Below are 52,198 nucleotides of genomic sequence, written 5' to 3' on the forward strand. Positions count from 1 at the left end.
GTCCGCGCGAATCATGCGGGGCTCACTGGCGAACTGCGGATCACGACGACGCCCGAGTATGGCTCACAGGTCGTGGTACCGCTGCTGGCCAGGTTTAGCCGGCAGCACCCGGATCTTCGCGTGCGACATGTTTCGTCGTCCCTGCACGCCGACCTTATCTCGGAGCGCTTTGACGTGGCCATCCGGCTGGGAACGCTTGCCGATTCGCGCAATCACGCCGCACTGATTTCGCACTTCTCTATTCTCCCCGTCGCGATGCCCGGGTGGCTCGTTAACCATCCGATCGAAACGCTTGCGCAGTTGGCCCACGCAGACTGGATTATTCACGAGCGTCTGGTCTCTCCGCTGCACTGGCAGGTGAAAGATGCCAGCGGTGCGCCTGAAACGCTGGAGATAAAAAAAGCGCCGCGCCTGTTTGCCGACAGTGCTCAGGCCCTGATGGCCTTTGCGCTCGCCGGAGGTGGCGTGGCGTTACTGCCGGAATGGCTGGCGCGCGATGCGCTTGATGCGGGAAGACTGGTTCCGGTTTTACCGGAATATACCTTTGCGCAGCAGGGCATCTATGCGGTTTATCCTGATGCCCGGCATGTGTCAGCGAAAGTGCGCACCTTTATTGATTTTATGCGCACCAGCGTGAATTAATCGTGCATCATCTTTTTGATGAGCGCAGAGAACTGCTCCCGCTCGACCTTGTTAAGACGCCCTAAAAACGCCTCATCCACTTCGTTGCCAACGGGTTTGCAGCCTGCAAGCAGGGCTTCACCTTCTGGCGTCAGGAAGACAAACCGGCGGCGCTTATCGGCAGGATCGTGCTCGCGTTTGACCAGCCCGCGCGCCTCCATGCGGCTGAGCATCTCCGCCAGGGTCGCTTTCGTGCTGACCGCCACTTCGGTCAATGCCACCTGTTCAATACCCGGATGCTCGGCAATGGAGCGCATAACCGCATACTGTGGCTTGGTTAGTTCCGGTAAGGCATGTTGCCACTGCGCAGTATGCTGTTGAAAAAGCTGACGTAACAGGTGGAACGCCTCTTGTCTTAGTTCCATGAACACTCCGACGGAAAAAATCTCCCTCTATGATAGCCGCTATTGCTCTCAATTTTAACGCGGCATTTTTTAGCCATTCGTGTGATCGTATACGAACGATCTTGTCAGGAAAACAATCCTGGAGTAGCTTATTTATAATGTTCGTATACGAACAAAATGATTGAGGTGATGAATGAGATTGATAGTAGGAATGACGGGAGCAACGGGCGCGCCGCTGGGCGTGGCATTGCTGCAGGCGTTGCGGGAAATGCCGGAGGTGGAGACGCATTTGGTCATGTCTAAGTGGGCAAAAACCACTATTGAGCTGGAAACGTCTTATACCGCGCAGGACGTTGCAGCGCTGGCTGACGTTGTCCACAGTCCTGCTGACCAGGCCGCCACCCTCTCCTCCGGCTCGTTTCACACCGACGGCATGATCGTCATTCCCTGCAGCATGAAAACACTCGCGGGTATCCGCGCGGGCTACGCCGAAGGGCTGGTGGGACGTGCGGCGGATGTGGTGCTGAAAGAGGGGCGCAAGCTGGTGTTGGTTCCCCGTGAAACGCCGCTCAGCACCATTCATCTTGAGAACATGCTTGCACTTTCCCGCATGGGCGTGGCGATGGTGCCGCCAATGCCTGCGTATTACAACCACCCGCAAACCGCCGATGACATTACCCAGCATATTGTGACCCGCGTGCTCGACCAGTTCGGTCTGGAGCATAAAAAGGCGCGCCGCTGGAACGGGCTGCGGGAGGCGAAACATTTTTCACAGGAGAATAAAGATGGCATTTGATGATTTGAGAAGCTTCCTGCAGGCGCTCGATGAGCAAGGGCAGCTGCTGAAAATTGAGGAAGAGGTAAACGCCGAGCCCGATCTGGCGGCGGCAGCTAACGCGACCGGCCGCATTGGCGACGGTGCGCCCGCGCTGTGGTTCGACAATATTCGTGGCTTTACCGATGCCCGCGTGGTGATGAACACCATCGGCTCCTGGCAGAACCACGCCATTTCGATGGGGCTGCCTGCGAACACCCCGGTAAAAAAACAGATAGACGAGTTTATCCGCCGCTGGGATAAATTCCCCGTCACACCGGAGCGCCGCGCCAACCCTGCCTGGGCGCAGAATACGGTGGACGGTGAAGACATTAACCTGTTCGATATCCTGCCGCTGTTTCGCCTGAACGACGGTGACGGCGGTTTTTATCTCGATAAAGCGTGTGTTGTCTCGCGCGATCCGCTCGACCCGGATCACTTCGGCAAGCAGAACGTCGGGATCTACCGCATGGAAGTGAAGGGCAAGCGCAAGCTGGGTCTGCAGCCTGTTCCGATGCACGATATCGCCCTGCATCTGCACAAAGCGGAAGAGCGCGGTGAAGATCTGCCGATTGCGATTACTCTCGGCAACGACCCGATCATCACCCTGATGGGCGCCACGCCGCTGAAATACGATCAGTCCGAGTATGAAATGGCGGGTGCGCTGCGTGAAAGCCCGTATCCGATTGCCACCGCGCCGCTGACCGGCTTCGATGTGCCCTGGGGTTCTGAAGTGATCCTGGAAGGGGTGATTGAGGGCCGCAAGCGTGAAATCGAGGGGCCGTTCGGCGAGTTTACCGGACACTATTCCGGTGGCCGCAACATGACGGTGGTCCGTATCGACAAAGTCTCTTACCGCACCAAACCGATTTTCGAATCCCTTTACCTCGGCATGCCGTGGACCGAGATTGACTATCTGATGGGACCGGCCACCTGCGTGCCGCTCTACCAGCAGCTGAAAGCAGAATTCCCGGAAGTGCAGGCGGTGAACGCGATGTACACCCACGGTTTGCTGGCGATTATCTCCACCAAAAAACGCTACGGCGGTTTCGCCCGCGCGGTCGGTTTACGTGCCATGACTACGCCGCACGGTCTGGGCTACGTGAAGATGGTGATCATGGTGGATGAAGATGTCGATCCGTTCAACCTCCCGCAGGTGATGTGGGCGCTGTCGTCGAAAGTGAACCCGGCAGGGGATCTGGTGCAACTGCCAAATATGTCGGTCCTTGAACTTGACCCTGGATCCAGCCCGGCGGGCATTACCGACAAGCTGATTATCGATGCCACCACGCCTGTCGCGCCGGACACCCGGGGCCACTACAGCCAGCCGGTACAGGATCTGCCTGAAGCCAAAGCCTGGGCCGAAAAACTGACCGCGATGCTGGCAGCACGTCAATAAGGAGGAAAAGATGATTTGTCCACGTTGTGCCGATGAGCATATTGAAGTGATGGCGACATCGCCGGTAAAAGGGGTCTGGACCGTTTACCAGTGCCAGCATTGTTTGTATACCTGGCGCGATACCGAACCGCTGCGCCGTACCAGCCGTGAGCATTACCCGGAAGCGTTCCGCATGACGCAGAAGGATATTGACGAGGCGCCGCAGGTGCCGACCATCCCGCCGCTGTTGTAAAAAAAGCCCGGTGGCGCTGCCGCTTACCGGGCCTACGGGTTTTGTAGGTCGGGTAAGGCGAAGCCGCCACCCGACAAAACAGACCGCAGAGAACTAAACCAGACTCTTCAACCGATAAATCCACTCCAGCGCCTGACGCGGTGTCAGTGAATCCGGGTCGAGGTTCTCCAGCGCTTCCACCGCTGGCGACGTCTCTTCCGCAGGCACCAACAGCGACATCTGCGTGCCATCAATCTGCGTCGCCGCCGCATTCGGTGACAGGCTTTCCAGTTCACGCAGTTTCTGACGCGCGCGCTTGATCACATCTTTCGGTACACCTGCCAGCGCCGCTACGGCCAGACCATAGCTCTTGCTCGCCGCGCCATCCTGCACCGTATGCATGAAGGCAATGGTATCGCCGTGCTCAAGCGCATCCAGATGAACGTTCGCAACCCCTTCCATTTTCTCCGGTAGCTGCGTCAGTTCGAAATAGTGGGTGGCGAACAGCGTCATGGCCTTGATTTTATTCGCAAGGCTTTCCGCACAGGCCCATGCCAGCGACAGACCATCATAGGTTGACGTTCCGCGTCCGACTTCGTCCATCAGCACAAGGCTGTGCTCCGTCGCGTTATGCAGAATGTTTGCCGTTTCGGTCATCTCGACCATGAAGGTTGAGCGACCGCTCGCCAGATCGTCCGCTGCCCCGACGCGGGTAAAGATGCGGTCGATTGGGCCTATCTCCACATTTTGCGCCGGGACGTAGCTGCCGATATATGCGAGCAGCGCAATCAGCGCCGTCTGTCGCATATAGGTACTCTTACCGCCCATGTTCGGACCGGTAATGATCAACATTCTTCTCTGCGGTGACAGGCTCAGCGGGTTGGCGATGAACGGTTCATTCAGCACCTGCTCTACCACCGGATGACGGCCTTCAGTGATACGAATGCCGGGTTTGTCGGTAAAGGTCGGGCAGGTATAGTTCAGCGTTTCAGCCCGTTCTGCCAGATTCACCAGCACGTCCAGCTCCGCCAGCGCGCTGGCGCTCAGCTGCAGGTCGGCCAGGTGCGGCATCAGCATGTCAAACAGCTCATCATAAAGCTGTTTTTCCAGCGCCAGCGCTTTACCTTTCGAGGTGAGCACCTTGTCTTCGTACTCTTTCAGTTCAGGAATGATGTAGCGTTCGGCGTTTTTCAACGTCTGGCGACGCACGTAGTGAATCGGTGCCAGGTGGCTCTGCCCGCGGCTGATCTGAATATAGTAACCGTGTACCGCGTTATAACCCACTTTCAGGGTGTCGAGCCCGAGACGTTCGCGCTCGCGGATTTCCAGCTTATCGAGGTAGTCCGTCGCACCGTCGGCCAGCGCGCGCCATTCGTCCAGCTCTTCGTTGTAGCCTGGGGCAATCACGCCGCCATCACGCACCAGAACCGGAGGCGCATCGATAATGGCACGCTCCAGCAGTTCGCGAAGCTCGGTAAATTCGCCCATGGTTTCGCGGAGTTTCTGTACCGGCGCGCTGTCAACGTCACTCAACTGAGTACGCAGTTCCGGTAGCTGCTGGAAAGCATGACGCATCCGCGCGAGGTCACGTGGTCGCGCTGTTCGCAGTGCCAGACGAGCAAGGATACGCTCCAGATCGCCCACCTGACGCAGGACCGGCTGCAGCTCGGTATAGCGATCCTGCAACGCAGCAATCGTCTGCTGACGGCAAACCAGCGTATCGGTATCGCGAATCGGCATATGCAGCCAGCGTTTCAGCATGCGGCTGCCCATTGGCGTTACCGTACTGTCGAGGACCGACGCGAGCGTATTTTCTACGCCACCCGCCAGGTTCTGCGTGATCTCCAGGTTACGGCGCGTGGCGGCATCCATGATGATGCTGTCCTGCTGGCGCTCCATGGTGATAGAGCGGATATGCGGCAGGGAGGTGCGCTGGGTATCTTTTACGTACTGCAGGAGACAACCTGCCGCACACAGCCCGCGCGGAGCATTTTCAACGCCAAAGCCAATCAGATCGCGCGTGCCAAACTGCAGATTCAGCTGCTGGCGCGCAGTATCAATTTCGAATTCCCACAGCGGACGACGACGCAACCCGCGACGACCTTCAATCAGCGCTATTTCGGCGAAATCTTCGGCATAGAGTAATTCTGCCGGGTTGGTGCGCTGCAATTCGGCTGCCATCGTTTCACGGTCAGCCGGTTCACTCAGACGAAAACGTCCGGAGCTGATGTCCAGCGTCGCGTAGCCAAAGCCTTTACCGTCCTGCCACAGCGCTGCCAGAAGGTTATCCTGGCGCTCCTGTAACAGGGCTTCATCACTGATGGTACCAGGCGTGACGATGCGCACGACTTTGCGTTCCACCGGGCCTTTTGAGGTCGCCGGATCGCCGATCTGTTCGCAGATGGCGACGGACTCTCCCTGATTCACCAGCTTCGCCAGGTAGTTTTCTACCGCGTGGTGCGGGATACCTGCCATAGGGATGGGTTCGCCTGCCGAAGCGCCACGTTTGGTCAGCGAAATGTCGAGCAGCTGCGATGCACGCTTAGCATCGTCATAAAACAGCTCGTAAAAATCGCCCATACGGTAAAACAGCAGGATTTCCGGATGCTGTGCTTTCAGCTTCAGATACTGCTGCATCATCGGCGTATGTGCGTCGAAATTGTCGATTGTGTTCATGGAGTTATGATGTCCATTTCTTTGAAAATAAATCGTTTTGATCGGCTCAGTGGCCGTTTGTTCCTTCTATTGTCGCATGAAAAAAAGGTCCGGCGCAGAAAAATGTCGTGGCTTTACGAGCCGCCTTCCGACATTAATTCGATGACAATTTTTCCATGCTCCACGCCCACTCTGACCCTGGAATGGGTCGTAAACCCCGCCTTTTCAAGCCAGTCACCTTTTAAGCTCAGCGCCGCATGCACGCTGTAGCGCTTTGGTATCTTGGTATTGCGGTCTTCATGGCGCTTTCTAAAATATCCCACTTTTAAATGGCGATAGGGTTTGCTGATCGCGAGCTCTTGCATAGGGTCTCCAGACAACACGAATAAAGGTCATTTCTGATGCCTGTATAAAATACCAGTGATTATCGGTCGGTGCAGGGCTAAAACTGGAATCAGGCTTCAGAAAACGAAATGCAACCGCTGAAATCCAGTACTTAAAGGTGTATTATTAATGCACTTTATTATTCGGTAAGTCGTTATGTCCGGTAAACGCATCTCACGAGAAAAAGAAACCATCGCGAAAATGATCGCGTTGTATGAAAAGCAGTGCCCGCAGGCATCTCAGGAGGAAGGGCATTATCAGGCGCTCAAGGCGTATGCCGATAAGCGCCTGGATAAGTGCGTTTTCGGTGAGGACAAGCCTGCCTGCAAGCAGTGTCCGGTACACTGCTACCAGCCTGCCAGACGTGAAGAGATGAAGCAGGTGATGCGCTGGGCAGGTCCGCGTATGTTATGGCGTCATCCCATCCTGACCGTTCGTCATCTGATTGATGACCGTCGTCCCGTGCCGGAACTGCCGGATAAATACCGTCCGAAAAAAGAGGTCCTTACCAGAGGCGGTGTCAGGAAAACACCGCCGGAATAAGGCTTTAAACCAGGCTCTCTTTATCAATCCCGAGACGCTTCATGCGCGACAGCAGGGTGGTGCGTTTTAACCCCAGGCGCTGGGCGGCACCTTTTGGCCCGGCGACCACGCCGTTGGTCTCTTTCAGCACGCGCATAATGAGCTGATATTCATCTTCTCCCTCTTTCGCTATTTCGGCGGCGGGCACGGTCACGTCAGGAAGCGTAACCTCAGGCAGGGAGAGTTGCAGCACATTGCCGCGTGTCAGCAGCACCGCGCGTTCGATGACGTTTTCCAGCTCACGCACGTTGCCGGGCCATTCCATTGATGAAAGGGTACGCAACGTCTCGGCAGGAATACTGTCGATGTTTCGCCCCATCCGGCGCGCGATCTTCGCGGTAAACGCTTTGACCAGCAGGGGGATATCTTCCGGGCGTTCGCGCAGCGGCGGCAGGATGATCGGGAAGACGTTCAGGCGATAGTAAAGATCGCTGCGAAATTCGCGGTCGGAGACCATTTTTTTCAGGTCGCGGTTGGTGGCGGCAATCAGCCGCACGTCGGTCTGGATAAGCTTGTTGCTGCCAAGGCGCTCAAACTCCTGCTCCTGCAGGACGCGCAGCAGTTTCGGCTGTAGCTCCAGCGGCATATCGCCCACTTCGTCGAGGAACAGCGAGCTTTTGTCCGCCAGCTCAAAACGGCCCAGCCGCTGGCTGCTGGCCCCGGTGAATGCGCCACGTTCGTGGCCGAACAGATCGCTTTCCAGCAGGCCCGCAGGCATCGCCGCGCAGTTCATCTTCACCATCCGGCGGCTGTTGCGGTTGCTCAGGTTGTGGATGGCGCGGGCAATCAGCTCTTTACCCGTACCGGTTTCGCCCAGAATCAGCACCGTGCTGTCGCTTTGCGCCACCATCTCAACCTGCTTGAGCACGCTGTACATGGCGTCGCTGCGCCCGATGATTTCACCAAACTCGCTGTCCACGTTGTTGAGCTGTTCGGTCAGGGCCAGGTTCTCATCCACCAGCCGCTCTTTCAGGCGGTGGATCTCCTGATAGGCGAGGGCGTTATCCAGGGCAATAGAGATACGCTCGGCGATCTGGCGCAGCAGCTTCAGGTTGGCAGTGGTAAACACACCTTCCTCGCACTGTGCCAGCTTCAGCACGCCCAGCATGGTGTTGCCGGACATCAGCGGCAGCAGGCACAGGGTCTGAATTTTATTGCCCCAGGTGTTGAACAGCATCCGCTCGTACGGCGCTACCGGGTCCTGCTCGTTCAGGTTGAGCAGGAGGATCTCTTTGCTTTTGAAGACCCGCTCAGAAAGGGTGCCCGCTTCATCCACTTCGCTCTGCTCGTGTGCCGGGTTGGCTTCATCGAGATAATGTGTGGAGTAGATGCTGAGCTTGCCCTTGCGATGGCCGCGAAGCGCAATGCTGATGGCGTCGATTTTAAAATAGTGGTGGATCTCTTTCGAGACTTCGCTGACCAGCTCATCCATGTCGAGCCGTGACAGCACGGCGTTAGTGATGGCGACCAGAATGCGGAAGTTGTCGCGCTCGCGGCTCAGCAGGTCGTAATCGACATTATTGGTGACGCGGCTTTGGATCTGCTCCGCGACGACGGCCACAATCTGGGTGAAGGTGTGCAGGCGCTCGTATTCCGCCTCGCTCCAGGGCTGGTCGGTCGTGCGGATAAACTCGCAGCCGCCAAAAATCTGGCCCTCTGCCGCCAGCGGCAACATGCAGTAATGCCCGAAAGGTTGATAGAGGTTGCTCTGTGCCAGCCGCGGCCACGCCTGGCGGAATTCCGCAAAGTTGCAGTGCAGCACTTCAGGCCGGGAGAGTATGCGGCGCACCGGGCCATGTGCCAGATACGTTTCGTCTTCGTATTCAAACGTTTTGCCATTATCACGCGTTGAGTAGTAGCTCGCGCGGTGCGTTCCGCTATGCCAGAGCACAATCGCGGCGCTGTCCGCCAGCGCCGATTGCCTGACCAGCCGCGTCAGGGCATCGCTCAGCGCACCGAGGTCGGGCTGCTGTAAAAGTGTGCGCGTGATGTCAAACAGACCCTGCTGTCCAAGATCGCTCATCGGTGTATACGGCATATTGCTTTCCAATAGAAACTGGCAAAAAAAGAGACATTCAGTGCTGACCGCTTTTGGCGCGGTTCTAGCAAATACGGGGTAAGGGTTCCGCGTGCGGCAGATCCAGCGTCCGTTTCACGCCATAAAGCCCGGTCAGGCGCACCCCTTTGCGCTCAACCACTTCACCAATCATCGCCGCCTCTTTTCCTGACGGATGAGCCCACAGCTGTTCAAGAACGGCTTCCGCTGCCGCGCGTTCAACGCCAATCACCAGTTTGCCTTCGTTTGCGAAGTTAAGCGGATCAAGGCCCAGCAGTTCGCAAAGCCCGCGAACGGCAGGCTTAACGGGCAGGCTGCGCTCGGTGAGTTCAATCCCGTACCCACAGCTTGCCGCAAACTCATGGACTACGGCATTCACACCGCCTCGCGTGGCGTCCCGCAGGGCCTTCACGCCAGGAACAGCACGCAGCGTCTGAATCATTGGGGTGAGCACCGCGCAGTCGCTGCGCAGTTCCCCATCCAGCCCCAGACCTTCGCGCAGGTTAAGGATGGTCGCCCCGTGGCAGCCCAGCGTTCCGGTCACGATCAGCACGTCGCCCACGCTAAGCTGCTGCGCGCCCCAGTGAATATCGGCGGGGATCGCCCCCATGCCGGCGGTGTTGATAAATAGCTTGTCGGCCGCGCCGCGCTGCACCACTTTGGTATCGCCGGTGACGATAGCCATCCCCGCCTCGCGTGCGGTCTGCGCCATGCTGTTGACCACTGTCGTGAGCGTCTCCATCGGTAATCCCTCTTCGAGGATAAACCCGCAAGAGAGGTAGCGCGGAATAGCGCCGCTGACCGCCACGTCGTTGGCCGTGCCGCAGACGGCGAGCTTGCCGATATCGCCGCCGGGGAAGAACAGCGGATCGATCACGTAGCTGTCGGTAGAGAAGGCCAGCCTGTCGCCCTGCGCGGTGAGGGTGGTGAGGTCAATGCGCGCCTGGTCTTCCTGTTCGGCGAGCCAGGGGTTGTTAAAGGCCTCCATAAACAGCCGGTTAATCAGCTGCTGCATCGCCTGTCCGCCGCTGCCGTGCGCCATTTCAACCGTATTCATGCTTCGCTCTCCTGGTTGCGATACTGATACCACGCGGCACATGCCCCTTCGGAGGAGACCATCAGCGCGCCAAACGCCGTTTGCGGGTTACAGGTGTTGCCAAATAACGGGCATTGATGAGGTTTGCATTTACCGGTGAGCACGTCGCCGCAGCGGGCCCGGGGATCGTCGCAAACCTGCTGCGGCTGCGGGCGGAAATGCGCTTCGGCGTCGAACGCGCGATAGGCTGGCGTCAGACGCACGCCGGATTCGGCAATCAGCCCCAGCCCGCGCCACTCGCTGTCGCCCTCAACGCAAAACACGTCGGCTATCGCCTGCTGTGCCCGTTCATTTCCCGCATCCGGCACCACGCGGCGGTACTGGTTTTCCACTGCACTCAGGGCTGCTATTTTCTGCTCAACCAGCATGGTCACACCTTGCAGTAGATCAAGTGGTTCGAAACCAGCGACCACTAACGGACGATTGTACTGTTCAGCGATAAAACCGTAGGCGTCTGTGCCAATCACCATGCTGACATGCCCCGGAGCCAGAAAGGCGTCAATGCCATTTCCCGGCTCTTCCAGCAGGCTGCGCAGCGTGGGAATGAGCGTAATATGCTGGCAGAAAAAGAAAAAGTTATCGACGCTGCGCGCTTTCGCCTGTTGCAGCGTGATGGCGGTGGCGGGCATGGTGGTTTCAAACCCCAGGCCAAAAAACACCACCTTGCGCGCAGGGTTATTCTCTGCCAGCGTCAGGGCATCCATCGGCGAATAGACGATCCGGATGTCTGCTCCGTGCGCTTTCGCCTGCAGCAGCGAGCCGTTTTTCCCCGGCACGCGCATCGCGTCGCCAAAGGTGCAGAAAATGACGTCGGGCTGGCTGGCAATTTCAATACAGCTGTCGATGCGTCCCATCGGCAGAACACACACCGGGCAGCCGGGGCCGTGGATAAACTCGATGTTCTCCGGCAGCAGCTGGTCGAGGCCAAATTTGAAGATGGCGTGCGTGTGTCCGCCACACACCTCCATGATCCGCAGCGGTTTTTCTTTCGTGTAGTCCAGCAGCGCTGCGCGCGTTTTCAGGTGCCCGATAAGCTGCAGTACCTGCTCCGGCGCGCGGTATTCATCAACATAACGCATGTGCTATCGCTCCTCACCGTACAGCAGCGCGCCCACGTCAGGCTCCACGTCAAACATGTTTTGCAATGCATCCAGCGTGTCGCGAGCTTCCGCTTCGTTAATCACGCTCATGGCAAACCCCACGTGGACCAGCACCCACTGGCCGAGGCGCGATGCGCCCGTTTCATCGCTGCTGCCCACCAGCGTCAAATCGACGTCGCGCAGGATGCCGCAGACCTCCACTTTGGCCTGATTACCGTCGATGGCGTAAATTTGTCCAGGTACGCCTATGCACATCGTTCGTTCTCCAGCCACTGTAGCCAGCTGTCCATGCCGTCTCCGCGCGTGGCAGAGACCAGCAGGATCTGAATCTCCGGATTCACTTCACGGGCATACGCCAGGCACTTATCCACGTCGAAATTCAGGTACGGCAGCAGGTCCACTTTGTTCAGCAGCATAATGGACGCGGCGGCAAACATATGCGGGTACTTCAGCGGTTTGTCTTCGCCTTCGGTCACCGAAAGTACCGCCACCTTGTGTCGTTCGCCAAGATCGAAGCTCGCCGGGCAGACCAGGTTGCCGACGTTTTCAATAAACAGAATGCCGTTATCCGCCAGCGGCAGTCGCGGAGCCGCATCGGCAATCATCTGCGCATCCAGGTGGCAGCCTTTGCCGGTATTGACCTGAATCGCCGGGGTGCCGGTTTCGCGAATGCGCGCCGCGTCGTTAACGGTTTGCTGGTCGCCTTCGATCACCGCGCAGGAGACGCGCCCGTTCAGGCGTTTGAGCGTTTCCGTTAACAGCGTGGTTTTGCCGGAGCCGGGGCTGGAGACCAGGTTCAGCACCAGCTGTTTGCGGGTGGCAAAGCGCGCGCGGTTGCGGGCGGCGATCTGGTTATTTTTGTCCAGCACGTTGATTTCCACTTCCAGCATCTGGCGCTGGCTGATGCCCGGCGCGTGGGTACCCGCCTCCCCGTGGCCGTAGTGCAGATCGCCCGCATCGGAGCGTTGCGGGGTGAAAGTGATACCGGTCAGCGCCGCACAAGGGCGTGGGGCAGGTGAAAAGGGCGCGGAGCGAAACGAGGAATGGGGGTGATGTTCATCCCCTTCTATATACAGGTTGCCTTCGGCGCAACCGCAGGTGCTACACATACTTTACTCCTTCTCGATTTCGAGGCGTTGGATCTGCATGCCGTCATCCGCCACGATGCGAAGACCGGTGCTCTGACACTGCGGACAGCGCTGAACCTTTGATGACAGCAGGGTGACGTACTGCTGGCACTGCTCGCACCAGCACTCTGCCTGCTGCTCTTCAATATGGAGTTCGCAGCCTTCCGCCAGCGTGCCGCGACACACCAGCTCAAAACAGAAATTCAGGGCGCTGGTCTCGACGCAGGAAAACGCCCCGATCTTCAGCCAGACGCTGGTAACGCGTTTCGCGTGGTTTTGCACTGCCTGCTGTTCGATAAGTTCCAGAGCCCGCTGGCAGAGGGTGATTTCGTGCATGACGCCTCCTCAATGAATTGCGCCATTGAATGCAATAACAGTGCCAGCTTGATTTTTGTTAAGGCGTGACGATGTCAACGCTGTCGAAATGACACGTCGACACCGCGGAGTAGACAGCAGTTTTGCAATTAAATCCATTTAAAATCATTAAGATAAAAACTGGCATGGAATCTGCTTAACAGCCGCTATCTCCATTAAACGGATACCTTCTATGACTATTTGGGAAATCAGCGAAAAAGCGGATTACATCGCGCAGCGTCATCAGCAGCTGCAGGACCAGTGGCACCTCTACTGCAACTCTCTGGTTCAGGGCATTACCCTCTCGAAAGCGCGTCTTCACCACGCGATGAGCTGCGCGGCGCAGGGCGACATGCGCTTTGTCCTGTTCGGCCATTTCACGATTAACGTGACCCTGGCGGATAACTTCAATAGCCACACCATTGAGTACCACCTCGAGACAAAAGATGGCGAAAAACAGTGTATTGCGAAGGCGCAGCTGATGGCCGATGGCATGGTTGACGGCCACGTCAGCAACCGCGATCGCCAGCAGGTGCTGGAGCACTATCTGGAAAAAATCGCGCCGGTCTATAACGGCCTGTATGCCGCCGTTGAACACGATCTCCCGGTCAACCTGAAGCAGCTGATGGATGGAAATGCCTCAGCGAACGTGGCCTGACTCATACGTGTCGAGAAGTGTCGACAAGACAGTTTTTCGTCAAAAATGACTATCACCAGAGGATAACCCGGTGAACCGTTTTGTAATTGCTGACTCGACGGTCTGTATTGGCTGTCGAACCTGCGAGGCGGCGTGTTCGGAAACGCACCGCCTGCATGGGCTGCAGTCCATGCCGCGCCTGCAGGTCATGCGTAATGAAAAAGAGTCTGCCCCGCAGCTCTGCCATCACTGTGAAGATGCCCCCTGCGCGGGTGTCTGCCCTGTGAATGCCATCACCCGCGTTGATGGCGCTGTCCAGCTGAACGAAAGCCTGTGCGTAAGCTGCAAGCTGTGCGGCATTGCCTGCCCGTTCGGCGCGATTGAATTCTCCGGTAGCCGTCCGCTGCACATTCCGGCGAACGCCAACTCGCCAAAAGCGCCACCTGCGCCACCGGCTCCTGCACGCGTAAGCACGCTGCTGGACTGGGTGCCCGGCATCCGTGCCGTTGCGGTGAAGTGCGACCTGTGCAGCTTCGATGAGCAGGGCCCGGCCTGCGTGCGCACCTGCCCGACCAGGGCATTGATTCTGGTTAACATTCGCGACATCGCCCGTACCAGCAAGCGTAAACGCGAGCTGACCATCAACAGTGATTTTGGCGACCTTTCTCTGCTACAGGCGCTTAACGAGGGGGCGAAATGAACGCGGCGATGATGATTACCAGCGCGGTAGCCTGTTTTGCTGCCGCCGCAGTTCTGGCGCTGATCTTCTCATTCCATAAAACCCTGAGTGGCGGTATCGCCGGGATCGGTGGGGCAGTAGCTAGCCTGATGACGCTGGCGGCAGGCGGCGTTGTCCTGCTCGGCGGCCAGTCCGCAGAGACCGTGATGCCGCTGATTCGCCACACCGTTGAGATCACGCCGCTGAACGCCATCTGGCTGGTGACGTTTGGTCTGTGCGGGCTGTTTATCAGCCTGTTCAATATCGACTGGCACCGCCATCCGCACGCCAAGGCCAACGGCCTGCTGGTTAACCTGCTGATGGCGACGGCGGTCTGCACTGTTATCGCCAGCAACCTCGGCGCGCTGGTGGTAATGGCGGAAATCATGGCGCTCTGCGGCGTGTTCCTGACGGGCTGCAGCGCCTCCGGCAAGCTGTGGTTTGCGCTGGGACGCCTCGGGACGCTGCTGCTGGCGCTGGCCTGCTGGCTGGTGTGGCAACGCTTTGGCACGCTGGATTTCTCTGCCCTCAACGGGCATCCGCTGGGGAATGATGTCTGGCTGCTGGGCGTGATCGGCTTTGGCCTGCTTGCCGGGATTATCCCGCTGCACGGCTGGGTGCCGCAGGCGCATGCGAATGCCTCCGCGCCCGCCGCCGCGCTGTTTTCTGTGGTGGTGATGAAAGTGGGTCTGTTCGGAATTCTGGCGATTACGCTGACCGGCGGACAACCGCCGCTGTGGTGGGGCGTCGTGCTGCTGATTGCGGGCATGATCACTGCGTTCGTCGGCGGCCTGTACGCGCTGATGGAGCACAATATCCAGCGTCTTCTGGCGTACCACACGCTTGAAAATATCGGCATCATCCTGCTCGGTATTGGCGCGGGCGTGACCGGGCTGGCGCTCAATCATCCGGCGCTGATTGCGGCCGGTTTTATCGGTGGTCTGTATCACCTCGTCAACCACAGCCTGTTTAAAAGCACCCTGTTCCTCGGCGCGGGAAGCGTCTGGTTCCGCACCGGTCATCGGGATATCGAAAAGCTGGGTGGGATTGGCAAAAAGATGCCCGTGATTTCACTGGCGATGCTGGTCGGGCTGATGGCAATGGCCGCACTGCCGCCGCTGAACGGCTTTGCCGGGGAGTGGGTGATCTATCAGTCCTTCTTCGCCCTCGGTCAGAGTGATGCGTTTATCGCCCGTCTGCTGGGACCGCTGCTGGCGGTCGGGCTGGCGATTACCGGGGCGCTGGCGGTGATGTGCATGGCGAAAGTCTACGGTGTTACTTTCCTCGGCGCGCCGCGCACCCGCGAAGCGGAAAACGCCTGCTGCGCACCGTTGTTGATGGGAGTGAGCGTGGTCGCGCTGGCGCTGTGCTGCATCGCGGGCGGCGTCGCCGCACCGTGGCTGCTGCCGCTGCTGGGCAACGCCATTCCGCTGCCGCTGACCGTGGCGAATACCACCGTCTCGCAGCCCATGATCGCGCTGTTGCTGATTGGCGCACCGCTGCTGCCGTTCGTACTGATGCTGTTCTTCAAACGCGACAGGCTCACCTCCCGCTCGCGCGGGGCGGCGTGGGCCTGCGGCTACGAACACGAACAGTCGATGGTCATCACCGCCCACGGCTTCGCCATGCCGGTGAAGGAGAACTTCGCCGCCGTGCTGAAGCTGCGCCACTGGCTGAACCCGGTGGGCTGGGTACCCGGCTGGCAGAGTGCCGCCGCGCCCGCGCTGTTCCGCCGTCTGGCGGTCATCGAGCTGGCGGTGCTGGTGGTCATTGTGATCTCACGAGGAGCCTGACATGAGTCTGTTACTGGCAATTCTTCAGGCGCTGGTGCTGTTCGCCGCTGCGCCGCTGCTGTCGGGCATCACGCGCGTGGCGCGCGCCCGGATGCACAACCGTCGCGGGCCTGGCGTACTCCAGGAGTACCGCGATCTCTTCAAACTGCTTTCTCGTCAGAGCGTGGCACCGGACGCCGCAGGCTGGGTCTTCCGCCTGACGCCGTTTGTGATGGTGGGCGTGATGCTGACCATCGCCACCGCGCTGCCGGTGGTCACGGTGGGATCGCCGCTGCCGGCGCTCGGCGATCTGATTACGCTTATCTATCTCTTTGCCATCGCCCGTTTCTTCTTTGCGATTGCGGGCCTCGACACCGGGAGCCCGTTTACCGGCATTGGTGCCAGCCGCGAGGCAATGCTCGGCGTGCTGGTGGAGCCGATCCTGCTGCTGGGGCTGTGGGTCGCCGCGCAGGTCGCGGGCTCCACCCACATTAGCTTTATCACCCACACCGTTTACCACTGGCCGGTGGCGCGCTCGATCCCGCTGGTGCTGGCGCTGTGTGCCTGCGCGTTCGCCACCTTTATTGAGATGGGCAAACTGCCGTTCGACCTGGCGGAAGCCGAGCAGGAGCTGCAGGAAGGGCCGCTTACCGAGTACAGCGGCTACGGCTTTGCGGTGCTGAAGTGGGGTATCAGCCTCAAACAGCTGGTGGTGCTGCAGATGTTTGTCGGCGTCTTCTTCCCGTGGGGGCAGATGACACACTTCTCCACGGGCGGTCTGGTGCTGGCCATCGTGGTTGCCGTCCTTAAGCTGCTGGTTGGCGTGCTGGTGATTGCCCTGTTTGAAAACAGCATGGCGCGTCTGCGTTTTGTGGAAACGTCACGCATCACCTGGGCCGGTTTTGGTTTTGCATTTTTAGCGTTCGTCTCCTTGCTGGTGGCGTGATTAAAGAGAGTGTTTATGTCTGAAGAAAAGAAAGGTCAGCAGTATCTCGCCGCGTTGCATCAGGCTTTCCCCGGCGTGGTGCTGGAGGAGTCCTGGCAAACCAAAGACCAGATCACCGTCACCATTAAGGTGAACTACCTGCCGGAAGTGGTGGAGTTTCTCTATTACCAGCAGGGCGGCTGGCTGTCGGTGCTGTTCGGTAACGACGAACGCCAGCTGTGCGGGAACTATGCGGTCTACTACGTGATGTCGATGGAGCAGGGCGAGAAGTGCTGGCTCACCGTGCGCGTTGAGGTCGACCCGAATAAGCCGGAATACCCATCCGTCACGCCGCGCGTGCCTGCCGCCGTCTGGGGCGAGCGCGAAGTGCGCGACATGTACGGCCTGGTGCCGGTCGGCCTGCCGGACGAGCGCCGCCTGGTGCTGCCGGACGACTGGCCGGACGAACTCTATCCGCTGCGCAAAGACAGCATGGACTACCGCCAGCGCCCGGCGCCGACCACCGACAGCGAAACCTACGAATTCATCAATGAACTGGGCAGCAAGAAGAACAACGTGGTGCCGATCGGCCCGCTGCACGTCACCTCCGACGAACCGGGCCATTTCCGTCTGTTCGTTGACGGCGAAAATATCATCGACGCCGACTACCGCCTGTTCTACGTCCACCGCGGCATGGAAAAGCTGGCGGAAACCCGCATGGGTTACAACGAAGTGACGTTCCTCTCTGACCGCGTGTGCGGTATCTGCGGCTTCGCCCACAGCACCGCCTACACCACCTCGGTGGAGAACGGCATGGGGATCGTGGTGCCGGAGCGCGCACAGATGATCCGCGCTATTCTGCTGGAGGTGGAGCGCCTGCACTCGCACCTGCTGAACCTCGGCCTGGCCTGCCACTTCGTCGGCTTTGACTCCGGGTTTATGCAGTTCTTCCGCGTGCGTGAAGCGTCGATGAAGATGGCTGAGATCCTCACCGGGGCGCGGAAAACCTACGGGCTGAACCTGATCGGCGGGATCCGCCGCGACCTGCTGAAGGACGACATGATCCAGACCCGCCAGCTGGCGCAGCAGATGCGCCGCGACGTGCAGGAACTGGTAGACATGCTGCTCAGCACGCCAAATATTGAGCAGCGCACCGTCGGCATCGGTCGTCTTGACCCGGAAATTGCCCGCGATTTCAGCAACGTCGGCCCAATGGTGCGCGCCAGCGGCCACGCCCGCGACACGCGTGCCGATCACCCGTTCGTCGGCTACGGGCTGCTGCCGATGACCGTGCATAGCGAGCAGGGCTGCGACGTCATCTCGCGCCTCAAGGTGCGCATCAACGAGGTGTTTACCGCCCTGAACATGATCGACTTTGGCCTCGATAACCTGCCGGGCGGCCCGCTGATGGTGGAGGGCTTCACCTACATCCCGAACCGCTTTGCCCTCGGTTTTGCCGAAGCGCCGCGCGGGGACGACATTCACTGGAGCATGACCGGCGACAACCAGAAGCTCTACCGCTGGCGCTGCCGTGCGGCGACCTACGCCAACTGGCCAACCCTGCGCTACATGCTGCGCGGCAACACGGTTTCCGATGCGCCGCTGATCATCGGCAGCCTTGACCCGTGCTACTCCTGCACCGACCGCATGACCGTCGTGGACGTGCGCAAGAAGAAGAGCCAGGTGGTGCCGTACAAAGAGCTTGAGCGCTACAGCATCGAGCGTAAAAACTCGCCGCTGAAATAAGGACTCGCCATGTTTACCTTTATCAAAAAAGTGATCAAAACCGGCACGCAGACCAGCAGTTATCCGCTGGAGCCGATGCCGGTAGATAAAAACTTTCGCGGCAAGCCGGAGCACAACCCGCAGCAGTGCATCGGCTGCGCGGCCTGCGTCAACGCCTGTCCGTCGAACGCCTTAACGGTGGAAACGGATCTCAAAACCGGCGAGCTGGCCTGGCAGTTTAACCTCGGGCGCTGCATCTTCTGCGGCCGCTGCGAGGAGGTCTGCCCGACGGTCGCCATTCGCCTGTCGCAGGAATACGAGCTGGCGGTGTGGAAGAAAGAAGACTTCCTGCAGCAGTCGCGCTTTGACCTGTGCAACTGCCGCGTCTGCAGGCGCCCGTTCGCCGTGCAGAAAGAGATCGACTATGCCATCGCGCTGCTGCAGCACAACGGCGACGCCCGCGCGGAGCATCATCGTGAAAGCTTTGAGACCTGTCCGGAGTGCAAGCGGCAGAAGTGCCTGCTGCCGTCCGACCGCATTGATATCACCCGCCATATGAGAGAGGCCAGCTGATGGAGAATTTACTCGGCCCGCGCGACGCTAACGGCATTCCAGTGCCGATGACGGTGGACGAATCCATCGCCAGCATGAAGGCGTCGCTGCTGAAAAAAATCAAACGCTCGGCCTACGTCTACCGCGTGGACTGCGGCGGCTGCAACGGCTGCGAGATTGAGATCTTCGCCACCCTGTCACCGCTGTTTGACGCCGAGCGCTTCGGCATCAAAGTGGTGCCGTCCCCGCGTCATGCGGACATTCTGCTGTTCACCGGGGCCGTCACCCGCGCCATGCGCTCGCCCGCGCTGCGCGCCTGGCAGTCCGCGCCGGACCCGAAAATCTGCATCTCGTACGGCGCCTGCGGCAACAGCGGCGGCATCTTCCACGACCTTTACTGCGTCTGGGGAGGCACCGACAAAATCGTGCCGGTTGATGTCTATATTCCGGGCTGCCCGCCGACGCCCGCCGCGACGCTGTACGGCTTTGCCATGGCGCTCGGCCTGCTGGAGCAAAAAATCCACGCCCGTGAACCGGGCGAGCTGGACAACCAGCCTGCGGCCATTCTGCACCCGGACATGGTGCAGCCGCTGCGGGTGAAGGTCGACCGCACGGCGCGGAAACTGGCGGGCTATCGCTACGGACGTCAGATTGCCGATGATTATCTGCGCCTGCTGAGCCAGGGCGAGCATCAGGTCGCACGCTGGCTGGAGGCGGAAAACGATCCGCGTCTCAATGAGATCGTGGCGAACCTGAACAGCATCGTGGATGAGGCGCGTATCTGATGAGTGAAACGGTGGTGTTCAGCCAGCTGAGCCGTAAGTTTATTGATGAGAACGATGCCACGCCGGATGCGGCGCAGCAGGTGGTCTATTACAGCCTGGCGATTGGGCATCACCTCGGGGTGATTGACTGCCTGGAGGCGGCGCTGAGCTGCCCGTGGTCAGCGTACCTGGCGTGGATCGCCACGCTGGAGGAGGGCAGCACGGCGCGGCGCAAGATGGAAGGCGTGCCGAAGTACGGTGAGATCGTCATCGACGCCAACCACATTGCGATGCTCGCCAACGCCTTTGACGCGGCGCTCGGCAGGCAAACCCCCGAGCAGCAGGCGTGGAGCAAAACGCTGCTCGGTATGCTGCACGATATTCATCAGGAGAGCGCCATCTACCTGATGGTGAGGAGATTACGTGACTGACGTTTTACTGTGTGTCGGCAACAGCATGATGGGCGACGACGGTGCAGGCCCGCTGCTGGCGGAAATGTGTGCCGCCAATCCGCAGGGCAATTGGGTGGTTATCGACGGCGGCAGCGCGCCGGAAAATGACGTGGTGGCCATCCGCGAGCTGCGTCCGGAGAGACTGCTGATTGTCGATGCCACCGACATGGGGCTCAATCCCGGTGAGATCCGCCTGATTGACCCGGATGATATCGCCGAGATGTTTATGATGACGACGCACAATATGCCGCTGAACTACCTTGTCGATCAGATTAAAGACGACGTGGGCGAGGTACTGTTTTTGGGCATTCAGCCGGACATTGTTGGGTTTTATTACCCGATGACGCCGCCGGTGAAAGAGGCGGTGGACGTGGTCTATTCACGGCTTGCAGGGTGGGTTGGGGATGGGGGATTCCAACCCCTCACCCCGGCCCTCTCCCCATAGGGGAGAGGGTGTGTTTTGTCCCCTCTCCCCTCCGGGGAGAGGGTTAGGGTGAGGGGTAAGCACAGGCTACCCGAGATCCGTCCCGTTACTCGCAATCACCTTCTTATACCACCAGAACGATTTCTTGCGCATCCGGTCCAGGGTGCCATTCCCGGCGTCGTCGCGGTCGACATACACAAACCCGTAGCGTTTGCTCATCTCGCCCGTTGAGGCGGCCACCAGGTCGATACAGCCCCAGGTGGTGTAGCCCATCAGCGGCACGCCGTCCTCAATCGCATCGCCCATCGCGCGGATATGCTCGCGAAGGTAGCTGATGCGGTAGTCGTCGTTGATCTCGCCGTTTTCATCAATAACGTCTTTCGCCCCGAGGCCGTTTTCCACCAGGAACAGCGGCTTCTGGTAGCGGTCGTACATCATGTTCATGGTGATGCGCAGGCCGAGCGGGTCAATCCCCCAGCCCCATTCGCTCACCTGAATGTGCGGGTTACGCAGGGATTTCACGATGTTCGCCGCGCAGGTGTTCCCTGCGTTCATATCCGCTGACGCGCAGCGTGAGGCGTAATAGCTGAACGAGACAAAATCAACGGTGTTTTTCAGAAGCAGATCGTCGCCAGGGTCTTTAACAATCGTCACCCCTTTTTCGCGGAACACGCGGGCAGAGTAGGCCGGATAGCTCCCGCGCGCCTGTACGTCGATAAAGAACAGGTTCTCGCGGTCTTTTTCCAGCGCCATCCACACGTCTTCTGGTTTGCAGGAGTACGGGTAGAAGTTACCGCCCGCCAGCATGCAGCCGACCTGGTTTTCCGGGTTCACCTCGTGGGCGATTTTGGTCGCCAGCGCGCTCGCCACCAGCTCGTGGTGCGCGGCCTGGTATTTCACCTGGTCTTCGTTTTCACCTTCCTCAAACACCAGCCCCGCGCCGGAGAACGGGCTGTGCAGCATGATGTTGATTTCGTTGAAGGTCAGCCAGTATTTCACCAGCCCGTTAAATTCCTCAAAGCAGGTGCGGGCGTAGCGGGCGAAGAAATCAACCATCTTACGGTTGCGCCACGAGCCGTACTCCGTCACCAGGTGCATCGGCACGTCGAAGTGGCACAGGGTGACCAACGGCTCAATGTTGTACTTTTTGCACTCCTCAAACACCGCGCGGTAGAAGGCAATCCCCTCTTTATTCGGCAGCGGTTCGTCGCCGTTCGGGTAGAGGCGGCTCCAGGCAATCGAGGTGCGGAACACCGTAAAGCCCATCTCCGCCATCAGGGCGATGTCTTCTTTATAGCGATGGTAAAAATCAATCGCTTCGTGGCTCGGGTAGAACTCGTCGTCACGCAGCGAAAAACGCTTTTCCTTACCAATCTTCACCGCCAGGCGATTCGCGCCGTGGGGGATCATATCGACCGTCGTCAGTCCTTTGCCGCCTTCACGGTAAGCACCTTCACTCTGGTTAGCGGCAAGCGCGCCGCCCCATAAAAATCCTTGTGGAAAAACAGACATTTTTACCTCGCTTTCAATTTATGCTTTTGCTGCGTTGTTCTGTGCCGGTGCGGTCTGCAGGGCGCGCGCTTTTTCGGCCTCGTCTTCGACGGGGATATCCTCAAAGCCGAGTATCAGGGTCAAAACAAACGACAGCACCACTGCCAGCCCCATCACGCCAAACACCCAGACGATGGTCATCGGGTTCGCCGGGTCGAAGAACTGCACGCTGGTGAACAGCCCCGGCGCCGCCATCGAGTGGCTGGCAAGACCGGCCATGCCAGCCACCGCCCCGCAGATAAAGCCGCTGATCAGGCTCGCAATCAATGGGCGTTTCAGACGTACCGCCACGCCGTACAGGGCCGGTTCAGAGATCCCCGCCATAATGGCGGAGGCTGCCGCCGCCAGCGCCGTCTGGCGCAGCTCCGGGTTTTTGGTTTTCCATGCCACCGCCAGCGACGAGCCGCCGAGCGACAGGTTGGCGCCGATTTCTGACGGCATCACCATCCCTTCCTTGCCCGTTTCGGCAATGGTTTGAATGATGGTCGGCGTAAACACGCGGTGCATCCCGGTCATCACCAGCAGCGGCCACAGCGCGCCCATGATGGCGACGGAGAGCCAGCCCAGATAACCGTGAATGGTGTAGACCAGCGCGGAGATGGCGCTACCGATCCAGATCCCCAGCGGCCCAATCAGCACGATGGCAAGCGGGGCGGCAATCAGCACGATCAGCATCGGCTTGAGGAAGTTTTTGGTTACCGCCGGGGTAATGCGATCCACCCAGCGTTCGATGTACGACAGGCACCAGGTCATCACCAGCGCCGGGATGACGGTGTAGGTATATTTCACCGCCGTCACCGGAATAAAGGCGAACTCAACGTGCTCGCCCTGCGCGGCTTTCGCCATCAGCTCGATAAAGCTCGGGTGCACCAGCACGCCCGCGATGGCGATCGCCAGCGACATGTTGGTTTTGAACTTCACCGCCGCCGAGGCCGCCACCATCAGCGGCAGGAAGAAGAAGGCGCCGTCGCCGATGACGGTCAGAATAGTGAGCGTCGGCGCGCCTTTTGGCAGCACGCCGGTCATCTCAAGGATCATCGCCAGCAGCTTGACCATCGAACCGCCGATGATCGCCGGGATCAGCGGGGACATGGTGCCGATCAGCGCGTCGAGGATCCCGGCGCCAATGCGGCGTAAGGTCATCTTCTGCGGACCTTCCGGCACTGCGGGCTGCAGGTCCGTGGGCAGCAGGCTCACCACTTCGCGGTACGCCTGTGAAACCGTGTTACCAATGATCACCTGGCACTGGTTGTCGTTGCGCACCACGCCGAGGACGCCGCTGATGCTTTTCAGGCGTGCAGCGTCGGTCAGGTTTTCGTCTTTCAGTACGAAACGCAGACGCGTCATGCAGTGGGTGACGGCGACAATGTTCTCTTTGCCGCCCAGCGCGCTGATAACGTCGTTCGCCAGCGCAGCGTAATTTTTGGCCATCGGATGTGATCCTGTTATTGTTGTGAGACATGTAGGAAACCGGTTCCACATAATCATCATGAGTTTTTATGAATGAAACAAGATCGCTTTTTGACCATTTTTTCGTTTCGTGACGCGGATCGCAATGGGGCGTCGAAAGCGTGATTTCACCGCTACGACAATTTCCCTGCGGTGCAGTACACTGCGCTCCATCAGATACAGACGGAATAACAACATGACCACGATGCTTGAAGTGGCGAAGCGGGCAGGCGTTTCGAAAGCCACGGTGTCCCGGGTGCTGTCGGGAAATGGCTACGTCAGCCAGGAGACCAAAGACCGTGTATTTCAGGCCATTGAAGAGAGCGGCTATCGCCCGAATTTGCTGGCGCGCAACCTGGCAACCAAACGTACCCAGACGCTGGGACTGGTGGTGACTAACACCCTCTATCACGGCGTTTACTTTAGCGAACTGCTGTTTCACGCCGCGCGCATGACGGAAGAGAAAGGGCGGCAGCTGATCCTGGCGGACGGCAAGCACAGCGCGGATGAAGAGCGCGAGGCGATCCAGTACCTGCTCGACATGCGCTGCGACGCGGTGATCATCTATCCGCGTTTCCTGAGCGTGGAAGAGATGGATGAGATCGTCGAGAAGTGCGAGCAGCCCATTATGGTGCTCAACCGCCGCCTGCGGAAAAACAGCAGCCACAGCGTCTGGTCCGATCATAAAGCCTCCAGCCAGGAGGCGGTGTCACAGCTGATTGCGAAAGGGCACCGGGAGATCGCGTTTATTACCGGCTCTCTGGATTCCCCCACCGGGGTTGAGCGTCTTTCCGGCTACCGGGACGCGCTGGCGCAGCACGGTATTCCGCTGCGCGAGGGGCTGATTGCGCAGGGGAAGTGGAACCCCGCCAGCGGCGCGGCGGCGGTTTCCGAACTGCTTGCGCGCGGTGAACGCTTTACGGCGCTGGTGGCGAGTAATGACGACATGGCAATCGGCGCCATGAAGCAGCTGCACGACAGCGGCGTGGCCGCACCGGACGCGGTGTCGGTGATCGGTTTTGACGACGTAGCCATCGCGCCTTATATCGTGCCGTCGCTTTCCAGCGTGCGTATTCCGGTGACGGAGATGATCAAAGAAACCATCAGCCGCCTGATCTTTATGCTCGACGGCGGTGAGTTTAAATATCAGCAAACCTTCTCCGGCGAGCTGGTGCTTCGCGACTCCGTTATTGACGGCCCGCACCGCTGATGTCGACAGCTGTCATCGTCATAAGTGACGATGACAGCGCCGCTGTGATTTTTAAAAACATTTAAAATCAATATGTTAATCATTGGCACGGTTTATGAATATCTCCGGGCATAACTGTAATGCTGGAGAAGCAGATGAACCGTTTTATTATGGCCGATGCCAGTAAGTGTATTGGTTGCCGTACCTGTGAAGTGGCGTGCGTGGTTTCCCATCAGGCGGAGCAGGACTGCGCGTCGCTTACCCCTGACACGTTTTTGCCGCGCATCCACGTCATCAAAGGCGTGAATATTTCTACCGCCGCCATCTGTCGCCAGTGCGAAGACGCACCGTGCGCCAACGTCTGCCCGAACGGGGCGATTAAACGCGAGAAAGGCTTTGTGCATGTGATGCAGGAGCGCTGCATTGGCTGCAAAACCTGCGTGGTCGCCTGCCCGTACGGCGCGATGGAGGTGGTTGTCCGTCCGGTGGTACGCAACAGCGGTATGGGGCTGAGCGTGCGTGCGGACAAAGCCGAAGCCAACAAATGTGACCTGTGCTACCACCGCGACGCCGGTCCGGCCTGCATGGAAGCCTGCCCGACGCACGCGCTGGTCTGCGTGGATCGCGACAAGCTTGAGCAGATGAGCGCCGAAAAGCGCCGTCGCGCGGCATTCGACACGTCGTCATCGCTGTTGTTCTGAACCGTATGAGCAGCAACGGTGTCCAGCTGCGCGTGCGCGGCAAGGTGCAGGGCGTGGGGTTTCGTCCCTTCGTCTGGCAGCTGGCGCAGGCGCTTCAGCTGACCGGAGACGTCTGCAATGACGGGAAGGGCGTGCTGGTGCGCCTCGCGGGTAATGGGGGGGCCTTTACCGCGAGGCTGCATCAGGACTGCCCGCCGCTGGCACGCATTGACCACGTTGAAACGCAGCCGTTTACCTGGACGCACGTGCCGGAGGACTTTACCATCCGCCACAGCGCGGGCGGGGCGATGGATACCCAGATAGTGCCCGATGCCGCGACCTGTCCGGCGTGCCTGGCTGAAATGCGCGACCCTGGCGAGCGCCGTTATCGCTATCCCTTCATCAACTGCACCCACTGCGGGCCGCGGTTTACCATTATCCGCGCCATGCCCTATGATCGTCCGGCCACGTCGATGGCCGCATTTCCCCTCTGCGTGCCGTGCGAAACGGAATACCGTAACCCGACTGACCGCCGCTTTCACGCCCAGCCGGTGGCCTGCCCGGACTGCGGGCCCGCGCTGGAATGGCGTTCGGGCGACGTTCTTGCCACCCGCGAAACGGCACTGCGTGCGGCGGTTGAGATGCTGAAAAGCGGCGGCATAGTCGCGGTTAAAGGGCTGGGCGGTTTTCACCTTGTCTGTGATGCGCAAAACCCGCAGGCGATACTGAAATTGCGGTCACGCAAACAGCGCCCGTCGAAGCCGCTGGCGGTGATGATCCCGCAGGCGGATACGTTACCTGAGTCGATTCAGACGCTGCTGCGCTCACCCGCTGCACCCATCGTGCTCACGCCAAAAGCCTGGCTGCCTGTCTTCCCTGAGACTATCGCGCCGGGTCTGGATACCGTGGGCATTATGCTTCCCGCTAACCCGCTGCAACACCTTCTGATGATGGACTGCCAGCGCCCGCTGGTGATGACCTCCGGCAACCTCAGCGGCAGACCGCCTGCCATCAGTAATCAACAGGCGCTGGATGAACTGGGCAACATTGCGGACGGCTTCCTGCTGCACAATCGCGATATTCTTCAGAGGATGGACGATTCAGTGATGGATCGGGACGGCGCGATGCTGCGCCGCGCGCGCGGTTTTGTGCCAGATGCCATCACGTTACCTGCGGGTTTCGATAATATCCCCGCCATGTTATGCACCGGTGCGGAGATGAAAAACACCTTCTGCCTGGTGCGTGGCAGCCAGGCTGTGCTGAGCCAGCATTTTGGCGATCTCGGTGACGAGGGTGTCGAAGCGCAGTGGCGCGGCGCGCTCTCGATGATGCAACAGATCTACGCCTTTCAGCCGGCGCGCGTGGTGTGCGATGCCCATCCGGGGTACCGCGCGCGCCAGTGGGCGCAAGCACAGAGGCTGCCCGTTGAAACCGTGCTCCATCATCACGCCCACGCGGCGGCGTGCCTGGCGGAAAACGGCTGGCCGCGTGAGGGCGAAGACGTTATCGGCCTCACGCTGGACGGCATCGGCATGGGCGAGAACGGCGCGCTGTGGGGCGGGGAGTGCCTGCGGGTGAACTATCTCGCGTGCGAGCGTCTGGGCGGGCTGCCTGCCGTGGCGCTGCCGGGTGGCGATCTGGCGGCGCGTCAGCCGTGGCGCAATTTACTCGCCCACTGTCTGGCGTTTGTCCCTGACTGGCAGCAGTACCCGGAAACGCGCGCGGTACAGCGCCAGAACTGGCCGCTGCTGGCGACGGCGATCGGGCGCGGTATCAACGCGCCGCGTGCCTCATCCTGTGGTCGCCTGTTTGATGCCGTCGCCTGTGCACTGGGCATCGAAACCCACTTCTGGGAAGGTGAAGCGGCCTGTCGGCTGGAAGCGCTGGCGGCACAGTGCAACGGCGTCGAGCACCCGGTGACGCTGGATGCGGATAACCTCGCGCTTTTCTGGCAGCAGTGGCTGGCCTGGCAGGCTGAGCCGTGCGAGCGCGCGTGGGCGTTTCACGACGCGCTGGCAAAAGGGCTGGCGGAACTCGCCGCGCTCCATGCCCGACGCTTATCGCTGTCGACAGTCTGTCTCAGCGGCGGCGTGTTGCACAACCGTCTGCTGCGCGCGCGCCTGCGTCATTATCTTTCTGACTTTACGCTTCTTTTTCCTTCGCACCTGCCCGCAGGTGACGGAGCGATCTCCTTCGGGCAGGCGGTGGTCGCCGCCGCCCGGTCATGTTCACAAAGGATTTAAAATGTTACGACTCTTACGCAATGAACCTCGCGCCGCGCTTCTGTTGCTGGCTCTGGTAATGGCAAACCTGCTGGCCTGGGGATGGGCATGGCACGTCTTTAGCGGCAGCACGGCGCTGATGGCCGCCAGCCTGCTGGCGTGGTGCTACGGGCTGCGTCATGCAGTGGATGCTGACCACATCGCGGCCATTGATACCGTGACGCGTAAGATGATGCAGCAGGGCAAACGCCCGTCCGGCGTGGGGGCGTGGTTCTCGCTGGGGCACTCCACCATCGTGGTGCTGGCCTCCATTGCCATCGCCGCTACCGCCACGGCGTTTCAGAAAAACATGGAATGGTTCCACGAAACCGGCAGCCTGATTGGCACGGCGGTGTCGGCGACCTTCCTGCTGGCGATGGCGCTGGTGAATATGGTGATCCTGCGCGGCGTCTGGCGCAGTTTTCAGGCGCTGAAACACGGCAGGCCCGTGCAGGGCGACATCACGCTCCCTGCCCAGGGCGGCGTCATGAACTGGCTGTTTGGCAAAACCTTCCGCCTGGTGAATAAAAGCTGGCAGATGTACCTGGTCGGTTTCCTGTTTGGCCTCGGCTTTGACACGGCCACCGAGATTGGCGTGCTGGGGATCTCTGCCGCCAGCGCCTCCAGCGGGATGTCGGTGTGGTCAATCATGATCTTCCCGGCGCTCTTCGCCAGCGGCATGGCGCTGGTGGATACCCTCGACAACCTGCTGATGGTCGGTGCCTACGGCTGGGCGTTTAACAAGCCGCAGCGCAAGCTCTACTACAACATGACCATCACCGGCACCTCCGTGGTGGTGGCGTTGTTTATCGGCGGGCTGGAAGCGCTGGGTCTGCTGATGGACAAATTTGCCCTCAGCGGCGGCGTCTGGGATCTGATTGGCGCAGTGAACGACCACCTGGGCAACGCCGGGTTTGTGGTGGTCGGGCTGTTTGTCGCCTGCTGGTTGATCTCCATGGCCAACTACCGCTGGCGCGGCTACGACGCGCTGGTGGTGCGCTCCTGAACCGGTGGTAGCCAGGCGCGAGTGAAATCGAGCCAGCCGCCAGCCGTCAGCACAATGTCCTGCACGTTTTCCATGGTGTTGATGCGATAGCGGTAGTGGAACAGCGGCGTACAGGCGCCGCTTTCGAGCAAGGAATGAAAGAAGGAGGGCAGGTGGTTATTCAGGCTCTCCTCACTTTCACAATAACCCATCAGTTTCTGCTTCTCTTCTTGCCAGGTGTCCTCGCCTAAAGCAGTAGCCCACGCGGGTTCATCAATAAACCACTCCGCAAGGGCAAAGCCCGGCAGTTCACCCGCCAGATAGTCACCCAACAAAAGATCGGCCTGTCCCAGTGCGTTATGATCATGCCACTCTTCGCGATCTTTCCATGTCACCGTCACGTTGCAGCCGCGCTTTTTCAGGCGGGCGCGCAGAATATCTGCCAGTTCGCACAGTTCAGGCGTGTGGTAGCAAACCAGTGAAAGCGTGGCGGGAAGTATCGCCTCCAAAGCCTGCGGGTATTTCGGTGGCGTCAGGCCAGGCAGTATTTCTGTTTGGGTTTCTAAATCATCCCGATGGAGAAACTGTTGATGAGTAATGCTCTGAATTTCCTGACGCAGCCAGGCGGCAAGCGGCTGGGGTAACCTGGTGTTTACCATTAGCCAGGCGAATCCGCCGCTGGTGGACGTCACCGCTGCCTGCGCGTTTTGCCCTTTCCCGACGGTGATCCACGCCGGTTTTTGCGCCTCTGTACGGGTTCGCCAGAACTCTATCGCATGCAGTAGCGGATGGGCAGCAAAATACCAGGGCTGGCGCTCCAGGCGCAGGTAGTGAGAGTGATGATGCGCAATGGCAAAGGGCCCGGCACCGATGTCCGGTTGCTGCGGATGTGGCAAGCGGCATACGTGGTGTGCGAGACGATGCGCCAGCATCGCATCGGGGATGTTCAGGCGTATCTCCAGACACCAGGGGGCGACAAGCGAGGCCTTGCAGACGTGCATCAGACCTGCATTGCGTGCCGGGTCGGCCAACACCTGCAGCAGCGCAGTGAGGATATCTTCATCGCCGATAGCTTGCCCATTGTGCCAGTGCGCACCGCTGCGCAGGTAAAAACGCCAGCGGCGTTTGTCTTCATTGAATTCCCAGTGATGGGCTAAATCAGGTACCGGATGCGGCTGGCCGGGCATGTAGCGCGTTAACCCCGCGTGTACGGCGCAGATAATGTGCTGCTCAGCGCGACGACGCTGAAGCGCTGGATGAAGCGACGTCAGCGGACGATACCATGGGATGCGCAGGGTTGGCTGATGCTTAAGCCACTTTCCGCCTAAAAAGGGTGTGATGATGTGATGGAGACTGGCCGGATCGCCATCAGCCAGCTGCAGCGCGCTCTGGTAATCCCCCTTTTCCAGGCAGGCGTGCATCAGCGGGGCGCTGAGCTCGCTGGTGGTTGTAAGGCAGTGCAGGGTGGCGCGATGTCCCCGCCCGGGCTGAGCATTCCAGCTTAACCATCCGCTCTGCGCCAGCTGGCGCAACAGAGTACGTGCGTGACGTTCACTGCACAGCGCCACCTCGGCGACTTCAGCAATGGTCGTCGGCGTTGGCTCTGCGCCGTAGTGTTGATAAAGCCGTTGATACTGACGGATTTTCTGAAGCTGGCGCATGACAACGTACCGATGTGAAAAGGTGGATGGTGAGAGTGTAGGTTTTTTTGCGGAATAATTAAGGTTTGGATTGATAAAGTGTTCCTGTTTTATTCCCTCCCCAGCGCGGAGAGGGAACCGGATTATGCAGCGTCAGATGTCAAGCTGTGCCCGAATCTTCAGAGCAATACTTTCTGCCTGCGGGCCCAGAATGACCTGCGCATTCTGCGTACCCATTTTGAGAACGCCTTTCGCGCCCAGCGATTTCAGCACGGGTTCATCCAGCACGCTGTTATCAACGAGCGTCAGACGCAGGCGGGTAATGCAGGCATCGACAATCTTCAGGTTATCTTTGCCACCCAGTGCCGTGATGTATTGCGCAATGGCTTCGCTCTGATCGTCAGAATTACCTGTCGCAGCCTCGTCGTCTTCGCGGCCCGGCGTTTTCAGCTTAAAGAAGCGGATCGCGAAGGTGAACACGACAAAGTAGATCGCGAAGAACAGCACGATCAGTGGGATCAGGATCCACGGCTTAGTCGCAAGACCCCAGTTGAGGACGAAGTCGATAAGCCCGGCAGAGAAACCAAAGCCGTGCAGAACGCCAAGGCTGTTGGCGATCACCATGCTCACGCCCGCCAGTACCGCATGCAGCGCATACAGAGCAGGGGCAAGGAACAGGAAGGAGAACTCGATAGGCTCGGTAATACCGGTCAGGAAAGAGGTCAGAGCCACAGAAAGCAGCATCCCGCCTACGGCAGCGCGACGTGCTTTCGGTGTGGCGAAATACATAGCCAGCGCGGCACCCGGCAGGCCACCCATAAAGGTCGGGTAAGCCCAGGCCATATAGACGCCTGCATGTGGGTCACCGGCGAAGAAGCGGTTAAGGTCGCCACGGGTCAGATCGGTCGCAATCTGGGTGATGCTCGAACCGTCGATACCCGGTACGGCACCGCCAACCACCAGCCCTTTTACTACGTCAGGAGCCAGACAGATATTATGTACCGCGCTGGCAGCATCGTAGGTTACTTTCAGGCAGTCGCCGAGGCTAAACCAGAAGACGGAATGCAGAATGTAGTGCAAACCGAAGGGGATCAGCGCGCGGTTAAGGACACCATAAATAAACCAGCCCGGCTCGCCGCTGCGGGAGACAAACAGGCTGAAGGTATCAATACCGTGCTGCACGGAAGGCCAGATATAGCCGCAAATCCAGGCGATGAATAGGCAAATGAGCCCGGTTACGATCGGCACCAGACGTTTACCTGCAAAGAAAGCGAGGAAGTCCGGGAGTTTGGTATTCGAGAAACGGTTATAGCAGTGACCCGCGACGACACCGGCTATGATCCCGGCGAAGAAGGACATGTTAATGGATGAGTTTATGACGGCCGTGGCTTTGGTTAGCACCAGGAAACCCACCGCCCCTGCGAGGGCCGCTGCACCGGCGTTGTCTTTTGCCAGACCAATGGCGATCCCTAAGGCAAACAACAGCGGTAGACTGTCAAAGATACCGCCACCGGCGCTGGCAATAAACGGAATATTAAAAACATCCGGCTGCCCGAGGCGTAATAATATCGCTGCAACGGGCAGGGTGGCGATTGGCAACATCAGGGCTTTTCCCAAACGTTGCAGATAACTAAATGCATTCATGAGAGTGGATTCCAAAAAGGACTTAATTCACGACGAAAAATAACACCTTTTATTTTTATGTGAAATCCCGTGCAATAAAAATGTGATGCGGAATAAATTAATTTTTATTATATTTGCTCAGCGAATTACTCACAGCATAAACAATGATGAATTAACTCATTGGTTCCGGTTTTAACCGGATAGTGCTTCAGTTATCACGTTTGCTCACCGGCATCATCAGTTCTTTCAGTCGCTCGATGCGGGCTTCCGGGCTAAGGTAGAGCCAGCGAAACAAAATATGTTCTGATTTTTTAGCCTGTTTAAAATAGGCGGAAAGGTAGTCGAGTTCTTTGCTAAAGGTGGCCATGGGATGTCTCCGGCTAATGAGTCTATTTTTAGGGTAAGCCGAAATTAAGGAATAAAACAGGTTGGTGTTTTTCAGGTGTTCCGTATTTAAATATTGATGGATGTAATGATTAAGGGATTAATGGCCATGATTTATCTTATTTGTATTTACGCACTGAATAGAATGCGCAAAAAAAAGCCCCAGGACATCGGGGCTGCGGATAATATAATCCTAAGGTTAAGTAAGCGTGGTAAGAGACTACGGGTTAGGCGGGCAGCGATTTCAACAGAGCGAAAGCCTCTTTCATCCGATCTTCGCTAACCACAAAGGCGCGCACCTGACCGTCAGCGTCAGAGCCGCGTGCAACCATTCCGTGCGGTTCAATGGCAATCTGCCAGATCAGATCCTTGCGCTGTGTTTCGCCCGCAAGGTGCAACGGTAACTCTGGTGTTTTAACCTTCACCAGCATGGCAGGGCGTTTCAGCGGTGCGCTACCGCCGAGCAGGTTTTTCGCCAGATACATGGCGCTCAGTTGTATCGGTTGCAGGAAAGGCAATACCTGACCGTTGATTTCCGCGCAGTCGCCCAGGGCATAAATATCCGGTTGGGTGGTTTGCAGATAGCTGTCTACCTTTACGCCACGGTTTGTATCAGCACCGGCACGATGTGCCAGCGCGGTTTCCGGGCGCAGTCCCGTCGCGGCAACCACGACATCCACCTCAACGCTGCGGCCGCGATCAAGCGATGCGCGAATACCGCCATCGGTTTTAGCGAGGCTGTGCAACTGCGATTTCAGCAGCAGATGGACGCCCATGTTGGTCAAACAGTGCTGCAAGCGGCTGCTCACTTCCGCGGGCATCAGCGACGACAGAATGCTCGCCGCGTGGTCGACCAGGGTGACGGATTTACCCGCACGGCAAAAATCCATCGCCAGCTCGGTGCCTATCAGCCCGCCGCCGACAATCATCACCCGCTGCGCATCGCGAAGCCCCGTTTCGCTGGCCTGATACTCCTGCTTGCTGTTGAGCGTGATCATCAGCTCGCGACCTTCAATCGGCGGCACAAACGCAGAGGCACCCGTGGCCAGCACCAGCTTATCGTACTGCCAGGTTTTCTCTTTCGCTTTCACCACGCGCGCGGCGGCGTCGATATCGGTGACCCAGGTGTACGGGAACAGACGCAGGTTAAACTGCTCTGCGAACTCCCCCGCCGTCTGGCGGGTGAGATCGTCGGCGCGCTGATTCTGGCTAATCACATGGCTTAAATCAGGCTTGTTGTACTCATCCATGCTATCGGCGGCAATTACCGTCAGCGGCACGTTAGCGTCCTGCTTGCGGATATTTTTCACCAGCTGGCGGGCGGCAAAACCCGAGCCGATGATGACGATACCGTTGTTCATTTTGCCTCCGTACCCAGTTCGTCGAAGACGTCTTTACCGAGGGAACATTCCGGGCAGAGGAAGTTGTCCGGCACGTCGCGCCACGGCGTGCCCGGGGCAACATCCTGCATGGGCTCGCCCAGTTCCGGGTCGTAGATCCACTGGCAGACGCTGCACTGCATGCGCGGGCCGAGATCGGCGGCTGTGGCGGGAGCACTGGCTTCCTGCTGTTCGGTCGGTTTCGCCACGGTTTCAGGAAGCGGTGCGAGCGCCCACTGACGGGCAATGTCGCGGCCGTGCTGGCGGCAGATCTCAAGCGCGTCGATATCCGGACGCCATTTGGCTTTCAGGCTGAGGGACATTTCAAAACCCGCATCCTGTAAACGGGTGGAGAGACGATCTACCGCGCCGCCGCTCCAGCCGTGGGAGCCAAAGGCGCTGGCGCGCTTGTTGCGAAAGCGCAGACCGGTCATTTCTTCCACGAGGCCGGCAATTTTCGGCATCATTACGTTGTTCATGGTGGAGGTGCCCACCAGCACGCCCTTAGAGCGGAACACGTTGGTCAACACCTCGTTCTTATCGCTGCGCGCCACGTTGAAGATTTTCACCGCCACGTTCGGGTCCACTTCGTTGATGCCCTGGGCAATGGCGTCCGCCATCATGCGGGTGTTGTTGGACATGGTGTCGTAGAAGATCGTGATGCGGTCTTCCTGATAGTCCGCCGCCCACTTCAGGTACAGCTCGACGATCTGGGTCGGGTTCTCACGCCACACCACGCCGTGGGAGGTGGCAATCATCTCCACCGGCAGGTTAAAGCCGAGGATCTCGGTGATTTTTGGCGTCACCAGGCGGCTGAACGGGGTCAGGATGTTGGCGTAGTAGCGCTGGCACTGCTCGAACAGCTCGATCTGATCCACTTCGTCGTTGAACAGGCGCTCGTCGCAGTAGTGCTGGCCGAAGGCGTCGTTGCTGAACAGCACCGCGTCGCCGGTCATGTAGGTCATCATGCTGTCCGGCCAGTGCAGCATCGGGGTTTCCACGAAGATCAGCTGTTTGCCGTTGCCGATATCCAGCGCGTCACCGGTTTTCACGGTGTGGAAGTTCCACTCCGGATGGTGGTGGTGGCCGTTGATCGAGTCGATGGCGTTGGTGGTGCAGTAGATCGGCGTGTTCGGAATGTAAGACATCAGCTCGGTCAGCGCGCCGGCGTGATCTTCTTCCGCATGATTGATGATGATGTAGTCGATGGCGTCCAGGTCGATTTCACTGCGCAGGTTCTGCACGAACTCGCGACTGAATTTATGATCGACGGTATCGATCAGCACGTTTTTCCCTTCACGGATGAGATAGCTGTTGTAGCTGCTGCCGCGCAGCGTTTTGTATTCCGTCCCGTGGAAATCGCGTACTTCCCAGTCACGTTGACCCACCCAATGAATGTTATTTTTAACCAGAATAGACATAGCAACCTCAACTTAAATACAGCGTGTTTAAATACGATGGTTTAGCTATATCAAGTTGTGTGCCAACTTTTTATTTGACTGAATTTAAAGGGTTTATTATTTTGTAGTCCGTAATGGGTAGTCATTATGACTATCATAATTGCTGTCAATATGACAATATGCATTGTCAAAATGACAACGAGGCAAATATGAGCTTTTCCGTAGACGTGCTGGCGAAGATCGCCATTGAACTGCAAACCGGTATCGGGCATCAGGATCGTTTTCAACGGCTGATTTCCACGCTGCGCCACGTGCTGGCGTGTGATGCTTCGGCATTGCTACGTTACGAAGGGCGACAGTTTATTCCGCTGGCTATCGATGGGCTGGCGAAGGACGTTCTCGGTCGGCGTTTTACCCTTGAAGGTCATCCGCGTCTGGAGACCATTGCCCGCGCGGGTGACGTGGTGCGCTTCCCGGCGGACAGCGATCTGCCCGATCCTTACGACGGGCTTATTCCGGGGCAGGAGAGCCTGAATGTACATGCCTGCATCGGCCTGCCGCTGTTTGCCGGACAAAATCTGATTGGTGCTTTAACCCTCGACGGCATGTCTCCGGACCAGTTCGATACCTTTAGCGACGAAGAGCTGCGCCTGATTGCCGCCCTGGCCGCCGGGGCGCTGAACAATGCCCTGCTGATTGAACAGCTTGAGAGCCAGAACATTCTTCCCGGCAGCCCGGCGGCGTTCGAGCAGGTGGTGCATACGGAGATGATCGGCCTTTCTCCGGGCATGGCGCAGCTCAAAAAAGAGATTGAGATTGTTGCCGCCTCAGATTTGAACGTGCTGATCTTCGGGGAAACCGGCACCGGTAAGGAGCTGGTCGCGAAATCCATTCACGAAGCCTCACCGCGTGCGATCAACCCGCTGGTGTACCTCAATTGTGCGGCTTTACCTGAAAGCGTGGCGGAAAGTGAGCTGTTTGGCCACGTCAAAGGGGCGTTTACCGGCGCCATCAGTAACCGCAGCGGCAAGTTTGAAATGGCCGATAACGGGACGTTGTTTCTCGATGAAATTGGTGAGTTGTCACTCTCGTTACAGGCCAAACTGCTGCGCGTGTTGCAGTACGGCGATATTCAGCGCGTGGGGGATGACCGCAGCTTAAGGGTGGACGTGCGCGTGCTGGCGGCGACCAACCGCGACCTGCGTGAAGCGGTGCTGGCCGGGCAGTTCCGCGCTGACCTGTTCCACCGCCTGAGCGTGTTTCCGCTTACCGTGCCGCCGCTACGCGAGCGCGGGGACGACGTGGTGCTGCTGGCGGGCTTTTTCTGCGAGCAGTGCCGGCTCAGAATGGGACTTTCCCGCGTGGTGCTGAGCCCGGGGGCGAGATCGCATCTGATGAGCTACGGCTGGCCGGGTAACGTGCGCGAGCTGGAGCATGCCATTCACCGTGCGGTCGTGCTGGCGCGGGCGACGCGTTCAGGTGATGAGGTTGTGATCCACGCGCATCATTTTGCGTTGCTCGACGACTCCGCACAAACGGTGGTTCAGGCTGTACCGGAAGTTGCGAATGAAAACCTGCGCGACGCGACGGAGGCGTTCCAGCGCCAGTTGATTACCCGCGCGCTGGAGCAGAACAACCGCAGCTGGGCGGCATGCGCGCGGGCGCTGGAGATGGACGTCGCCAACCTGCACCGGCTGGCGAAGCGTCTCGGACTGAAGCGTTAGATGATCCCGGCCTGGTAGAAATCCTGCAGGTTGATTGCGCCGCACAGCTTGCCGGTGTCATCCACCACCGGTGCGGCGGTGATTTTGCGCTTCATCAGCACCTCTTTGGCTTCAATGGCGCGGCTTTCGGCGTTGAGCGTCAGCCCGCCTTTGGTCATCGCTTCTGAGACCTGCGAGCCCAGCTCGCCGCCACCCACCAGCCAGCGGCGCAGGTCGCCGTCTGTAAAGACGCCCTTCACGAAGCCGTTGTTATCACACACCGCAACCAGCCCCAGACCGGTGCGGCTGAGCTCCAGCATCGCGTCCATGACGCTGGTATCGAGTTTGACCTGCGGAATGGCATCGTCGGTGCGCATCAGGTGGTGAACCTTGTTGAGCAGGCGTGCGCCGAGCGCGCCCGCCGGATGCGAACGGGCGAAATCTTCTTCGTTAAAGCCGCGCGCCTGCATCACCGCCATCGCCAGCGCGTCGCCCATCATCAGTGTGTTAACGGTGCTGGAGGTCGGGGCGAGGTGCATCGGACAGGCTTCACGCTCAACGGAAATATCCAGCGTCGCCTTGGCGGCCAGCGCCAGCGGCGAACGGGATTTCCCGGTCATCGCCAGCAGGGCGACCGATTTTTCCTGCAGGCGCGGAATAATCAGGTCCAGCTCTTTGGCCGAACCGGAGTAGGAGATAAACAGCATCACGTCGCGGCTTTCAATCATCCCCAGATCGCCGTGCAGCGCCTCTGCCGGATGCACGAAGAACGCCGGGGTGCCGGTGCTGGCGAGTGTCGCGGCAATCTTTTTGCCGATATGGCCCGATTTACCGATGCCCGCCACGATCACTTTGCCTTCGCAATGGATAATGGTGTTGGCCGCGCGGACAAAATCCTCGCCCAGACGTTCCGGCAGGCGGCTGGCTTCCTGCAGTTCCAGCATCAGCGTCTGGCGGCCCGTTTCTAACAGAAAATCACTCATCTCTTTCTCCGGTTACGATCACGTCGATGCCTTTCTCTTCCAGCGCTTTCCTGAACGCTGGATCAATACCCGCGTCGGTAATCAGCTTATCAACGCTTTCAAGGCTACAGACAATGTTGGGGCTTTTGCGGCCAAACTTCGACGAGTCTGCCATCAAAATCACTTCCCGCGCGGCGTTGCACATCGCTTTACTGACGCTGAATACCTCGTTGAACGTCGTCACGCCCGCGTTCAGGTCGATGCCGTCGGTGCCCATAAACAGTTTATCAAAGCTGAAGTGCTCGAAGGCATTCTCCGCCAGCTGGCCGTGAAACGACGCCGATTTTTTGCGGAAGGTGCCGCCGGGCATCAGGATGGTCTGCTCGCTGTCGAACTCCGACAGGGCGTTGACGATGTGCAGGCTGTTGGTCATCACCGTGATGTTGTTAAAGCGGCTGAGCAGCGGGATCATCTGCAGGACGGTACTGCCTGCATCCAGAATGATGGAATCGCCATCGTGGATAAATTTTACGGCGGCTTCGGCAATCAGCGCTTTCTGGTGGGTATTGATCAGCGTTTTGTGATCGATAGGCGGGTCGGCTTCGTCTTTATTGAGCACCACGCCGCCGTAGGTTCGAATGACGGCGCCAGAGTTTTCGAGCAATACCAGGTCCTTGCGTATTGTCGTGCCGGTGGTGTCAAAGTAGTGGGCCAGATCCTCCACCGAACATTTTCCCTGCTTTTGCAGATGCTCGAGAATGGCCGCCTGCCGCTGACGAGGTTTCATAGGCGCTTCGTTCCTTAGGTTGCGAAATGATAATTTCGCAAGTCTATAGCTTTCACAACGAAATTATCCATGTTTCAGATTAAGCGCTAATGATAGTGCATTCTGACAGAGTGGATCATGGGGAAAGATCACATCAGGCCGTAATTCCTGCAACGAAATGCCGTTGATTGCCTGGATTTTCACCGGACGGGCGAAGACGGTCATGCCGCGCATGATCAGGGAATCGCACACCTGGTCGTGCTCATCCAGCGCAACGGCGACGACCACGCGCGGTTTGAAGCGTCCGCCGGAACGTCCGACCCCGACGCGGCCTTTCTGACACAGCGCGTCAAACGCGCGGTTAAACTGGTGGATTTGCCAGCCGCCAAACGCCATCTGGCACAGCCAGGCGAGGGCGGCGACGGTGATAAGTGCGGTAACCATATTTCACTCCTTAAATGCCGGGTGGCGGCTGCGCCTTACCCGGCCTACGGTTGAAGGTTTTTGTAGGCCCGGTAAGCGGTAGCGCCACCGGGCAATACCGCTCGATCAGAACATTACCTGCCCACCGGTCACATTGATCGACTGCCCGGTGCAGTACGAGGCTTTCGGGCTGGCGTAAAACAGCAGCATATTCAGCACGTCCTGATAATCGCACCCGCGCTTCAGCGGTACTTTATCGATGTAGTACTGCTCCACTTCCTCAGCCTTGATGCCGAGCTTGGTGGCATATTGCGGCAGCAGGGACTGGAACATCGGCGATTTCAGCAGATTGCCGAGCATCAGCGAGTGAACGGTAATTCCATATTCGGCCAGATCCAGCGCCAGAGACTGCGTCAGCCCCACGCCGCCAAACTTCGCCGCGCTGTAGCCGGAGTTATGCTTGCTGCCCACTTTCCCGGATTTTGAGTTGATCTGAATGATGCGCCCCTGAATGCCGTCGCGGATCATCAGACGGGAAAACTCGCGTGCGCAGAGGAAGTAGCCCACCAGATTCACCTGCAGTGAACGGTCAAAATCCCCCAGCGCGAAGTCACTGATAAAGGCCGCTTTCGCAATCCCCGCGCTGTAGACCAGCAAATCGGTACGCCCAAAAATTTCGTCCACGCCGCGGGCCAGCGCCATTACGCTCTGCTCGCTGGTGGCGTCGGCACCAAACCCGTACGCCATCCCTTCACCAAACTCGGTGTTGATGGTGTCCGCCACGCGGGCGGCTTTTTCACTCTGAATGTCCACTACCGCCACGCGGTAACCCTCTGCGGCAAGCCCACGGCAGAGGAACTCGCCTAAGGTTTGTCCTCCACCAATGACAACGGCAACCTGACTCATGTGACTCTCCTTAATTACGCAACAAATTTTAACGTGCAGCCTGGGATGACAGCCTGCGGAACCGGGCCCGCTACGTGAACCGTACCGGGATACTCCGCCTGCGGCTGTCCGTCGAAACGCAACGTGATGTGACCCAGCTCGCGCAGGTTTTGCTCGGCCACGTCGCCGACGGCGGTCACGGCATAGCGCGCCTCGCCCAGCTCCAGCTGGCTTCCTGCCTTCAGCTCGCCCTTTAGCTCACCGTGACAGTGAATAAAACAAAACTCTTCGATATCCGCAGGCGCCCCTTCGCGGAAGGTGATCAGCATCTGGTCGCTCAGCGCATCCGCTGCGCTCTGGCCGATACGGGTAATGGTGGTCTGGTAAATGACGGTCATCGCAGGAACCTCTTATTGATAAATAAAGCCGGAGACAAACCAGGCAATCAGCACCGTCGGCGCGCCCGTCAGGAAACGGCTGACCAGCACGGACGGCACGCCCACGCGCACGGTGTCCTGGCGCGCTTCGGCCAGCGACAGCCCAACGGGGATGAAGTCGCACGCCGCCTGGGCGTTGATAGCAAACAGGGCGGGCAGGGCGAGGTGCGGAGGGATGTTCCCCAGACCAATCTGCACGCCAATCAGCACGCCGATGACCTGGGCGATCACCGCGCCCGGGCCGAGGAACGGGGACAGCAGCGGGAAGGAGCAGATCAGCGCCAGCGTCACCAGCCCGAGCGGGTGGCTGGCGAGCGGGGCGAGGCCATGGGCAATCCAGTCGCCCAGGCCGGACGCCATGATGATGCCGATAAGCGCCGAGACGAACGCCATAAACGGCAGAATGGTTTTCAGCACCGTATCGATGGTGTCTCGCCCGGACTGGAACAGCACCGCCACGGCGGACCCCATGCCCATCCCGACCTTCGCCAGCAGGCCGTCGCTCTGCTCGGTGATTTTCCTGCTGGTGTCGTACTCGCGCGGGGCCGCTTTTTGCGGCGCAGGAGTCCCATTCACCAGAGTGATGTTGTCCTCCTTCACGCCTGAGACATAAATGTCCTCAAGGATGTACTGCGCCAGCGGGCCGGATTTTCCGGTGGAGTGAATATTCACCGTTGGAATGCGGCGCTTCGGATAGATACCGCAGCGCAGCGTGCCGCCGCAGTCGATCACCGCCACGCCGATTTCCGCTTCCGGCGGTTCGCCTTCTTTGAAGCCGTCGACTGCTTCCCAGCCGGTCAGCTCGCGCAGCTTGTCGACGATCGCCGGGCGCGTGCCTGCGGTGATGTAGACGATCTTTTTGCCTTCGGTGGCGTCGAACTCAAGCGGGCCGCCCCAGCCACCTGTGCCTTTCTCAATGCGGATCCGGTTCATGCTGTGGCTCCTGAAAGATGGACTTTCTGTTCAAGCTGGATGCCCATTTTTTTCTCAAAAATGGCGGTAGTGAGGTCCGTCACCCAGCCGCGGAAGAAGTTGGTCACCAGGCCAACCAGCAGGTAGCTTACCGCCAGTGGGCCGAGCGGCAGGCCAAGGGTGGTGAGGCCGCTGGCGATCCCGAGATAAACAAACAGCTCGCCGGGGTTAATGTGCGGGAACAGGCCGTTCATGGAATGGCAGCTGTAGGAGGCGGCGGCGTAGTAGCTCGGCTTGTACTTTTCCGGCATGAAGCGACCGAGGCTTAAGGTCATCGGGTTACAGAACACGAAGGTGCCGATGAACGGCAGTACCAGGTAGCGGGACAGCGGATTTCCGGCACAGCGCTGGGCGAAGCGTTCAATGCGCTGCTGGCCGATAAAGTTAATCAGCGCGTTCATGATCACCAGCAGGCTGATCAGCAGGGGCAGGATCCCGGTCACCATGCCGGTGAACACTTCTCCGCCTTTCTGAAACAGCCCGATAAACCACTCGGCGCCGTGGGTGATGGTTTCTATCATTCTTCTCTCCTGTGGGGCTTTTTTGTTTTTGTCTGACTGGGCTAATAATAATCACTTTGAAAGCTTTTAAAGTGTTAGTTAGATCTCACAATGAAAGAAAAATGGATTATTTTGAAAGTTTATTGATGGGGTCAATGATTTTCGGTGGAAAAAAGCGCGGATTTGCGTGGGGGAGGTGCGTACCGCTTCCTTGAGGTGTTGCGGATGCTTTACCATACTGGGTTCTTATCGAACTCGTTAAATGGATGTCTCATGTTCAAGCGTCGTTATGCAGCGCTGTTGCCTGCGCTTATTCTGCTGTCTGCCTGTAGTAGCAAACCTAAGACCGAAGCCGTTCAGCAAACGGCGGGCGCGCCTTCCGGAGGATTCCTGCTGGAGCCGCAGCACAATATGATGCAGATGGGCGGCGACTTCGCGAATAACCCGGCGGCCGAGCAGTTCATCGATAAAATGGTGAGCAAACACGGTTTTGATCGTCAGCAGTTACATGAAATTTTGTCTCAGGCCAAGCGCCTGGACTACGTGCTGCGCCTGATGGACAGGCAGGCACCGACGGCGCAAGTACCAACTGGACCAAACGGCGCCTGGCTGCGCTATCGCAAACAGTTTATTACCCCGGACAACGTGCAAAACGGCGTGGTGTTCTGGAATCAGTACGAAGAGGCGCTCAACCGCGCGTGGCAGGTTTACGGCGTACCGCCTGAAATCATCGTCGGGATTATTGGCGTGGAAACCCGCTGGGGCCGCGTGATGGGTAAAACCCGTATTCTGGATGCGCTGGCGACGCTCTCCTTTAACTATCCGCGCCGCGCGGAGTATTTCTCTTCCGAGCTGGAAACCTTCCTGCTGATGGCGCGCAACGAACAGGACGATCCGCTCGATCTGAAAGGGTCGTTTGCCGGCGCGATGGGCTACGGCCAGTTTATGCCGTCCTCCTATAAGCAGTACGCGGTCGACTTTAACGGCGATGGTCACATCAACCTGTGGGATCCGGTGGATGCCATCGGCAGCGTGGCGAACTACTTCAAAGCGCACGGCTGGGTGCCGGGCGGCCAGGTGGCGGTGCAGGCTAACGGTCAGGCGCCGGGGCTGGAAAACGGTTTCAAAACCAACTACGGCATTTCGCAGCTGACGGCGGCAGGCTTAACGCCAACGCAGCCACTGGGCAATGCGCAACAGGCAAGCCTGCTGCGTCTGGATGTCGGGACGGGCTATCAGTACTGGTACGGTCTGCCGAACTTCTACGCCATCACCCGCTATAACCACAGCACTCACTATGCAATGGCGGTGTGGCAGCTGGGGCTGGCGGTCTCGCAGGCACGCGTGCCTGCGGCGTCACCGTTTAGTCAGTAAGTCACCTTATTCCCCCTCTCCCTGTGGGAGAGGGCTGGGGTGAGGGCACCCGCGCGCACCTATTTCCTGCAGAAACATTTCGCCACACTCCCTTTTCAAACCCGCCATTTACATCTTAATCTTCTTTCATTATTGTTATGTTATAACATTTAATGCGGTGTCAAAATGTCAACGTCCCTTTTCTCTCTGTCTGCCCTGGTTCGGCTTTTGCTGGCGCTGGTGCTTGTTGTCTTTATCGGCCTGGCCGTGCGCTGGGCGGTGGCATTGCCATGATTGTGATGAATGAACTGGTCGCGGGTTATGAACGACAGCCCATTACGCGGCCCCTCTCGGGCACGATTGAGCGTGGAAGCATGACCGCCATTATCGGCGCTAACGGCTGCGGGAAATCCACGCTACTGAAAACGCTGGCGGGGTTTATTCCTCCCGTAAGCGGCGGCTTCCGCTGGCAGGGGAAGCGCCCGGTAATAGGCTGGCTGGCACAGCGTCACGCGCTGGAGGCGCAGTTTCCGCTGACCGTACAGGACGTGGTAAGCATGGGCTGCTGGCCGGGCATTTCGCTTTTTTCCGGTTTTCGTCGCGAAACGCGGTTGCGCATTGCCAGCGCGCTTGAGCGCGTCGGGCTGGCATCCATGGCGTTATCCACCATTGATGAACTCTCCGGCGGTCAGTTTCAGCGCATGCTCTTTGCCCGCGTCCTGGTGCAGCAGGCGCCGCTGGTTATGCTGGATGAACCCTTTACCGGGGTCGATGAAGTCACCTGCAACGTGCTGACGGATTTGATGCTGGAGATGTATATGCAGGGGCAAACGCTGCTCGCTGTACTGCACGACAGCGAGCGCGTGTCTCGCCACTTCCCGCAAACGTTACGGCTGGATGCTGACGTTCCCCAGTGGAAAACCGAGCGGGTGAGGGTGGCATGATCTGGCATCTCTTTTTTCAGCCGTTTATTGAGTACGGCTTTATGCGTCGCGCGCTGGTGGTTTGCCTGGCGCTCTCCGTCAGCACCACCGCGCTCGGCGTGTTTCTTCAGCTGCGTCGGATGAGCCTGATGGGCGATGCCCTTTCTCACGCCATTTTGCCGGGTGTCACCGTGGGGTATTTGCTCAGCGGGATGTCGCTGCTGGCGATGAGTATTGGCGGTTTTATCGCGGGAATTACCGTGGCGCTGTTGGCCGGTTTGGTCAGCCGACGCACGCCGCTGAAAGAAGATGCCAGCTTTGCCGGGTTTTATCTTGGCTCACTGGCGCTGGGCGTCACGCTGGTGTCGCTGCGCGGGTCGAATGTCGATCTGCTGCATCTGCTGTTTGGCTCCATCCTCGCCGTGGACAACGACGCCGCGCTGTTTGTCACGGGCGTTTGTATGTTCACCCTTATCACGCTGGCGATGTTTTATCGCGGGCTGGTCACAGAAGCGTTTGATACCGCCTGGCTGCAGGTGAACGCCCGCTGGCTGCCTGGCCTGCTGCACGGACTGTTTCTGGCGCTGCTGGTGCTTAACCTGGTGGCCGGTTTTCAGGTGCTCGGCACGCTGATGGCCGTCGGGCTGATGATGCTTCCGGCCGTGGCGGCCCGCTGCTGGGTGCGCACGTTACCTGCGTTACTCCTGATGGCGGGTATCAGCGGTATTTTCTGCGCATGGCTGGGGTTGAGCCTCTCCTGGTCGATGAGTCTCCCGGCCGGGCCATCCATCGTGCTCACCGCCAGCGCGCTGTTCTTTATTTCCATTTTATTGGGTACGCGAAGCAGGCTCGCTGGCAGCCTGCGGGCGTATTTTTAACGCAAGGGGAAACGATGAAACGTACAGGATTGGTAGTGGCGCTCGCGCTGGGGATGATGTCGCATGGCGTAATGGCGAAAACGCTGAATGTGGTGACCAGCTTTTCGATACTGGGGGATATCACGCAGGAGGTAGGCGGTGACCATGTGAACGTGACGACGCTGGTCGGGCCGGACGGCGATCCGCATACCTTCGAACCGTCGCCGAAAGACAGTGCGGCGCTGAGCAAGGCTGATGTGGTGGTGGTGAACGGACTGGGGCTGGAAGGCTGGCTTGACCGTCTGGTAAAAGCCTCCGGATTTAAGGGGCAACTGGTGGTGGCTTCAACCGGGGTGAAAACCCACACCCTGGAAGAGGAGGGCAAAACCGTCACCGATCCGCACGCGTGGAACAGCGCGGCGAACGGAGTGCTCTATGCACAAAATATTCTGAACGGGCTGGTGAAAGCCGATCCGCAGGACAAAGCCGAGCTGGAAGCCTCCGGAAAAACGTATATCGCGCAGCTTAACCAACTGGATAACTGGGCCAAAACGCGCTTTAGCCAGATCCCGCAGGCGAAGCGTAACGTGCTGACCAGCCATGATGCGTTCGGCTATTTCAGCCGCGCTTACGGCGTGACGTTTATGGCGCCGCAGGGGCTGTCGTCTGAGAGTGAAGCCAGCGCGGCGCAGGTCGCTGAGATTATCAATCAGATTAAAGCCGACGGCGTGAAAAGCTGGTTTATGGAAAATCAGCTCGATCCGCGTCTGGTGAAACAGATTGCGTCGGCGACGGGCGCACAGCCTGGGGGCGAGCTTTACCCGGAAGCTCTGTCGGCAAAAGGTGGGGTGGCAGACACCTACGTTAAGGCGTTTCGCCACAATGTGAACACCCTCGCTGACAGCATGAAATAACCTTTCCACCAGCCGGTGCGCCCGTACCGGCTTTTTTCTGAAGCCCCCTCGTAAAACCTGAAGTGCATCCCCACATCTGACGAGAAAGTGCTATCTTGTGCAGCACGTTTTTCTGATGCCTGGAGCGAGAATGACTGACCATGAATTGATGCAGCTTAGCGAGATCGTTGGTCTTGCACTGAAGCAGCGTGGCGCGACAATCACCACCGCGGAATCCTGCACCGGCGGCTGGGTGGCGAAAGCGATTACCGATATTGCCGGCAGTTCCGCCTGGTTTGAACGCGGTTTTGTAACCTACAGTAACGAAGCTAAAGCACAGATGATTGGCGTGCGTGAATCCACGCTGGAACAGCATGGTGCGGTCAGCGAACCGGTGGTGATCGAGATGGCCATTGGTGCGCTCAAAGAGGCGCGGGCAGATTACGCGATTTCCATTAGCGGCATTGCGGGCCCGGACGGCGGCAGCGGCGTGAAGCCTGTCGGCACCGTCTGGTTTGGGTTCGCCACGTCCAAAGGGGAAGGGATCACCCGCCGGGAGTGCTTCAGCGGCGATCGCGAAAGCGTGCGTCGTCAGGCAACCGTTTATGCGTTAAAAACGCTCTGGCAACAATTTCTACAAAACACTTGATACTGTATGACCATACAGTATAATTGCACCAACAGAACAGAAATCCACGGTGAAGCACAGTCGCTTCTCCCGGCATGACAGGAGTAATAATGGCTATCGACGAAAACAAACAGAAAGCGTTGGCGGCAGCACTGGGCCAGATCGAAAAGCAATTCGGTAAAGGCTCCATCATGCGCCTGGGTGAAGACCGTTCCATGGATGTGGAAACCATCTCCACCGGTTCGCTTTCTCTGGATATCGCGCTGGGCGCTGGCGGTTTGCCTATGGGCCGTATCGTAGAAATCTACGGGCCAGAGTCCTCCGGTAAAACTACCCTGACGTTGCAGGTGATTGCCGCGGCACAGCGCGAAGGTAAAACCTGTGCGTTTATCGATGCCGAGCACGCGCTGGACCCTGTTTATGCCCGCAAGCTGGGCGTGGATATCGACAACCTGCTGTGTTCTCAGCCGGACACCGGTGAGCAGGCGCTGGAAATTTGTGATGCGCTGGCGCGTTCGGGTGCCGTTGACGTTATCGTGGTCGACTCCGTTGCCGCACTGACGCCAAAAGCCGAAATCGAAGGCGAAATCGGCGACTCTCACATGGGCCTCGCGGCACGTATGATGAGCCAGGCAATGCGTAAGCTGGCGGGTAACCTGAAGCAGTCCAACACGCTGCTGATCTTCATCAACCAGATCCGTATGAAAATTGGTGTGATGTTCGGTAACCCGGAAACCACTACCGGTGGTAACGCACTGAAATTCTACGCCTCTGTCCGTCTGGATATCCGCCGTATCGGCGCGGTGAAAGAGGGTGAGAACGTGGTCGGTAGCGAAACCCGCGTGAAGGTTGTGAAGAACAAAATCGCCGCGCCGTTCAAACAGGCTGAATTCCAGATCCTCTACGGCGAAGGGATCAACTTCCTCGGCGAATTGGTTGACCTGGGCGTGAAAGAGAAGCTGATTGAAAAAGCGGGCGCCTGGTACAGCTACAACGGTGACAAGATTGGTCAGGGTAAAGCGAATGCTATCTCCTGGCTGAAAGAGAACCCGGCTGCAGCGAAAGAGATTGAGAAGAAGGTGCGTGAGCTTCTGCTGAACAACCAGGACTCCAAACCTGATTTCGTGGTGGATGCCGCGGATGCTGAAGAAACCAACGAAGACTTTTAATTCTTTCGTTTAAAAATGAAGGGCTGCTGATGCGGCCCTTTTTGCATTTCTGAATCAGCAGGTTTTTTATGAGTGAACCGACAACACGTCGACCCGCGTATGCACGCTTACTGGACCGTGCGGTGCGCATCCTGGCCGTTCGTGACCACAGTGAACAGGAGCTGCGGCGAAAACTGTCGGCTCCGGTGATGAGTAAAAACGGGCCGGAAGAGATTGATGCCACCGCGGAAGATTATGACCGCGTGATTGCCTGGTGCTATGAGCATCATTATCTCGATGACGAGCGTTTTGCCTCACGGTTTCTCGCCAGCCGTGGCCGCAAAGGATATGGGCCCGCGCGCATCCGGCAGGAGTTGAACCAGAAAGGCGTGGCCCGTGAATCGATTGAAAAAGCGATGCGCGAGTGCGAGATTGACTGGTGCGAGCTGGCAAAAGAGCAGGCCATTCGTAAATACGGCGAACCGCTGCCGCGTGAATTTTCAGAAAAAGTCAAAATCCAGCGCTTTTTGCTCTACCGCGGCTTTCTGATGGAAGATATTCAGGATATCTGGCGTAATTTTGCCGATTGAACGCATGCGGGATTTTACTTCCCACCCAAGAAAACTTATCTTATTCCCACTTTTTCCAGTAGCTGGTTTGTCCAGGTGTTTACCGATACAGACCTGCTACGACATTTTCGTTAGCTTGATTTCAGGATAATTATGAGCAAGAGCACCGCTGAGATCCGTCAGGCGTTTCTCGATTTTTTCCATAGTAAGGGACACCAGGTTGTTGCCAGCAGCTCCCTGGTACCGAACAACGATCCGACTCTGCTGTTTACCAACGCCGGGATGAACCAGTTCAAGGATGTGTTCCTTGGTCTCGACAAGCGTAATTATTCCCGCGCTACAACCTCACAGCGTTGCGTGCGTGCGGGCGGTAAACACAACGACCTGGAAAACGTCGGTTACACCGCGCGTCACCACACGTTCTTCGAAATGCTGGGTAATTTCAGCTTCGGCGACTATTTCAAACACGATGCCATTCAATATGCGTGGGAACTGCTGACCGGTGAAAACTGGTTCAACCTGCCGAAAGAGCGTCTGTGGGTGACCGTCTATGAAACCGATGACGAAGCCTACGAAATCTGGGAAAAAGAAGTCGGGATCCCACGCGAGCGTATTATTCGCATCGGTGATAACAAAGGCGCGCCATACGCGTCTGACAACTTCTGGCAGATGGGTGATACCGGCCCTTGTGGTCCGTGCACCGAGATCTTCTACGATCACGGCGACCACATCTGGGGTGGCCCTCCAGGCAGCCCGGAAGAAGACGGAGATCGCTATATTGAGATCTGGAACATCGTCTTCATGCAGTTCAACCGTCAGGCCGACGGTACGATGGAGCCGCTGCCGAAGCCTTCCGTCGATACCGGTATGGGTCTGGAGCGTATTGCCGCGGTTCTGCAGCACGTTAACTCCAACTACGAAATTGACCTGTTCAGCACTCTGATCAAAGCCGTTGCGAACGTTACCGGCGCGACCGACCTGAACAACAAATCGCTGCGCGTTATCGCGGACCACATTCGTTCCTGTGCGTTCCTGATTGCCGACGGCGTTATTCCGTCGAATGAAAACCGTGGCTACGTGCTGCGTCGTATCATTCGTCGTGCCATCCGTCACGGCAACATGCTGGGCGCGAAGGACACCTTCTTCTATAAACTCGTTGGGCCACTGATTGGCGTGATGGGTGCTGCCGGTGATGAGCTGAAACGCCAGCAGGCACAGGTAGAGCAGGTTCTGAAAACCGAAGAAGAGCAGTTTGCACGTACACTGGAGCGCGGTCTGGCGCTGCTGGACGAAGAACTGGCGAAACTTAAGGGCGACACGCTGGATGGCGAAACCGCATTCCGCCTGTACGACACCTACGGCTTCCCGGTTGACCTGACGGCGGACGTTTGCCGCGAGCGCAATATCAAAGTTGACGAAGCGGGCTTCGAAGCCGCGATGGAAGAGCAGCGTCGTCGTGCGCGTGAATCCAGCGGTTTCGGTGCAGACTACAACGCCATGATCCGCGTTGAAGGCGCGTCAGAATTCAAAGGTTACGAAGCGCTGGAACTGACCGGCAAAGTGACCGCCCTGTTTGTTGACGGTAAAGCCGTGGACAGCATCAGCGCAGGTCAGGATGCGGTTGTCATTCTGGACAAAACGCCGTTCTACGCGGAGTCCGGCGGTCAGGTTGGCGATAAAGGCGAACTGAAAGGCAACGGTTTCAGCTTCAGCGTCAGCGACACCCAGAAATACGGTCAGGCGATTGGTCACCAGGGCAAACTGGTTTCCGGTTCTCTGAAAGTGGGCGAGGGCGTACAGGCGAACGTGGATGAAGCTCGCCGCGCGCGCATTCGTCTGAACCACTCTGCAACCCACCTGATGCACGCTGCCCTGCGCGACGTACTCGGTACCCACGTTGCACAGAAAGGTTCTCTGGTTAACGACAAAGTGCTGCGTTTCGACTTCTCGCATTTTGAAGCGATGAAGCCATCGGAAATCCGCGCGGTGGAAGATCTGGTGAACGCGCAGATCCGTCGTAACCTGCCAATCGAGACCCACATCATGGAGCTCGAGGACGCGAAGAAAAAAGGTGCGATGGCGCTATTTGGCGAGAAATATGACGAGCGCGTTCGCGTGCTGAGCATGGGCGACTTCTCTACCGAGCTGTGCGGCGGTACGCACGCATCGCGCACCGGTGACATTGGCCTGTTCCGCATTGTTTCCGAGTCGGGTACGGCGGCAGGTGTGCGTCGTATTGAAGCGGTGACCGGTGAAGGTGCGATTGCCAGCCTGCATGCGCAGAGCGATCAGCTGCACGACATTGCGCAGTTGCTGAAAGGCGATAGCCAGAACCTGGGCGAGAAAGTGCGTGTTGCGCTGGATCGCACGCGTCAGCTGGAAAAAGAGCTGCAGCAGCTAAAAGAGCAGGCTGCGGTGCAGGAGAGTGCAAACCTCTCCAGCAAGGCTGTAGACATTAAGGGCGTCAAACTGCTGGTCAGCGATCTGGCGGGCGTTGAGCCTAAGATGCTGCGTACTATGGTCGACGATCTCAAGAACCAGCTTGGTTCTACCGTTATCGTGCTGGCGACAGTGGCAGAAGGTAAGGTTTCTCTGATTGCAGGCGTCTCTAAGGATGTGACCGACCGCGTAAAAGCAGGGGAACTGATTGGTATGGTCGCTCAGCAGGTGGGCGGCAAGGGTGGCGGTCGTCCGGACATGGCGCAAGCCGGTGGTACGGATGCGGCGGCACTTCCGCAAGCTTTGGCCAGCGTTGAAAGCTGGGTAAGCGCGAAACTGTAATAACTACAAAGCACAAGCAGACGCCATAGCGGTAACGTTATGGCGTCTTGTTCACTGTGCTATCGATAACGATAAAGTCAGGTTGAGTTTGTGTATATCGGCTAAACTTACGTTTAACAGAATGTGATGCCGTGACTGCTTACACTTTACGTGTTTGTCATCGCTTACTTTTTGGCGTTATATGATGGATAATGCCGGGATACAAGAGACCCGACTCTTTTAATCTTTCAAGGAGCAAAGAATGCTGATTCTGACTCGTCGAGTTGGTGAGACCCTCATGATTGGGGATGAGGTCACCGTGACAGTTTTAGGGGTAAAGGGTAACCAGGTACGTATTGGTGTTAACGCTCCTAAAGAAGTATCTGTCCACCGTGAAGAGATCTACCAGCGTATCCAGGCTGAAAAATCCCAGCAGTCCAGTTACTGATATTGTCGCGTCTCGCTGTCGGGCGAGACGCAACCCTCCTGTCATTTTTCCTGCTCAACGTTACCGTTTAATTTCAATCGCTCTCTTTTTAACCACTTCGTTACCCTAAACTCGCCCTTACGCCGCCATTTCTGCATAGGTTTTCTGTGAAGATGCCTGCAAAATCCGCTTATAAAACACCCTCTTTGCGGCTTTTACATGCGAATTGCGTGTGATTTGTGCAAACGATAAAAGCTTTTGGAAAATTGTTTGACTTATAAGTCCCAGAAAGTAATATATGCGCCACGCAGCGACGAGAAGCTCTTAACGAGTAACTCGAAGCACTCGAAAGAGGCGTTGTGTGGTGAGGTGGCCGAGAGGCTGAAGGCGCTCCCCTGCTAAGGGAGTATGCGGTCAAAAGCTGCATCCGGGGTTCGAATCCCCGCCTCACCGCCATTTTGCATCCGTAGCTCAGCTGGATAGAGTACTCGGCTACGAACCGAGCGGTCGGAGGTTCGAATCCTCCCGGATGCACCATCTATTACTTCATATTGCTTTCGAAGTGATATGAATATCGAGCAGTACAGTAGTAAATCCCGATGCATCCGTAGCTCAGCTGGATAGAGTACTCGGCTACGAACCGAGCGGTCGGAGGTTCGAATCCTCCCGGATGCACCAT

General features: G+C 58.3%; 51 protein-coding genes and 3 tRNA genes (1 of these 54 running past the window's edge). 31 read left to right on the forward strand and 23 right to left on the reverse strand.

The window, feature by feature from the left end:
* On the forward strand, window positions 1-642 hold the 3' portion of the coding sequence (locus FU672_RS18450; protein ID WP_148244365.1) for a LysR family transcriptional regulator. 246 nt of this gene lie to the left of the window's left edge; 642 of the gene's 888 nt are visible here — the last part of the coding sequence; its start codon lies off the left edge, out of view; the stop codon is at window positions 640-642.
* Here FU672_RS18450 and FU672_RS18455 read toward each other — a convergent pair.
* Entirely contained in the window at window positions 639-1,046 is a 408-nt protein-coding gene (locus tag FU672_RS18455) for a MarR family winged helix-turn-helix transcriptional regulator (protein WP_148244329.1), read from the reverse strand. The two genes, FU672_RS18450 and FU672_RS18455, sit on opposite strands and share 4 nt — an antisense overlap.
* Before the next feature lie 172 nt (window positions 1,047-1,218).
* Between FU672_RS18455 and FU672_RS18460 the strand changes: the two genes are divergently transcribed.
* From FU672_RS18460 to FU672_RS18470, 3 genes are read left to right on the forward strand one after another with little or no spacing between them, the layout of a single operon-like run.
* Window positions 1,219-1,821 (forward strand): non-oxidative hydroxyarylic acid decarboxylases subunit B, encoded by a 603-nt coding sequence (locus tag FU672_RS18460; protein ID WP_148244330.1) that lies wholly within the window; start codon window positions 1,219-1,221, stop codon window positions 1,819-1,821.
* Complete coding sequence (locus FU672_RS18465; protein WP_148244331.1) at window positions 1,811-3,238, forward strand: non-oxidative hydroxyarylic acid decarboxylases subunit C; 1,428 nt, start codon at window positions 1,811-1,813, stop codon at window positions 3,236-3,238. The genes FU672_RS18460 and FU672_RS18465 overlap by 11 nt, the downstream gene beginning before the upstream one ends.
* A gap of 10 nt (window positions 3,239-3,248) precedes the next feature.
* Entirely contained in the window at window positions 3,249-3,470 is a 222-nt protein-coding gene (locus FU672_RS18470; RefSeq protein WP_003862116.1) for a non-oxidative hydroxyarylic acid decarboxylases subunit D, read from the forward strand.
* Between the two features lie 93 nt (window positions 3,471-3,563).
* On the opposite strand, the gene mutS is transcribed toward FU672_RS18470, so the two are convergent.
* Together mutS and FU672_RS18480 are read right to left on the reverse strand one after the other, a co-directional pair.
* On the reverse strand, window positions 3,564-6,125 hold the full coding sequence (gene mutS, locus FU672_RS18475; protein ID WP_148244332.1) for a DNA mismatch repair protein MutS: 2,562 nt from the start codon (window positions 6,123-6,125) through the stop codon (window positions 3,564-3,566).
* A 113-nt stretch (window positions 6,126-6,238) separates the two neighbouring features.
* Window positions 6,239-6,469, reverse strand: a complete 231-nt coding sequence (locus FU672_RS18480; RefSeq protein ID WP_148244333.1) for a SymE family type I addiction module toxin — start codon at window positions 6,467-6,469, stop codon at window positions 6,239-6,241.
* Between the two features lie 175 nt (window positions 6,470-6,644).
* Between FU672_RS18480 and FU672_RS18485 the strand changes: the two genes are divergently transcribed.
* Complete coding sequence (locus FU672_RS18485) at window positions 6,645-7,031, forward strand: nitrous oxide-stimulated promoter family protein (protein ID WP_148244334.1); 387 nt, start codon at window positions 6,645-6,647, stop codon at window positions 7,029-7,031.
* 4 nt (window positions 7,032-7,035) lie between these two features.
* On the opposite strand, the gene flhA is transcribed toward FU672_RS18485, so the two are convergent.
* From flhA to hypA, 6 genes are all read right to left on the reverse strand, one after another.
* Complete coding sequence (flhA, locus tag FU672_RS18490) at window positions 7,036-9,108, reverse strand: formate hydrogenlyase transcriptional activator FlhA (protein ID WP_148244335.1); 2,073 nt, start codon at window positions 9,106-9,108, stop codon at window positions 7,036-7,038.
* A gap of 64 nt (window positions 9,109-9,172) precedes the next feature.
* On the reverse strand, window positions 9,173-10,183 hold the full coding sequence (gene hypE, locus FU672_RS18495) for a hydrogenase expression/formation protein HypE (RefSeq protein ID WP_148244336.1): 1,011 nt from the start codon (window positions 10,181-10,183) through the stop codon (window positions 9,173-9,175).
* Window positions 10,180-11,301: a hydrogenase formation protein HypD gene (hypD, locus tag FU672_RS18500; RefSeq protein ID WP_148244337.1), complete on the reverse strand. Its 1,122-nt coding sequence runs from the start codon at window positions 11,299-11,301 to the stop codon at window positions 10,180-10,182. The genes hypE and hypD overlap by 4 nt, the downstream gene beginning before the upstream one ends.
* A gap of 3 nt (window positions 11,302-11,304) precedes the next feature.
* The gene (locus FU672_RS18505) at window positions 11,305-11,577 is read right to left on the reverse strand and encodes a HypC/HybG/HupF family hydrogenase formation chaperone (protein WP_063144202.1); all 273 of its coding nucleotides are present in this window, start codon (window positions 11,575-11,577) and stop codon (window positions 11,305-11,307) included.
* On the reverse strand, window positions 11,568-12,431 hold the full coding sequence (hypB, locus tag FU672_RS18510) for a hydrogenase nickel incorporation protein HypB (RefSeq protein WP_148244338.1): 864 nt from the start codon (window positions 12,429-12,431) through the stop codon (window positions 11,568-11,570). Before hypB ends, FU672_RS18505 begins: the two co-directional genes overlap by 10 nt.
* A 3-nt stretch (window positions 12,432-12,434) precedes the next feature.
* On the reverse strand, window positions 12,435-12,785 hold the full coding sequence (gene hypA / locus FU672_RS18515) for a hydrogenase maturation nickel metallochaperone HypA (protein WP_148244339.1): 351 nt from the start codon (window positions 12,783-12,785) through the stop codon (window positions 12,435-12,437).
* 211 nt (window positions 12,786-12,996) lie between these two features.
* Here hypA and hycA point away from each other — a divergent pair, with 211 nt between their 5' ends.
* The 9 genes from hycA (at window position 12,997) to hycI (ending at window position 20,793) form a co-directional block, all read left to right on the forward strand.
* On the forward strand, window positions 12,997-13,461 hold the full coding sequence (hycA, locus tag FU672_RS18520; RefSeq protein WP_029739532.1) for a formate hydrogenlyase regulator HycA: 465 nt from the start codon (window positions 12,997-12,999) through the stop codon (window positions 13,459-13,461).
* A 70-nt stretch (window positions 13,462-13,531) separates the two neighbouring features.
* The gene (locus FU672_RS18525) at window positions 13,532-14,140 is read left to right on the forward strand and encodes a 4Fe-4S dicluster domain-containing protein (protein ID WP_148244340.1); all 609 of its coding nucleotides are present in this window, start codon (window positions 13,532-13,534) and stop codon (window positions 14,138-14,140) included.
* The gene (gene hycC, locus FU672_RS18530) at window positions 14,137-15,951 is read left to right on the forward strand and encodes a formate hydrogenlyase subunit 3 (protein WP_148244341.1); all 1,815 of its coding nucleotides are present in this window, start codon (window positions 14,137-14,139) and stop codon (window positions 15,949-15,951) included. Before FU672_RS18525 ends, hycC begins: the two co-directional genes overlap by 4 nt.
* A gap of 1 nt (window position 15,952) precedes the next feature.
* Window positions 15,953-16,876 carry a respiratory chain complex I subunit 1 family protein gene (locus FU672_RS18535; RefSeq protein ID WP_148244342.1) on the forward strand — a complete coding sequence of 308 codons (924 nt, stop codon included), beginning with the start codon at window positions 15,953-15,955 and terminating at the stop codon, window positions 16,874-16,876.
* Window positions 16,877-16,891: 15 nt separating this feature from the next.
* Window positions 16,892-18,601, forward strand: a complete 1,710-nt coding sequence (gene hycE / locus FU672_RS18540; RefSeq protein ID WP_014885003.1) for a formate hydrogenlyase subunit HycE — start codon at window positions 16,892-16,894, stop codon at window positions 18,599-18,601.
* A 9-nt stretch (window positions 18,602-18,610) separates the two neighbouring features.
* Window positions 18,611-19,153 carry a formate hydrogenlyase complex iron-sulfur subunit gene (locus FU672_RS18545; RefSeq protein ID WP_047173493.1) on the forward strand — a complete coding sequence of 181 codons (543 nt, stop codon included), beginning with the start codon at window positions 18,611-18,613 and terminating at the stop codon, window positions 19,151-19,153.
* The gene (locus FU672_RS18550; RefSeq protein WP_148244343.1) at window positions 19,153-19,917 is read left to right on the forward strand and encodes an NADH-quinone oxidoreductase subunit B family protein; all 765 of its coding nucleotides are present in this window, start codon (window positions 19,153-19,155) and stop codon (window positions 19,915-19,917) included. Before FU672_RS18545 ends, FU672_RS18550 begins: the two co-directional genes overlap by 1 nt.
* Window positions 19,917-20,327: a formate hydrogenlyase maturation HycH family protein gene (locus FU672_RS18555; protein ID WP_148244344.1), complete on the forward strand. Its 411-nt coding sequence runs from the start codon at window positions 19,917-19,919 to the stop codon at window positions 20,325-20,327. Before FU672_RS18550 ends, FU672_RS18555 begins: the two co-directional genes overlap by 1 nt.
* A complete protein-coding gene (hycI, locus tag FU672_RS18560) occupies window positions 20,320-20,793 on the forward strand; it encodes a hydrogenase maturation peptidase HycI (protein ID WP_148244345.1) in 474 nt (157 codons plus the stop codon). Before FU672_RS18555 ends, hycI begins: the two co-directional genes overlap by 8 nt.
* Before the next feature lie 66 nt (window positions 20,794-20,859).
* Here the strand turns inward: hycI and FU672_RS18565 are convergent, their stop codons facing one another.
* Window positions 20,860-22,284 carry a 6-phospho-beta-glucosidase gene (locus FU672_RS18565; RefSeq protein ID WP_148244346.1) on the reverse strand — a complete coding sequence of 475 codons (1,425 nt, stop codon included), beginning with the start codon at window positions 22,282-22,284 and terminating at the stop codon, window positions 20,860-20,862.
* 18 nt (window positions 22,285-22,302) lie between these two features.
* On the reverse strand, window positions 22,303-23,754 hold the full coding sequence (ascF, locus tag FU672_RS18570; RefSeq protein ID WP_148244347.1) for a PTS cellobiose/arbutin/salicin transporter subunit IIBC: 1,452 nt from the start codon (window positions 23,752-23,754) through the stop codon (window positions 22,303-22,305).
* A gap of 214 nt (window positions 23,755-23,968) precedes the next feature.
* On the opposite strand from ascF, the gene FU672_RS18575 reads away from it, so the two are divergent.
* The 4 genes from FU672_RS18575 (at window position 23,969) to FU672_RS18590 (ending at window position 28,908) form a co-directional block, all read left to right on the forward strand.
* Window positions 23,969-24,982, forward strand: coding sequence for a LacI family DNA-binding transcriptional regulator (locus FU672_RS18575; protein ID WP_121424508.1), 1,014 nt, complete (start codon window positions 23,969-23,971; stop codon window positions 24,980-24,982).
* Window positions 24,983-25,116: 134 nt separating this feature from the next.
* Window positions 25,117-25,662, forward strand: a complete 546-nt coding sequence (hydN, locus tag FU672_RS18580; protein ID WP_029739520.1) for an electron transport protein HydN — start codon at window positions 25,117-25,119, stop codon at window positions 25,660-25,662.
* A gap of 5 nt (window positions 25,663-25,667) precedes the next feature.
* The gene (gene hypF, locus FU672_RS18585; RefSeq protein ID WP_148244348.1) at window positions 25,668-27,884 is read left to right on the forward strand and encodes a carbamoyltransferase HypF; all 2,217 of its coding nucleotides are present in this window, start codon (window positions 25,668-25,670) and stop codon (window positions 27,882-27,884) included.
* 1 nt (window position 27,885) lies between these two features.
* Window positions 27,886-28,908, forward strand: coding sequence for a HoxN/HupN/NixA family nickel/cobalt transporter (locus tag FU672_RS18590; RefSeq protein WP_148244349.1), 1,023 nt, complete (start codon window positions 27,886-27,888; stop codon window positions 28,906-28,908).
* Here FU672_RS18590 and FU672_RS18595 read toward each other — a convergent pair.
* The 5 genes from FU672_RS18595 to norV all read right to left on the reverse strand — a co-directional run bounded on the left by FU672_RS18595 (window position 28,881) and on the right by norV (window position 35,334).
* A complete protein-coding gene (locus FU672_RS18595; RefSeq protein WP_148244350.1) occupies window positions 28,881-30,548 on the reverse strand; it encodes an SgrR family transcriptional regulator in 1,668 nt (555 codons plus the stop codon). The genes FU672_RS18590 and FU672_RS18595 overlap by 28 nt on opposite strands.
* 132 nt (window positions 30,549-30,680) lie before the next feature.
* Entirely contained in the window at window positions 30,681-32,171 is a 1,491-nt protein-coding gene (gene nagE / locus FU672_RS18600; protein WP_148244351.1) for an N-acetylglucosamine-specific PTS transporter subunit IIBC, read from the reverse strand.
* Between the two features lie 187 nt (window positions 32,172-32,358).
* On the reverse strand, window positions 32,359-32,517 hold the full coding sequence (locus tag FU672_RS24885; protein WP_187360827.1) for a hypothetical protein: 159 nt from the start codon (window positions 32,515-32,517) through the stop codon (window positions 32,359-32,361).
* A 244-nt stretch (window positions 32,518-32,761) separates the two neighbouring features.
* Window positions 32,762-33,895, reverse strand: coding sequence for an NADH:flavorubredoxin reductase NorW (norW, locus tag FU672_RS18605; RefSeq protein WP_148244352.1), 1,134 nt, complete (start codon window positions 33,893-33,895; stop codon window positions 32,762-32,764).
* On the reverse strand, window positions 33,892-35,334 hold the full coding sequence (gene norV / locus FU672_RS18610) for an anaerobic nitric oxide reductase flavorubredoxin (RefSeq protein ID WP_148244353.1): 1,443 nt from the start codon (window positions 35,332-35,334) through the stop codon (window positions 33,892-33,894). Before norV ends, norW begins: the two co-directional genes overlap by 4 nt.
* Before the next feature lie 188 nt (window positions 35,335-35,522).
* Here norV and norR point away from each other — a divergent pair, with 188 nt between their 5' ends.
* Window positions 35,523-37,037, forward strand: coding sequence for a nitric oxide reductase transcriptional regulator NorR (gene norR, locus FU672_RS18615; RefSeq protein WP_148244354.1), 1,515 nt, complete (start codon window positions 35,523-35,525; stop codon window positions 37,035-37,037).
* Here norR and gutQ read toward each other — a convergent pair.
* The 7 genes from gutQ to srlA form a co-directional block, all read right to left on the reverse strand.
* Window positions 37,034-37,999, reverse strand: a complete 966-nt coding sequence (gene gutQ / locus FU672_RS18620; protein ID WP_148244355.1) for an arabinose-5-phosphate isomerase GutQ — start codon at window positions 37,997-37,999, stop codon at window positions 37,034-37,036. The genes norR and gutQ overlap by 4 nt on opposite strands.
* Window positions 37,992-38,765 (reverse strand): glucitol operon DNA-binding transcriptional repressor SrlR, encoded by a 774-nt coding sequence (srlR, locus tag FU672_RS18625; RefSeq protein ID WP_029742069.1) that lies wholly within the window; start codon window positions 38,763-38,765, stop codon window positions 37,992-37,994. The genes gutQ and srlR overlap by 8 nt, the downstream gene beginning before the upstream one ends.
* A gap of 63 nt (window positions 38,766-38,828) precedes the next feature.
* Window positions 38,829-39,188: a transcriptional regulator GutM gene (gene gutM / locus FU672_RS18630; RefSeq protein WP_032660364.1), complete on the reverse strand. Its 360-nt coding sequence runs from the start codon at window positions 39,186-39,188 to the stop codon at window positions 38,829-38,831.
* Window positions 39,189-39,293: 105 nt separating this feature from the next.
* Window positions 39,294-40,073 carry a sorbitol-6-phosphate dehydrogenase gene (gene srlD, locus FU672_RS18635; RefSeq protein WP_047348067.1) on the reverse strand — a complete coding sequence of 260 codons (780 nt, stop codon included), beginning with the start codon at window positions 40,071-40,073 and terminating at the stop codon, window positions 39,294-39,296.
* Window positions 40,074-40,087: 14 nt separating this feature from the next.
* Window positions 40,088-40,450 (reverse strand): PTS glucitol/sorbitol transporter subunit IIA, encoded by a 363-nt coding sequence (gene srlB, locus FU672_RS18640; protein ID WP_047173860.1) that lies wholly within the window; start codon window positions 40,448-40,450, stop codon window positions 40,088-40,090.
* A 12-nt stretch (window positions 40,451-40,462) separates the two neighbouring features.
* Window positions 40,463-41,422 carry a PTS glucitol/sorbitol transporter subunit IIB gene (gene srlE, locus FU672_RS18645; protein ID WP_148244356.1) on the reverse strand — a complete coding sequence of 320 codons (960 nt, stop codon included), beginning with the start codon at window positions 41,420-41,422 and terminating at the stop codon, window positions 40,463-40,465.
* The gene (srlA, locus tag FU672_RS18650; RefSeq protein ID WP_023333189.1) at window positions 41,419-41,982 is read right to left on the reverse strand and encodes a PTS glucitol/sorbitol transporter subunit IIC; all 564 of its coding nucleotides are present in this window, start codon (window positions 41,980-41,982) and stop codon (window positions 41,419-41,421) included. Before srlA ends, srlE begins: the two co-directional genes overlap by 4 nt.
* Window positions 41,983-42,234: 252 nt before the next feature.
* Between srlA and mltB the strand changes: the two genes are divergently transcribed.
* From mltB to FU672_RS18710, 12 genes are all read left to right on the forward strand, one after another.
* Window positions 42,235-43,335, forward strand: a complete 1,101-nt coding sequence (mltB, locus tag FU672_RS18655) for a lytic murein transglycosylase B (RefSeq protein ID WP_187360828.1) — start codon at window positions 42,235-42,237, stop codon at window positions 43,333-43,335.
* A 269-nt stretch (window positions 43,336-43,604) separates the two neighbouring features.
* Entirely contained in the window at window positions 43,605-44,258 is a 654-nt protein-coding gene (locus FU672_RS18660; protein WP_148244358.1) for a metal ABC transporter ATP-binding protein, read from the forward strand.
* A complete protein-coding gene (locus FU672_RS18665; protein WP_148244359.1) occupies window positions 44,255-45,115 on the forward strand; it encodes a metal ABC transporter permease in 861 nt (286 codons plus the stop codon). The genes FU672_RS18660 and FU672_RS18665 overlap by 4 nt, the downstream gene beginning before the upstream one ends.
* Window positions 45,116-45,129: 14 nt before the next feature.
* Window positions 45,130-46,008, forward strand: a complete 879-nt coding sequence (locus FU672_RS18670) for a metal ABC transporter substrate-binding protein (RefSeq protein WP_148244360.1) — start codon at window positions 45,130-45,132, stop codon at window positions 46,006-46,008.
* A gap of 130 nt (window positions 46,009-46,138) precedes the next feature.
* Window positions 46,139-46,636, forward strand: coding sequence for a nicotinamide-nucleotide amidase (gene pncC / locus FU672_RS18675; RefSeq protein WP_148244361.1), 498 nt, complete (start codon window positions 46,139-46,141; stop codon window positions 46,634-46,636).
* A gap of 89 nt (window positions 46,637-46,725) precedes the next feature.
* Window positions 46,726-47,784, forward strand: coding sequence for a recombinase RecA (gene recA, locus FU672_RS18680; RefSeq protein WP_023308943.1), 1,059 nt, complete (start codon window positions 46,726-46,728; stop codon window positions 47,782-47,784).
* A gap of 68 nt (window positions 47,785-47,852) precedes the next feature.
* The gene (gene recX / locus FU672_RS18685; RefSeq protein ID WP_148244362.1) at window positions 47,853-48,353 is read left to right on the forward strand and encodes a recombination regulator RecX; all 501 of its coding nucleotides are present in this window, start codon (window positions 47,853-47,855) and stop codon (window positions 48,351-48,353) included.
* Between the two features lie 132 nt (window positions 48,354-48,485).
* Complete coding sequence (alaS, locus tag FU672_RS18690; protein WP_148244363.1) at window positions 48,486-51,113, forward strand: alanine--tRNA ligase; 2,628 nt, start codon at window positions 48,486-48,488, stop codon at window positions 51,111-51,113.
* Window positions 51,114-51,354: 241 nt separating this feature from the next.
* On the forward strand, window positions 51,355-51,540 hold the full coding sequence (gene csrA / locus FU672_RS18695; protein WP_000906486.1) for a carbon storage regulator CsrA: 186 nt from the start codon (window positions 51,355-51,357) through the stop codon (window positions 51,538-51,540).
* 342 nt (window positions 51,541-51,882) lie between these two features.
* Window positions 51,883-51,975, forward strand: a tRNA-Ser gene (locus FU672_RS18700).
* A 4-nt stretch (window positions 51,976-51,979) separates the two neighbouring features.
* Window positions 51,980-52,056, forward strand: a tRNA-Arg gene (locus FU672_RS18705).
* Window positions 52,057-52,120: 64 nt separating this feature from the next.
* A tRNA-Arg gene (locus FU672_RS18710) sits at window positions 52,121-52,197 on the forward strand.
* Window position 52,198: the final 1 nt, after the last annotated feature.

Source organism: Enterobacter asburiae, from assembly GCF_008080435.1.
GTDB lineage: Bacteria > Pseudomonadota > Gammaproteobacteria > Enterobacterales > Enterobacteriaceae > Enterobacter > Enterobacter asburiae_C.

What these genes read in the sequence shown, in the direction of transcription:
- alaS (WP_148244363.1), top strand. Translation starts at nt 48,486, where the DNA reads ATGAGCAAGAGCACCGCTGAGATCCGTCAGGCGTTTCTCGATTTTTTC.
- hypE (WP_148244336.1), bottom strand. Translation starts at nt 10,183, where the DNA reads ATGAATACGGTTGAAATGGCGCACGGCAGCGGCGGACAGGCGATGCAG.
- FU672_RS18590 (WP_148244349.1), top strand. Translation starts at nt 27,886, where the DNA reads ATGTTACGACTCTTACGCAATGAACCTCGCGCCGCGCTTCTGTTGCTG.
- mltB (WP_187360828.1), top strand. Translation starts at nt 42,235, where the DNA reads ATGTTCAAGCGTCGTTATGCAGCGCTGTTGCCTGCGCTTATTCTGCTG.
- nagE (WP_148244351.1), bottom strand. Translation starts at nt 32,171, where the DNA reads ATGAATGCATTTAGTTATCTGCAACGTTTGGGAAAAGCCCTGATGTTG.
- csrA (WP_000906486.1), top strand. Translation starts at nt 51,355, where the DNA reads ATGCTGATTCTGACTCGTCGAGTTGGTGAGACCCTCATGATTGGGGAT.
- recX (WP_148244362.1), top strand. Translation starts at nt 47,853, where the DNA reads ATGAGTGAACCGACAACACGTCGACCCGCGTATGCACGCTTACTGGAC.
- srlR (WP_029742069.1), bottom strand. Translation starts at nt 38,765, where the DNA reads ATGAAACCTCGTCAGCGGCAGGCGGCCATTCTCGAGCATCTGCAAAAG.
- FU672_RS24885 (WP_187360827.1), bottom strand. Translation starts at nt 32,517, where the DNA reads ATGGCCACCTTTAGCAAAGAACTCGACTACCTTTCCGCCTATTTTAAA.
- FU672_RS18550 (WP_148244343.1), top strand. Translation starts at nt 19,153, where the DNA reads ATGGAGAATTTACTCGGCCCGCGCGACGCTAACGGCATTCCAGTGCCG.
- hycE (WP_014885003.1), top strand. Translation starts at nt 16,892, where the DNA reads ATGTCTGAAGAAAAGAAAGGTCAGCAGTATCTCGCCGCGTTGCATCAG.
- FU672_RS18565 (WP_148244346.1), bottom strand. Translation starts at nt 22,284, where the DNA reads ATGTCTGTTTTTCCACAAGGATTTTTATGGGGCGGCGCGCTTGCCGCT.
- hypF (WP_148244348.1), top strand. Translation starts at nt 25,668, where the DNA reads ATGAGCAGCAACGGTGTCCAGCTGCGCGTGCGCGGCAAGGTGCAGGGC.
- ascF (WP_148244347.1), bottom strand. Translation starts at nt 23,754, where the DNA reads ATGGCCAAAAATTACGCTGCGCTGGCGAACGACGTTATCAGCGCGCTG.
- flhA (WP_148244335.1), bottom strand. Translation starts at nt 9,108, where the DNA reads ATGCCGTATACACCGATGAGCGATCTTGGACAGCAGGGTCTGTTTGAC.
- FU672_RS18555 (WP_148244344.1), top strand. Translation starts at nt 19,917, where the DNA reads ATGAGTGAAACGGTGGTGTTCAGCCAGCTGAGCCGTAAGTTTATTGAT.
- FU672_RS18595 (WP_148244350.1), bottom strand. Translation starts at nt 30,548, where the DNA reads ATGCGCCAGCTTCAGAAAATCCGTCAGTATCAACGGCTTTATCAACAC.
- FU672_RS18545 (WP_047173493.1), top strand. Translation starts at nt 18,611, where the DNA reads ATGTTTACCTTTATCAAAAAAGTGATCAAAACCGGCACGCAGACCAGC.
- norR (WP_148244354.1), top strand. Translation starts at nt 35,523, where the DNA reads ATGAGCTTTTCCGTAGACGTGCTGGCGAAGATCGCCATTGAACTGCAA.
- FU672_RS18455 (WP_148244329.1), bottom strand. Translation starts at nt 1,046, where the DNA reads ATGGAACTAAGACAAGAGGCGTTCCACCTGTTACGTCAGCTTTTTCAA.
- FU672_RS18480 (WP_148244333.1), bottom strand. Translation starts at nt 6,469, where the DNA reads ATGCAAGAGCTCGCGATCAGCAAACCCTATCGCCATTTAAAAGTGGGA.
- FU672_RS18670 (WP_148244360.1), top strand. Translation starts at nt 45,130, where the DNA reads ATGAAACGTACAGGATTGGTAGTGGCGCTCGCGCTGGGGATGATGTCG.
- srlA (WP_023333189.1), bottom strand. Translation starts at nt 41,982, where the DNA reads ATGATAGAAACCATCACCCACGGCGCCGAGTGGTTTATCGGGCTGTTT.
- hycA (WP_029739532.1), top strand. Translation starts at nt 12,997, where the DNA reads ATGACTATTTGGGAAATCAGCGAAAAAGCGGATTACATCGCGCAGCGT.
- FU672_RS18465 (WP_148244331.1), top strand. Translation starts at nt 1,811, where the DNA reads ATGGCATTTGATGATTTGAGAAGCTTCCTGCAGGCGCTCGATGAGCAA.
- srlD (WP_047348067.1), bottom strand. Translation starts at nt 40,073, where the DNA reads ATGAGTCAGGTTGCCGTTGTCATTGGTGGAGGACAAACCTTAGGCGAG.
- srlB (WP_047173860.1), bottom strand. Translation starts at nt 40,450, where the DNA reads ATGACCGTCATTTACCAGACCACCATTACCCGTATCGGCCAGAGCGCA.
- recA (WP_023308943.1), top strand. Translation starts at nt 46,726, where the DNA reads ATGGCTATCGACGAAAACAAACAGAAAGCGTTGGCGGCAGCACTGGGC.
- norV (WP_148244353.1), bottom strand. Translation starts at nt 35,334, where the DNA reads ATGTCTATTCTGGTTAAAAATAACATTCATTGGGTGGGTCAACGTGAC.
- hypA (WP_148244339.1), bottom strand. Translation starts at nt 12,785, where the DNA reads ATGCACGAAATCACCCTCTGCCAGCGGGCTCTGGAACTTATCGAACAG.
- FU672_RS18485 (WP_148244334.1), top strand. Translation starts at nt 6,645, where the DNA reads ATGTCCGGTAAACGCATCTCACGAGAAAAAGAAACCATCGCGAAAATG.
- pncC (WP_148244361.1), top strand. Translation starts at nt 46,139, where the DNA reads ATGACTGACCATGAATTGATGCAGCTTAGCGAGATCGTTGGTCTTGCA.
- FU672_RS18470 (WP_003862116.1), top strand. Translation starts at nt 3,249, where the DNA reads ATGATTTGTCCACGTTGTGCCGATGAGCATATTGAAGTGATGGCGACA.
- FU672_RS18660 (WP_148244358.1), top strand. Translation starts at nt 43,605, where the DNA reads ATGATTGTGATGAATGAACTGGTCGCGGGTTATGAACGACAGCCCATT.
- hycC (WP_148244341.1), top strand. Translation starts at nt 14,137, where the DNA reads ATGAACGCGGCGATGATGATTACCAGCGCGGTAGCCTGTTTTGCTGCC.
- gutM (WP_032660364.1), bottom strand. Translation starts at nt 39,188, where the DNA reads ATGGTTACCGCACTTATCACCGTCGCCGCCCTCGCCTGGCTGTGCCAG.
- hypD (WP_148244337.1), bottom strand. Translation starts at nt 11,301, where the DNA reads ATGCGTTATGTTGATGAATACCGCGCGCCGGAGCAGGTACTGCAGCTT.
- FU672_RS18535 (WP_148244342.1), top strand. Translation starts at nt 15,953, where the DNA reads ATGAGTCTGTTACTGGCAATTCTTCAGGCGCTGGTGCTGTTCGCCGCT.
- hydN (WP_029739520.1), top strand. Translation starts at nt 25,117, where the DNA reads ATGAACCGTTTTATTATGGCCGATGCCAGTAAGTGTATTGGTTGCCGT.
- srlE (WP_148244356.1), bottom strand. Translation starts at nt 41,422, where the DNA reads ATGAACCGGATCCGCATTGAGAAAGGCACAGGTGGCTGGGGCGGCCCG.
- FU672_RS18505 (WP_063144202.1), bottom strand. Translation starts at nt 11,577, where the DNA reads ATGTGCATAGGCGTACCTGGACAAATTTACGCCATCGACGGTAATCAG.
- gutQ (WP_148244355.1), bottom strand. Translation starts at nt 37,999, where the DNA reads ATGAGTGATTTTCTGTTAGAAACGGGCCGCCAGACGCTGATGCTGGAA.
- hypB (WP_148244338.1), bottom strand. Translation starts at nt 12,431, where the DNA reads ATGTGTAGCACCTGCGGTTGCGCCGAAGGCAACCTGTATATAGAAGGG.
- mutS (WP_148244332.1), bottom strand. Translation starts at nt 6,125, where the DNA reads ATGAACACAATCGACAATTTCGACGCACATACGCCGATGATGCAGCAG.
- FU672_RS18665 (WP_148244359.1), top strand. Translation starts at nt 44,255, where the DNA reads ATGATCTGGCATCTCTTTTTTCAGCCGTTTATTGAGTACGGCTTTATG.
- FU672_RS18575 (WP_121424508.1), top strand. Translation starts at nt 23,969, where the DNA reads ATGACCACGATGCTTGAAGTGGCGAAGCGGGCAGGCGTTTCGAAAGCC.
- norW (WP_148244352.1), bottom strand. Translation starts at nt 33,895, where the DNA reads ATGAACAACGGTATCGTCATCATCGGCTCGGGTTTTGCCGCCCGCCAG.
- FU672_RS18460 (WP_148244330.1), top strand. Translation starts at nt 1,219, where the DNA reads ATGAGATTGATAGTAGGAATGACGGGAGCAACGGGCGCGCCGCTGGGC.